Origin of the sequence: Streptomyces sp. NPDC085931, from assembly GCF_044540565.1 — a bacterium.
Classification (GTDB): domain Bacteria; phylum Actinomycetota; class Actinomycetes; order Streptomycetales; family Streptomycetaceae; genus Streptomyces.
Map to the genome: position 1 here is coordinate 1 of NZ_JBITSK010000005.1, position 56,629 is coordinate 56,629.

The window sequence follows — 56,629 nt, forward strand, 5'->3', positions numbered from 1 at the left end:
GTCAACACCCGGCAACAGCGGCGCTATCCGCTCCCACGCCGCATCCGTCAGCTCACCACGACCCACCACAAGATCAATTATCAGACACGGCCTAGGAGCCGGCGAAGGGCCACAGGCCGGTGGGCCAGGGGGCGCAGCCCCCTGGTACCAGGGCCAGGGCCTGTCCGTCCGACGCCCTAGGCCAACCCCCGCCGGGCGACGGCAGGATCCCGACGCCCCGCGATCGCCGCCACCATCTCCAGCACCTGCCGCGTCTCGGCGACCTCGTGCACCCGGTACACCTGCGCCCCGAGCCACGCGGACACGGCCGTCGTCGCCAGCGTCCCCACCAGCCGCTCCTTCACGGGCCGGTCCAGCGTCTCCCCGACGAAGTCCTTGTTGGACAGCGACACCAGCACCGGCCACCCCGTGGCGACCATCTCGTCCAGCCGCCGCGTCGCCTCCAGACTGTGGCGGGTGTTCTTCCCGAAGTCGTGCCCGGGGTCGATCATGATCGACTCGCGCGGGACGCCCAGGGCCAGCGCCCGCTCGGCCAGCCCGACCGTCACGTCCAGGATGTCGGCCATGACGTCGTCGTACGCGACCCGGTGCGGCCGGGTCCGCGGCTGCGCGCCCCCGGCGTGGGTGCACACCAGCCCGGCCCCGTGGCGCGCGGCGACCTCCGCGAGCCCCGGGTCGACCCCGCCCCACGCGTCGTTCAGCAGGTCCGCCCCCGCCTCGCACACGGCCTCGCCGACCTCGGCCCGCCAGGTGTCCACGCTGATGATCACGTCCGGGAACCGGCGCCGCACCTCCGCCACGAACCCGACCGTGCGCCGGGCCTCCTCCTCGGCCGTGACCTCCTCGCCCGGCCCGGCCTTGACCCCGCCGATGTCGATGATCGCGGCCCCCTCGGCCACCGCCCGCTCCACGCGCGCCAGGGCCGGCTCGTCGCGGAAGGTGGCGCCCTGGTCGTAGAAGGAGTCCGGGGTCCGGTTCACGATCGCCATGATCACCGGTTCGTGCGGCCCGAATTCCCGCTTGCCCAGCCTGAGCATCCGCTGTGACCTTTCCTGGTACGACCCGTCTTCCGCCGCCTGCGACCCTAACCGTCGTGGTCGCATGGCACGATCGGAGCCTGACAACATCCGACTCGGAGCACTACGCCACTCCGATCCGTCCGTCCGTGGGGGCCCCGCGATGGTTATGTTCCTGTTCCTGGTCGTCGCGCTCGCCGTCGTGGTCGGCGCGGTGACCCTCGCGGTGGTGGGCGGCGGTGACAACGGCCCGCTGCCCGAAGCCGCCCCCGAGCGACTGCGGGACCCGCTGCCCCCGGACCGCCCGGTCAGCCGCGCCGACGTGGAGGACCTCCGCTTTCCGCTCGCCGCCCGCGGCTACCGCATGGCCGACGTCGACGACGCCCTCAGCCGCCTGGGCGCCGAGCTCGCCGAACGCGACGCCCGGATCGCCGACCTGGAGTCGGCCCTGGCGGGCGCCCGCGCGGCGTCGTCCCACGGCCCGCTGCCCCCGTCGGGCGGGCAGCGGGTGTCCACGGACAAGCCCGCCCCGCGGCAGGAGGACCGCCCGTGAGCGACGGCGCCGCCCTGGCGGGCCCGGACGGCCGGCTGCGCTGCCCCTGGGCCCTGTCCGCCCCCGAGTACGTGGCGTACCACGACGAGGAGTGGGGCCGTGTGGTCCACGGCGACGACGCGCTGTTCGAGCGGCTCAGCCTGGAGGCCTTCCAGTCCGGCCTGTCCTGGATCACGATCCTGCGCCGCCGGCCGGGCTTCCGGGCCGCCTTCGCCGACTTCAAGATCGCGGCGGTGGCCTCCTTCACCGACGCGGACCGCGAGCGGCTCCTGGCCGACGCGGGCATCATCCGCAACCGCGCCAAGATCGACGCGACCCTCGCCAACGCGCGCGTGCTCGCCGACTGGTCCCCGGGCGACCTGGACGCCCTGATCTGGTCCCACGCCCCGGACCCGGGCGGCCGCCCGGCCCCGAAGACCCTCGCGGACGTCCCGCCGGTCACCCCGGAGTCGACGGCCCTGTCCAAGGCCCTCAAGAAGCGCGGCCTCCGCTTCGTCGGCCCGACGACGGCGTACGCCCTGATGCAGGCGTGCGGCCTGGTCGACGATCACCTGGAGGCGTGCCTGGCGAGGAACGCCCGGTAGACGGGGCCGCGGCGCCCACCCGGCACCCGCGGCCCCCGGTGGCGCGGCCGCCCCCGGGCTCACCGGCCCAGGTACTTCGGCTTCTCCTTGCGGACGAAGGCCTGCACCGCGATCGCGTGGTCCTCGGAGGACCCGGCCCGCGTCTGCAGTTCGTCCTCCTTTTCCAGCGTCTCCTCCAGCGAGTGCGTCAGCCCGAAGGCCACCGACTCCTTCAACGCCGCGTACGCCACCGTCGGCCCCTCGGCCAGCGCACGCGCCACCTTCTCGGCCTCCGCGCGCAGCTCCCCGGCCGGCACCAGCCGGTTCGCCACACCCAGCTCGTACGCCTCCTGCGCGCTGATGTTGCGCGGGAAGAGCAGCAGGTCGGCGGCGCGCCCCGGTCCGACCACCCGCGGCAGCGTCCAGGAGATCCCCGAGTCCGCGGTGAGGGCGACCCCCGCGAACGACGTGTTGAAGGCCGCCGTGTCCGCCACGATCCGGTAGTCCGCCGCGAGCGCGAACCCGAAGCCCGCCCCGGCCGCGACCCCGTTCACCGCGGCGACGACCGGCTTCGCCGCCCCGGCCAGCGCCCGCACGATCGGGTTGTAGTGCTCGCGCACCGTGCTCATCGTCTGCCCCGAACCGGACTCACGGTCCTGCACCAGCAGCCCGATGTGCTCCTTGAGGTCCTGCCCGACGCAGAACGCCCGGTCACCGGCGGCGGTCAGCAGCACCGCCCGCACCGCGGGGTCGCCCGCCGCGGACTCGACCGCCTCCCGCAGGGCGACCTTGGCCGCCACGTTCAGCGCGTTCATCGCCTCCGGGCGGTTCAGCGTGATCGTCGCGAGTCCGTCGCTCACCTCGTAGAGCACGGTGTCGGCCATGGCGTATCCCCTCCGTGTCGCCGCCCGGGGCGTACCGGCCGGTACGCCCCGTCTGCAGGACAGCATGACGGAGATCGCCGGCGCCGGACCGGAGCGGACGTGTGACCTGCGTCAAAGAATTCCCGTCCGGATCCGTTCGCCGGACGTGTGTACGGGGGCGGAGTATCGCAGCCTCATCGCCGAATTGAGTGGTTTTGCTCGCGTGCGTTGCCCAAGCGATGCCGACTGATGTTGGTCATCGGGTCCTGAGATGCGGGATAATGGCTGGGAAGCAATGTGTTCGATGCCGGTGTCGCGTGTCCTGCCACAAGGAACCGCACGTGTGCCCTTCTAGGGCCGTCGGCTTTGACTGAGCTGGGTTTCAGGAAGGGGTACGAGCATGGCGGCCATGAAGCCGCGGACGGGTGATGGCCCGCTCGAGGTGACCAAGGAGGGGCGGGGCATCGTCATGCGCGTTCCGCTCGAAGGCGGCGGTCGACTCGTCGTCGAGCTGACCCCGGACGAGGCCGACGCCCTGGGCGATGCCCTCAAGAAGGTCGTCGGCTGACGCGCAAGCGACCATACCCTTTCAGCTGCCCCGGCATCACATGAGGTGCCGGGGCGGCTGTTTTCCCACCGATGACCTTCGCCTGCCCCGGCTCGCGCGGGGCTGACGTCGCGACCGGCTAGCGTTTCACCGCGCACAGCAGACCGTCGCCCACCGGCAGCAGGGACGTCACCAGCTCCTGGCTCTCGCGCACCGCACGCAGCAGTTCCCGCAGCCGCAGCACCTCGGTGGGCTGCGGACCGGAATCCACCGTGCGGCCGTTGGCGAAGGCGCCCTCGAAGACGACGAGCCCGCCGGGCCGCAGCAGACGCAACGATTCAGCGAGATAGTCCATGACCTCCAGCCGGTCGCCGTCGCAGAACACCAGGTCGTAGCCGGCGTCCGCGAGGCGGGGCAGCACGTCCAGGGCGCGGCCCGGAATGAAGCGCGCCCGGTTGCTGGCGAAGCCGGAGGCGCGGAAGGCCTGGCGGGCGAACTGCTGGTGCTCCGGCTCGGGGTCCACGGTCGTCAGGACACCGTCGGGCCGCATGCCGTGCAGCAGGTGGATCCCGGAGACACCGCAGCCGGTGCCGATCTCGGCGACGGCCTTCGCGTCGACGGACGCGGCCAGCAACCGCAGCGCGGCGCCCGTGCCGGGCGACACCGAGCGCAGCCCTGCCTCGCGGGCCCGGTCACGGGCCCAGTGCAGCGCTTCGTCCTCGGCGACATAGGCGTCGGCGAACGCCCAGCTCGTCTGCCGGTTGCCGGTAATGACCCTCTCCTGTCCCCGTGGATGCCTGGGCGTGACTGTATCCGTTGGGCTCGGGAACCCGCAGATGGGACCGGTCGTTTAAAGGGACAAGCGAGAGGCGGGGGCCGGGACGGGGGGCAGGCAGTGGATCGGGACGCCGAGCAAGTGCCGACGCAGCAGTACGAGGCGTATCAGCCCAGATCAAATTCTCGTAAAACCGCTTATCCGGTCCTAACGGGCGAGGTGGCTATGGTAGGGGCTCCACTGGACACCACCAGAGCTGACAGGGGAGGTGCGGCTGCACCTGTGGATCGCGGGGGAGTGTTCCGGCGCTTCCTCGGATCGGCGGGCATGCCGACATCCGTGAACGACACCGCTGACCACAGCCACGCCGCTGGCTCCGCCCAGACCGCGACCTTCACCACCGACGCGGACGGGCAGGCGTGGACTCCGCCCACGTGGGAGGAGATCGTCAGCACGCACAGCGGCCGGGTCTACCGGCTCGCCTACCGCCTCACCGGTAACCAGCACGACGCGGAGGACCTCACGCAGGAGGTCTTCGTCCGCGTCTTCCGCTCCCTGTCGACGTACACGCCGGGCACCTTCGAGGGCTGGCTGCACCGCATCACCACGAACCTGTTCCTGGACATGGTCCGCCGCAAGCAGCGCATCCGCTTCGACGCGCTCGGGGAGGACGCGGCCGAGCGGCTGCCCAGCAAGGAACCCTCCCCCCAGCAGGTCTTCAACGACGCGCACTTCGACGCGGACGTCCAGCAGGCCCTCGACACCCTCGCCCCCGAGTTCCGCGCCGCGGTCGTCCTGTGCGACATCGAAGGACTGTCGTACGAGGAGATCGCCGCGACCCTCGGCGTCAAGCTCGGCACGGTCCGCTCGCGGATCCACCGCGGCCGCTCCCAGCTGCGCAAGGCCCTGGCGCACCGCTCGCCGGAGGCGCGCGCCGAGCGCCGCTCCTTCGTGCCCCGTGTCCCCGCCCTGGGAGGAGGGGGCGCGAGCGCGTGAGCGGATCACGGCCCAAGGCTTCCGAGGGGCACCTCGCAGAGCAGCACCTGGGAGACCGGCTCTCCGCCCTGGTGGACGGCGAGCTCGGTCATGACGCGCGCGAGCGCGTACTGGCGCATGTGGCCACCTGCCCGAAGTGCAAGGCGGAGGTGGACGCCCAGCGCCGGCTGAAGAACGTCTTCGCGGAGGCGGCCCCGCCGCCCCCGTCCGAGAGCTTCCTGGCCCGCCTGCAGGGACTGCCCGCCGGCGGCGGCCCGGACGGTGACCTGCCGCCGGGCGGCCCGGGGCTGCCCGGCGGGCTGCCGGGGCGGTTCGGCTCGTCCGGTGCGTTCCCGGCCAAGCGCGGCGAGCGGTTCGAGTTCGACTACGCCCCGTCCCACCCCCACCTGCCGGCCCTGCCGCCCTCCGCGGGGCGCGGGCTCGCCGCGGGTGAGCGCGGTGTCCCCTCCGGCCGCGGCGGTCTGCCCTCGGGCGGCCGGGGCTTCCGTATCCACGACGTCGGCCGGCACGACCCGGACCGTTCCTCCTCGCGGCTGCGGTTCGCCTTCGTGGCCGCCGGGGCGGTGTCCCTGGCCGCGATCGCGCTGGGCGGTGTCACCGTGGGCACCCCGGCCGACACGGAGGCCCGGGGCGGCTCGGGCACGGGCAGCAACGTCACGCCGATGCGCACGCAGGGCACGGGCGCCGCGACCGCTCCCGACTCCCAGCGCCGCCGCGGCGCCGGACCGCTGCTCGGGCAGGTGCACGGGCAGAACCTGCTCGGTCACACCCCGGTCGCCCCGACCGAGGTGTCCGCGCCGCTGCTGCCCGGTGTACCGCCGCCCTCCGCCGCCCGGCACGGCGCCGTCCACGCGCTGACCGCGCCGGTGATGGCCGGTGCCGCCGCCATGTCCCCCCTGATACGCCCGCTCCAGGCGGCCCCGCCGGCCGTGCTCACGTCCTGGTCGGCGCTCCCCGAGCTCACGGCGCCCCTGCTCGCCGTGCCGCTGCCGGAGGCCGCCGCGTCCCCCTCGCCCACCGCCTCCTCGCGCACGGCCCGCTGAGCGGCCTCTGCGCACCGGCCCGCGAACCTGATTGAATCCGGGGGTGGTGTCCGCGGCCGAGGTGGGCCGGGGCGCCGATTCGACGAACTGCGGCCACCGCTGACGAGCCGTGCCGCGGCTGTGCTGTGGGGAGAGCATGAACGAGGGGAAGCCCACGAAGGCGAAGTGGTGGAACCGTCCACGACCGCAGGACCCTGAGGGGGCGGACCCGGCGGCGGACGAGGCGCGGGGCCGGGCCCAGACCCCGGCGGCTTCCGCGGACACCGAGGGCGACTTCGAGCTGGCCCGTCCCGAACCCCGGCGGGACGAAGAGACAGGCGACTACGAACTGCGCCGCCCGGACGCCCCGACGACGGACCGGAGCGCACCCGACGAGAGAGCCGGGGACGCCCCGCAGACGGCGACCGCCGGCGCGGGGGCCGAGGGCGATGCGTCTGCCGTTGCGGCTTCGGCTGGTGCGGGGGCCGAGGGCGGTTCGTCCGCCGTCGCGGTGTCCGGGCCTGCCGTGCCTGCCGTGCCCGCCCAGGAGGCTCGCAAGCCCCTGCACGACCCCGACCCCTACAGCACCCCGCCCTACGGCGAACCGGGCCCCTGGGCGCCCGCACCGCCCGTTCAGCATCCGGCGGCGACACCGGCCCACGGCGTGGCGGCACCGGCGCCGGCCATGCCCATGCCCGGCACGCCGGGGGCTCCGGCCGCGCACGGTGCGTCGATGACGCCGCCGTCGCCGGGCTTCCAGGCGCCAGGAGCCGCCGCGTCGGCCGTTCCGGCGGCAGACACCGCCACGTCAGCCCTCCCGGCGTCAGCCCCGTACGCGCCGCCCCACAGCGGCCCGGCGCCGATTCCGGAGCGGGCGTCGCAGCCCCAGGCGTCGCAGCCCCAAGGCACCCTCGACCCCGCGCCCGCCCCGATCCCCGCACCTGCCCTCGCAGCCGCCCCGGCCCCCGCTCCCGACCCCTGGCGTCGCTATGACCCCTGGGCGGCGCCAGGGCCCTTGCAGCAGGCCGGGCCCCTGCAGCAGACCGGGGCGCCGGGCCCGGGTTCCGGGCAGCGGCGCGGGCGGGGCAGGAAGACGCTGGTGCTGGGCGCCGTCGTGCTCGCGCTCGTGTCCGGCGGCATCGGCGGCCTCGTGGGGACGTACCTGGAGCGCAACGGCGGTGTGGGGACCGTGGAGTTGCCGCAGGCCGGGAAGGAGGCCGCCGGACGGGACGCGGACAGCGTCGCGGGGATCGCCGGCCGGGCCCTGCCCAGCGTGGTCACGCTGCATGTGAGCGGCTCCGGTGAGCAGGGCACCGGCACCGGCTTCGTGCTCGACACCCGCGGCCACATCCTGACCAACAACCACGTCGTCCGGCCCGCCGGAACCAACGGCGAGATCACGGTCACCTTCAACGGCGGCGAGACCGCCGAGGCCGAGCTCGTCGGCCGGGACAGCGGCTACGACCTGGCCGTCGTGAAGGTGAAGGGCGTCAGCGGCCTCACCCCGCTGCCCCTTGGCAACTCGGACAGCGTGCAGGTCGGCGACCCGGTCGTGGCCATCGGCGCGCCCTTCGACCTGGCCGGCACCGTCACCTCCGGCATCATCAGCGCCAAGCAGCGGCCCATCACGGCCGGCGGCGAGAAGGGCGACGGCAGCGACGTGTCGTACGTCGACGCGCTGCAGACCGACGCGCCGATCAACCCCGGCAACTCCGGCGGTCCCCTGCTCGACTCCAGGGCCCGGGTGATCGGCATCAACTCGGCCATCCGCTCGGCGGACAGCGGCTCCGACCCGGACAGCGGCCAGTCGGGATCGATAGGCCTCGGGTTCGCCATACCCATCAACCAGGGCAAGCGGGTCGCCGAGGAGCTGATCAACACCGGGAAGGCGACCCACCCGGTCATCGGCATCACGCTCGACATGGACTTCACCGGCGACGGCGCACGCGTGGACACGGAGGGCGGCGAGGGCGGCCCGCCGGTCACCGCGGGCGGCCCGGGCGCCCGGGCCGGCATCAAGGCGGGCGACGTCATCACGGAGGTCGACGGGCGGCGGATCCACTCGGGCGAGGAACTCATCGTGAAGACCCGGGCGCACCGCCCCGGCGACCGGCTGGAGCTGACCGTGGAGCGGGGCGGCAAGGAGCGGACCGTCTCGCTCGTCCTCGGATCCTCCGGCGGCTGAGGCACATGAGGTCCGGCACGTACGAAGACGTCCCACCGGGTCCCGCACGGGACCCATCGGGCGAACAACGGGGAAAGCGCTCCCACTCCCCGTACGCAGAGGTCTCGGGACAGTACCGGTCGGACAGGATCGCCGGGTACCGTGGAGCCGGCCCGGACCACGGCAAGACCCGCACGACCACCGAGGGCCGAGGACCGAGGACATCGCAAGGAGCTTCAGGTGTTCAATGACATAGGACCGCTCGAGCTGGTGACGCTCATCGTCCTTGCCGTGCTCGTCTTCGGTCCGGACAAGCTCCCCAAGGTCATCCAGGACGTGACCCGCACGATCCGGAAGATCCGTGAGTTCTCGGAGAGCGCGAAGAACGACATCCGCGAGGAACTGGGCCCCGAGTTCAAGGACTTCGAGTTCGAGGACCTGAACCCCAAGACGTTCATCCGCAAGCAGCTGGACAACGAGGACCTGGGGCTCAAGGAGATCCGCAACGGCTTCGACCTGAAGAAGGAGATGGCCGAGGTCACCGACGCCGTCCACGGCCGTGACTCCGACGCGTCCTCCTCGTCCGCCGGCGCGTCCGGCGGCCGTATCGACATGACGAAGAAGCCCGAGACGCCCGACCGGGACGACCGTCCGCCCTTCGACGCGGACGCCACCTGAGCGACCGCGCCGGGGCGCCGCGCCCCGGCGCGCGTGACGCGTTTCATACTCCGGTCGGGCTGTGTACGGCCTGAACGAGACGCCCGTGCGGCCCACGCGCCGGGCGGTTTCCCTGCTGCTCGCGGCGGTGTGGCTATGCTGCCGAGTTGTTGTGCGGACCGGACGAGTACGCCCGAAGGGGGGCGGGCCGTCCGGTCCGACGAGAGCGAGGAGGGCTCGGGCACATGGAGACGACGAGTGGGGCAGTCGCGCAGGCGCCGGCCGCGGAGGGCGGACAGCAGGTCCCCTCCGCCCGGCGTACGGTCGACGGCTACCTGCGCGCGCCCTTCCCGTGGTACGGCCTCGACGAGGCCTTCACGGGGCCGCGCTGGCTGATGCAGGTCGGCACGACGGCCGACGGGGCCGTCGAACACGGGTCGATCGGGCACGGCGACGAGCCCACGGTGCGCAACGAGCACGCCGCCGGGGGCGACCAGGAGTCCAAGGAGAAGTTCGCGGTCGTGGTGACCGTGGCGGCGCACCCGTCACGGCGCAGCGCCGACGGCACGGGGCTGCTGGAGGCCACGTCCGTGTCGTCCGCGGCGTGGCTCGCCGGTGTGGGGCTGCTGTCCTTCACCTGGCCCGGGCAGATGGACCACGCACTGCGGGACGACTGGCTGGAGCAGCAGACCGAGACGGCCTGGGTGCTGGCCGACGACCTCGACGGGCCCGACTGGTCGACGCTGTCGCTTCCCGTGGACGGGGTGCCGACGGCGTTCCACTACCGGGAGTCGGAGTTCGGCTGGGTGCTCGCCGGATCCACGGCGGCCGGGGTGCACGTCGGGGCGTACGGCAGGGGCATGAGTGCCTACGGGCTCGGCTTCGCCGTGGTGAAGGACATCGCCTCGTACGCGTGAGGCCTGCGGGGCGCCGGGTTTTCGGCGCCCCTTCGCCGTGGGGCAGCGCCGCGCGGGCGGCTGCGGGTGCGATCTGGTGGCTCGCGCAGTTCCCCGCGCCCCCGCGGGGGCTGCCCCCGGGGCGTTTCGAGCTAGAACTTGTTCCGCGGGGTGATGCCCAGGGACAGGCCCGACAGGCCCCGCTGGCGGCCGCCGAGCTTGCCGGCGATCACGCGGAGGGCCGAGCCGGCCGGGGAGTCCGGGTCCGTCAGGACGACCGGCTTGCCCTCGTCGCCGCCCTCGCGCAGACGGACGTCGATGGGGATGTTGCCGAGGACCGGGACGTTCGCGCCGGTCGTGCGGGTCAGGCCGTCCGCGACGAGCTGGCCGCCGCCCGTGCCGAACACGTCGACCATCTCGCCGCAGTGCGGGCAGGGCAGGCCGGACATGTTCTCCACCACGCCCACGATCTTCTGGTGGGTCTGCACGGCGATGGAGCCCGCGCGCTCGGCGACCTCGGCCGCCGCCTGCTGAGGCGTCGTGACCACCAGGATCTCGGCGTTCGGGACGAGCTGGGCGACGGAGATCGCGATGTCGCCGGTGCCGGGCGGCAGGTCCAGCAGCAGGACGTCCAGGTCGCCCCAGTACACGTCCGCCAGGAACTGCTGCAGGGCGCGGTGGAGCATCGGGCCGCGCCAGACCACCGGGGCGTTGCCCGGGGTGAACATGCCGATGGAGATGACCTTCACGCCGTGCGCCGACGGCGGCATGATCATGTTCTCGACCTGGGTGGGACGGCCGTCGGCGCCCAGCATGCGCGGCACGGAGTGGCCGTAGATGTCGGCGTCCACGACACCGACCTTCAGCCCGTCGGCCGCCATCGCCGCCGCCAGGTTGACCGTCACCGAGGACTTGCCGACGCCGCCCTTGCCGGAGGCCACCGCGTAGACCCGGGTGAGGCTGCCCGGCTTGGCGAAGGGGACCTCGCGCTCGGTCTGGCCGCCGCGCAGCGCGCTCGCCAGCTCCTTGCGCTGCTCGTCGCTCATGACGTCGAGCGTCACGTCGACGCGGGTGACGCCCTCGACCCGCGAGACGGCGTCGGTCACGCGCTGCGTGATCGTGTCGCGCATGGGGCAGCCGGAGACCGTCAGGTACACGGTGACCGCGACCGCCCCGTCCGCGCCGATCTCCACCGACTTGACCATCCCGAGCTCCGTGATGGGCCGGTTGATCTCGGGGTCGTTCACCGTCGCCAGTGCCTCGCGCACCGCGTCTTCCGTAGCCATAAGGACGATGGTACGGCGCCGTACCGGCCCGTAGGAAAGGCCGTCAGCGGTCGTCTGCGTCACGTCCCCCCGACCGTTCCGCCGGGAACACGACCGTGTCGTGGCGGTGGCCGTTCTGCCGTTCCTCCAGCTCCTTGAGCATGTCCTGCAGCTCGGAGCGGATCCAGTCGCGGGTGGCGACCTCGCCCAGGCCGATGCGCAGGGCGGCGACCTCGCGGGTCAGGTACTCGGTGTCGGCGATCGACCGCTCGTTCTGCTTGCGGTCCTGCTCCAGGTTGACCCGGTCGCGGTCGTCCTGCCGGTTCTGCGCGAGCAGGATCAGCGGGGCGGCGTAGGAGGCCTGGAGCGACAGCATCAGGGTCAGGAAGATGAACGGGTACTCGTCGAAACGCAGATCGCGCGGGGCGAGGGTGTTCCAGGCGACCCACAGGATGATGGCGGCCGTCATCCAGACCAGGAACCGCCCGGTGCCGAGGAAGCGCGCGATGCGTTCCGACAGCCGTCCGAAGGCGTCCGGGTCGTACTCGGGCAGGAACCGGCGCCTGGGCACACCCGGCTGGTCGAGGCGGGCGGTGCGCGGCCGGGAGGCGGCCGTGGCACCGGCCGGCGCGCGGTCGCGGCTCTCGCGCTCAGGAACCATCGGTGGCCACCTCCTCCTCGTCCAGGTGGAACTCCGTCTCCCGCCAGTCGTCCGGGAGCATGTGGTCGAGGACGTCGTCCACGGTCACCGCGCCCAGCAGCGACCCGGCCTCGTCGACCACGGGCGCCGCGACCATGTCGTACGTCGCGAAGAAGCCCGCGATGGCCGGCAGGTCCGCCTCCGGGTCGAGCGGCTGCAGATCGCTGTCCACGATCGAGCTGACCAGCGAGGGCGGTGGCTCGCGCAGCAGCCGCTGGAAGTGGACCGTGCCGAGGTACTTACCGGTCGGGGTCTCGTCGGGCGGCCGGCAGACATAGATCTGCGCGGCCAGGGCGGGGGACAGGTCGGGGTTGCGCACGCGCGCCAGGGCGTCGGCGACCGTGGCGTCGGGGCGCAGCACGATCGGCTCGGTGGTCATCAGACCGCCCGCCGTGCGCTCCTCGTAGGACATCAGGCGCCGCATGTCGGCCGCGTCGCCCGGCTGCATCAGGCTCAGCAGCCGCTCCTGCTCGTCCGTCGGCAGCTCACTCAGCAGGTCGGCGGCGTCGTCCGGGTCCATGGCCTCCAGGACGTCGGCGGCGCGCTCCTGCTTCAGCTTGCCGAGGATCTCGATCTGGTCGTCCTCCGGCAGCTCCTCCAGGACGTCGGCCAGCCGGTCGTCGTCCAGGGCGGCGGCGACCTCGGCGCGGCGCTTGGGGGAGAGGTGGTGCAGGACGTTGGCCAGGTCGGCCGGGCGCAGCTGCTCGAACGTGGCGAGCAGGTTCTCCGCGCCCTGCCCCTGCTCCTCCAGGGAGAAACCGGTGACGGCGGTCCACTCCACGGTCAGCGCCTCGCCCTTGGCCCGCCGGAACGCGCCGCCCTTCCTGCCCTTGCGGACGAAGACCCGGTCGATCTCCCACTCCCGCCGGGCCGGCAGCTGATGCACCGACAGGTCCAGGACGGTGACCTCCTCGCCGGTCTCGGTGAGCGTCACGCGCCGGTCCAGCAGCTCCCCGAAGACCAGCCGCTCGGTGGGCCGCTGCTCGAAGCGCCGCACGTTGAGGACGCCGGTGGTGATGACCTGACCGGACTGGATGGCCGTGACCCGGGTCATGGGCAGGAAGATGCGGCGGCGGGTGGCGAGTTCGACGACGAGACCGAGCAGCCTCGGGGGACGCTGGCCCACCCGCAGCATGACGACGAGATCGCGGACACGGCCCACCTGATCGCCGGCGGGGTCGAAGACGGCGATGCCGGAGAGGTGTGAGACGAAGATCCGGGGGGCGCCCGCTGCCATGGCCGCGGCTCCTTTGCGTACGGGGTGGTTCCTGATGCCTGTGGGACTGCCTGACGTCGTGCCTGTCTTTGTAGCTGTCTCTTCCGAATTGCCCGCTCGGATGGGCTTCAGGCTAGCCCGTCCCCATCGGGACCGCGTCGGCGGGCGGTCCGGACGGACCGGCTCCGACCAGCCCGCACGTCCCCGGTACCCTGCGGTACGTCGTTCAGGTCTTTCGTCAGAGAGGCAGCCCCACCTGTGACGCCGATTCGCCAGAGCCGTAGCCGCGGAGCCGCACTCGCCCTCGCGACGTGCGCGCTGCTCGTGACGGGAACGGTGCTCACGGGCTGCGGGGAGGAAGATCCGAACGAGGGCACCAACGGGGTGGGCAGACTGCCCGCCGCCAAGATCCAGAGCAAGACCCGCGCGGCCGCCGAGAACGCCGGCGCGGTCCGGGTGCACGGCAGCGTCGTCAGCGGCGGACGGACCTACGCGCTCGACATGCGCCTGAAGGACGACGGCGGCGACGGCTCGGTCACCACCAAGGGCACGACCTTCGAGCTGCTGCGCGTCGGCGAGGAGCTCTTCGTCAAGGCCGGCGCGGACTTCTGGAGTCACGGCGGCGACCAGGGCGAGGGCGCGGCGGACGCGGCGGCCGCCTCCAAGCTGGACGGAAAGTTCGTGAAGGTGCCGCAGGGCGACCCCTCGTACAAGAAGTTCAGCGGTTTCACGGACAAGGCTCTCCTCCTCGACGGTCTGCTGACCCTGCACGGCGCGCTCGCCACGGACGGGCACGACGAGCAGGCGGGGGTGCGCACCATCCGCATCACCGGCGACAAGGGCTCCGGCGGCACCCTGGAGGTCTCCCTGGAGGGCAAGCCGTATCCGCTGCGCCTGGAGCGGGCGGGCGGGGCGGGTACGCTCACGTTCTCCGCCTGGGGCGAGGACTTCGCCCTCCGGGAGCCGGAGAAGAACGAGACGGTCGACTACGGGCAACAGCTGCCGGCGTCCTAGGTCGTGTCCGTAAAGTCCCGTCGTCCGCCCGGAGGGCGGGCTCTGCGGCGTCTGGTGCGTGCTCTCGGCGCGCCGGGCGGAGTCCCGCGTACTGGATGTACTTGGGGCTTCGCTCGGTGCGGCGAGAGTGCGTGCCAGGCGTCGCGGGGCAGGCGGGACTTTACGGACACGGCCTAGGTCGTGTTCCGCACGGCCCGGGCCCTCAGCTGCGTCTGCGCTTCTTCTTCAGCAGCAGGCGGGGCAGGCCCGCCGGGGCCGGCCGGCGGGTGAGCGCCGGGGACGGCAGCGGAGGCTCGGCCAGGGAGCCGTCCGGCAGCGGTGCCGTCGCCCCGGTCGGCTCCAGGCGCAGCACCCGGCACTCGCGGGCCCAGCGGTCGGTCACGGCCTCGCCGTCGGGCGCGTTCAGCCGCTTGCCCTTGAGCTCGCCGACCGCCGCCGCCCAGGCCTCGGAGCCCGGCGCGAGCTGCACGACCCGCGCCGACCAGGTCACCAGCCGGCCGCCCTTGTCCTTGCTGCGGACCGTCACCCGGGCCTCGGCCCCGTCGGCCAGGCCCGGCAGCGGCTGCTCGCCGGGCCCGTCGCCGACCAGGCACGCCCCGCCCTCGTGCCACACGTGCCACAGGGCGCGCGCCGGGCCGTCGGGGCCCTGGACCCAGATGAGGCCGGACTTCTTCGTGGCCTCCTCGACGAGGGCCTGGCCGAGCAGCTCGCTTGTCATGGGGGCCAGCCTAGCCACGCCGTTCACAGCCAGCCGTTCCGCTTGAGCGTGCGGTGGATGCCCAGGCAGATGACCACCGTGATGCCCATGATCGCCGGGTAGCCGTACCGCCAGTGCAGCTCCGGCATGTGGTCGAAGTTCATGCCGTACACCCCGCACACCATCGTCGGCACGGCGATGATCGCGGCCCAGGAGGTGATCTTCCGCATGTCCTCGTTCTGCGCCACCGAGGCCTGGGCGAGGTTGGCCTGGAGGATGGAGTTGAGCAGCTCGTCGAAGCCGAGGACCTGCTCCTGGACCCGGGCCAGGTGGTCGGCGACGTCCCGGAAGTACTTCTGGATGTCCGGGTCGATCAGCCGCATCGGCCGCTCGCTCAGCAGCTGCATGGGCCGCATCAGCGGGGACACGGCCCGCTTGAACTCCAGCACCTCGCGCTTGAGTTGGTAGATCCGGCCGGCGTCCGAACCGCGCGGCGAGCCCTTGCGGCCGGGGGAGAAGACGTCGGTCTCCACCTCGTCGATGTCGTCCTGCACCGCGTCGGCGACCGCGATGTAGCCGTCGACGACATGGTCGGCGATGGCGTGCAGCACGGCCGAGGGGCCCTTGGCCAGCAGCTCGGGGTCGTCCTGCAGACGGTGCCGCAGGGTCCGCAGCGAACCCTTGCCACCGTGCCGGACGGTGATGAAGAAGTCCCGGCCGGTGAAGCACATGACCTCACCGGACTCGACGACCTCGCTGTTGGCGTCGAGCCGGTCGTGCTCCACGTAGTGGATGGTCTTGAAGACCGTGAAGAGGGAGTCGTCGTAGCGCTCCAGCTTGGGCCGCTGGTGGGCCTGGACGGCGTCCTCCACGGCCAGCGGGTGCAGCCCGAACTCGCGGGCGATTCCGGCGAATTCGGCCTCCGTCGGCTCGTGCAGGCCGATCCACACGAAGCCCCCGTCGCGGCGCGCCACGCGCACCGCCTCGTGCGGGCTCAGCGGGGCGTCGGTCTCGACGCGGCGGCCGTGGCGGTAGACGGCGCAGTCCACGACGGCGGAGGTCGCCGCGGGGCTGCGGGTGGCGTCGTACGGACCGCTGTCCTTGCGCAGCGACACGCGGGACGGACGGACGACGGCACGCAGGTCGCGGATCATCGACATGGCGGGCTCCTTCGCGACAGGCAACGAAAAGGCGCCGGACCCGACAGGTGGAACCACCCGGAATGAGGACGTTGGGCTGAGGATGTTTGGCACGTCCACAAAGCGGGGAGCACCGCACCGTCGCGGTGGCGAGTCTCGTTACTGATTCAGCTACTGAGGCAGATCAGGCAAAGCGAAACGAAGCGCTCTTCCGCGTGAAGCGAGTGCGAGAGGTGGCGACCAGCCAGAGCCAGAACAGCTACGTCAGCGGCGGGAAGAGCGTGGTGCTACTGCACGGTCGACTTCGATCCATTGCAGTCCCACCTCCTCCGGCCGGTCCCTCGTAAGGGAGTTCCTTCGGCGTCGGGGCTTGATCGCGACGCTTCTGCGTGCTGCCCCGAACCACCGGGCAAGAGTAGCAGCCGCCCGACGTGTCAAGGCGCTTGTTTGCCCGCTACTGACGAGTTCTATGCTCGCCGCATGGCAGATGTTCTTCCTCTGGTCGAGGCCCGGTTGCGTACGGCGCTGGGCGAACCGGACGCGCGCGCGGCCGTCACCTTCCTGGGCACGGACCGCATCGAGGTGCTCCGCTTCCAGGAGGGCGACATCGTCCGCTACGCCACGCTCGGCATGTCCGCGCACCCCATGACGGACCCGACGGCGGTGGTCGCCGACCCCGTGAAGGGCCCGCGCGCGGAGCTGGTCCTCTCGGTCCGCGCCGGTCGCGCCGACACCGGCAAGGTGCTCCGGCCGCTCGCCGTGCTGGCCGCGTCGCCGCAGGTGGAGGGGTTGGTCGTGGCGCCCGGCGCCTCCCTCGACGTCGGTGAGCCGCTGTGGCCCGGCGCCGCTTTCACCTCGGTCCTGGTCGCGGAGCCGGGCGGCCTGGTCGAGGACCTGGAGCTCGACGAACCCCTCGACCCGGTCCGGTTCCTGCCGCTGCTGCCGATGACGCCGAACGAGGCCGCCTGGAAGCGGGTGCACGGCGCGCAGGCGCTGCGGGAGCGGTGGCTGAACCACGGCACGGACCTCAGGGACCCGTCCCGGAAGTCCGTGCCGCTCGAGTGAGCAAGCTCACCAACCTCTGGCCGGGAAGCGTCAGTTGGCGAAGACGGTGACGCCGTCCTCGGTCGCGTGCCGGGGCCGGGGCTCCTCGGCGGCGGGGGTCCCCCCTGCGCGAGCGGAGTCGAGAGCGTGGGGGAGGGTGAGCGCCTTGCGCCGGACGACGACCACGAGCGCGCCCACGACCGCGGTGACGGCCGCCACGACGAACGGGACGTGGACGTCGGTCCACTCCTCGATCTTCGGCGCGAAGTAGGGAGCGGCCGCCGCGGCGAACCAGCGGACGAAGTTGTACCCGGCGCTCGCCACGGGCCGGGGCGCGTCCGAGACGCCGAGGGCCAGCTCGGTGTAGACGGTGTTGTTCACGCCGATGAGGGCGCCGGACAGGACCGTGCAGACGACGGCCGTGGTGTGGGAGCCGTAGCCGAGCACCAGCACGTCGGCCGCGAGCAGCACCAGCGAGCCGCCGAGCACCTTCAGCGACCCGAACCGCTGCTGCAGCCGCGGCGCCACGATCACCGAGAACACGGCGAGCAGCACGCCCCAGGCGAAGAACACCGCCCCCGACCGGTACGGGCTCATGTCCAGCACGAACGGCGTGAAGGCCAGCACGGTGAAGAACGTGTAGTTGTAGAAGAAGGCCGAGACCGCCGCGGAGGCCAGGCCGCCGTGGCCGAGGGCCTTGACCGGGTCCAGCAGTGAGGTCTTGCGGGCCGGCTTCGGCTGTTCCTTCAGGAACACCGCGATGCACAGGAAGCCGACCGCCATCAGGAACGCGGTGCCGAAGAACGGGTAGCGCCAGCTGGCGTCGCCGAGCAGGGCACCCACCAGCGGGCCGCACGCCATGCCGAGGCCGAGGGCCGACTCGTAGAGCAGGATCGCCGCGGCGCTGCCGCCGGCCGCCGCGCCGACGATCACGGCGAGGGCGGTGGAGACGAAGAGCGCGTTGCCCAGGCCCCAGCCCGCCCGGAACCCGACCAGCTCCCCCACCGACCCGGACGTGCCGGACAGTCCCGCGAAGACGACCACGAACGCCAGGCCCAGCAGCAGGGTCTTGCGGCCGCCGATGCGGCTGGAGACGAACCCGGTCACCAGCATCGCGACGGCGGTGATCAGGAAGTAGGAGGTGAAGAGCAGGGAGACCTGTCCGGCCGTGGCGTCCAGGCCCCGGGCGATGGACGGCAGGATCGGGTCGACGAGCCCGATGCCCATGAAGGCGACGACCGACGCCCCCGCGGTCGCCCACACGGACGTGGGCTGCTTCAGGAGGCCGCCCGCTCCGGCGTCGAAGGGGTCCATGCGTGCTCCCTTTCCCGAGACAGAATCAGTTGGTGTATGCACATAGTAAGTTAGCCTCTCTAATTAATGCAAATTACATCTATTTTGGCAGGTGAAGGTTCCGCCCGGATGGGTGATCGTCCTTGACGCGGCGGTGCGAGGGTAGGACCGTGGGGCCCTATGAGGGGCGAACCCAGTTGCCCGAAGTGTGGTGGCCGGGTCAGGGCTCCCGGCCTCTTCTCCGACTCGTGGCAATGCGATGTGCACGGCACCGTCCATCCGGTGCAGCCCGTGATACCGCCCAGCGTCGACGCCCTCAACGTCGTGGTGCACCGGGCCAAGGTGCCCGTGTGGATGCCCTGGCCGCTGCCGGTGGGCTGGCTGTTCACCGGCGTGGCCTGCGCGGGGGACGACCGCACGGGCGGCCGTGCGACGGCCGTCGCCTGCACGGGCCCCGGGCCGCTCGGCGGGATGGGGGAGCTGATCCTCGTCGCCGAGGAGCTCGGCGTCGGACTCGGGGCGCGGTACGCGGGCATGGACGGTCCCGACCCGGGGCCGTACATGGACGTCGGGAAACCCGCTCAGGCGAAGGTGCTGGCGGCGGGGCGGCCGACACCGCTGTGGCATGTCTCCGGGGCGCCCGGTGACCGGGCCGTCTTCGCCGGCGAGGCGCTGGGCATGTGGCTGTGGGCCGTGGTGTGGCCGGAGCAGTCGGGGCTGCTGATGTACGACGAACTCGTGCTGGCGGACCTGCGGGAGGCCGGGGCCGAGGTCGAGCTGGTGCCGTGCGGCGCTCTGTCGCCGCGGCTGCTGGCGCCGTAGCGGGGCGTCCGCCGGGGGTGCGGGGCGGGTGGCTGTAGGGGGTGCGGGGCGGTTTCGGGTGTGACAGTGGGCGTCGAAAGTCCGGTTATCCTTGAGCAGCCCTGTCCGTCCCGTCCGTGTCTGGAGTCCGTGTCGTGCGTATCGACCTGCACACCCACTCCACCGCCTCCGACGGTACGGACACGCCGGCCGAGCTGGTGCGCAAGGCCGCGGCGGCCGGACTGGACGTCGTCGCCCTCACCGACCACGACACCACCCGCGGGCACGCCGAGGCGATCGCCGCGCTGCCGTCCGGGCTGACACTGGTCACCGGGGCCGAGCTGTCCTGCCGGCTGGACGGCATCAGCATGCACATGCTGGCCTACCTGTTCGACGCGGAGGAGCCGGAGCTGCTCGCCGAGCGGGAACTGGTGCGCGACGACCGGGTGCCCCGGGCCCAGGGCATGATCGCCAAGCTCCAGGAGCTGGGCGTGCCCGTGACCTGGGAGCAGGTGGCCCGGATCGCCGGTGACGGGTCCGTCGGGCGGCCGCACGTGGCGAGCGCGCTCGTGGAGCTGGGTGTCGTGCCGACCGTGAACGACGCCTTCACCCAGGACTGGCTGGCCGACGGCGGCCGGGTCTTCGTCGCGAAGCACGAGACCGATCCGTTCGAGGCGATCCGGCTGATCAAGGGCGCGGGCGGAGTCGCCGTGTTCGCGCATCCCGGCGCCAGCAAGCGGGGGCGGACCGTGCCGGAGAGCGCGATCGCCGAGATGGCGGCGGCCGGGCTGGACGGCATCGAGGTCGACCACATGGACCACGACGCCCCCACGCGGGCGCGGCTGCGAGGGCTGGCCAAGGAGCTCGGACTGCTCGTGACCGGGTCCTCGGACTACCACGGCAGCCGCAAGAGCTGCGTGCTCGGGGAGTACACGACGGATCCCGAGGTGTACGGGGAGATCACGCGGCGGGCGTTCGGCGCGTTTCCGGTGCCGGGGGCCGGCGGAGCCGCCTGAGCCCTCTCCCTCGTTCCCGTTCCCGTTCCCCTTTCCGGCACGCGGCGCCGCTGTGCGCCCTGCCCGCCTGTTCCGCCGCGGACGCCTGCCCACAGCAGGGTCGGCGCTCGTCCCTCGACACTCGCAAGGCCATCACGCTCATGTTCGACCTCGCCGTCTTCGGCTCCCTCTTCCTCACCCTCTTCGTCATCATGGACCCCCCGGGGATCACCCCGATCTTCCTCGCCCTCACCGCCGGGCGGCCCGGGAAGGTGCAGAAGCGGATGGCCTTCCAGGCCGTCTGTGTCGCCGGCGGCGTGATCGCCGTGTTCGGGCTGCTCGGGCACCAGATCCTGAACTATCTGCACGTCTCCGTGCCCGCGCTGATGATCGCGGGCGGGCTGCTGCTCCTGCTGATCGCGCTCGACCTGCTCACCGGGAAGAACGACGAGCCGAAGCAGACCAAGGACGTCAACGTCGCGCTGGTGCCGCTGGGCATGCCGCTGCTGGCCGGGCCGGGCGCCATCGTGTCGGTCATCCTCGCCGTGCAGAAGGCCCACACCGTCACCGCGCAGGTGTCCGTGTGGACGGCGATCCTCGCCATCCACGTCGTGCTGTGGCTGGTGATGCGCTACTCGCTGGTGATCATCCGGATCATCAAGGACGGCGGCGTGGTCCTGGTGACGCGGCTCGCCGGCATGATGCTCTCCGCGATCGCCGTGCAGCAGATCATCAACGGCGTCACGCAGGTCGTCCGGGGGAGCTGAGGCCGGCCGCCGGCGACGGCCTGCCGGGTGGGCTCGCCCCGCCAGTCGTGCAGCGGACCGCCGATGGCCACCGTGTCGATGTGCCCCTCGGCCGGTACGCGGCCCGTTCCGCGTGGCCGGAAGCAGCGCAGCCCCCGCTCGGCCGATGCCGGGGCGGGGGCTGCGCGATGGGGAGAGCGTGCGCGTTATGAGGCCGTGGTCTCGGCCGGGCGGATCCACAGGCGCTGCCCGATGGCGGCGGCCTGCTGCACGATGCGATTGACGGAGGCGGCGTCCACGACGGTCGTGTCCACAGGCGTGCCGTCCACGTCGTCGAGTCGCATGATTTCGAAGCGCAAGGGCTTCTCCCTTCGTCTGGTCATCCTCCTGAGGAGAACTACTTGAGTGGCGGCCCACCGGCTGCGGTGCTCGGTGTTCCGTATGGGTCAACAGTGCTGCCCGGGTCAAACATTCCCTACGCTAAGGAAATTTTTCGAACGGCTAATTACTGAGTCGTAAGAGTGTCGTTACGGGACCGACCGGGACCGGTTGTGTTCGCAGCGTGACCGCCGGGACAATGGAGGTGATGAACGACGACCTCGCGGACCTCAGCGCCCGCATCGACCGCACCAACGAGCTGCTCCAGCGCATGCTCGCCGAGGTGGCGAAGACGCCCTCGACCCACGCGATCTTCGTCGACGCGGGGTATCTGTACGCGGCCGCGGGGCGCCTGGTGGCCGGGACGGAGGACCGCCGCGCCTTCGACCTGGACGCCGAGGGCCTGATCGACGCGCTCATCGACCGGGCCCGCACGATCTTCGCGGACAGCCGGCTGCTGCGGGTCTACTGGTACGACGGCGCCCGTCGGCGGATCCACACGGCGGAACAGCAGTCCATCGCGGAGCTGCCCGACGTGAAGGTACGGCTGGGCAACCTCAATGCCAACAACCAGCAGAAGGGCGTCGACTCCCTCATCCGCACCGACCTGGAGTCGCTCGCCCGCCACCGCGCCATCAGCGACGCGGCCCTGCTCGGCGGTGACGAGGACCTGGTCTCGGCGGTGGAGGCGGCCCAGGGCTACGGCGCCCGCGTCCACCTCTGGGGCATCGAGGCACCGGAGGGCCGTAACCAGGCCGAACCGCTGCTGTGGGAGGTCGACAGCCAGCGCACGCTCGACCTGGACTTCTTCAAGCCCTACGTCTCCCGCCGCACGGCCCCGGTCCACGAGACGAGCGCGGGGCGGCCCAGCCGTGAGGACGTGCGGTTCGTCGGCGCGCAGATCTCGGCGAAGTGGCTGGCGGCGCGGGGCCGGGACTCACTGGTGGAACTGCTGCCCGGGCACCCCTATCTGCCGGGCTCGGTCGACCAGGACCTGCTCGTGGAGGCGGAGGGCCTGCTGCAGTACTCGCTGCGCGGACAGGCGGACCTGCGACGGGCCCTGCGCGACGGCTTCTGGGACCACCTGCAGACGCAGTACTAGGGCCGGTCGGGGGCGGGTCCATAGCGGCTTGGCTTGGCGGTGAGGGCCGGGGCCGGCCGGGGTGCGGGGCCGGTGGGCTGTGGGGCCCTCCGGTTGTCAGCCATCCGGCTGTCGGCTGCCGCCCGCCAGGCTGTCGGGCTGCCGGGCCGCCCGGGGTGTCAGGCCGTGCCCGTGCAGTCCCAGAAGTCGGCGAGGGCCCGGGCCGTCGGCTCGGGCTGGTCCGCGTTGGGGGAGTGCTCGGCCCCCGCGACGACCGTGCGGTGCGCGCCCAGCCGTACGGCCATGTCGTCGAGGAGCGCCACCGGCCAGGTGTCGTCGCGCTCGCCCGACAGGACGTGGAACGGCAGCGGCACCGCGGCGAGTTCGGCGACGCGGTCCGGCGCGGTGCACAACTGGCGTCCTGTCGCGAGCAGTTGGGCCGGCCGGTTGCGCAACCAGCGGCGGCGCAACTGTTCCTGGTCACCGAGGCCGCGGGCCGGCCCGCCGACCTCCTCCGGCGGTCCCATCGCCCGGATGGCCTCCCACACCTCTTCCATCGACAGCACGGCGAGCGCGTCCCGCAGCAGCTTCACCCGCTGCTGCTGGGAGACGGAGATCTCCGCCGGGCCGGACGACATCAGGGTGAAGGACAGGAAGGGGGAGTGGTCGAGCAGTACGGCGGCACGGGCGATCTGTCCGCCGAGCGAGTGCCCGACGAGGTGCACGGGCACGCCCAGCGCCTCGGCCTGCGCGAGCACGTCCCGGGCCAACTCCGGCTGTGCGTAGGCGGATTCGTCGTCCGCCGGGCCGTCCGACTCGTGCTGTCCGCGGCCGTCCACGGCGACGAGCCGGTATCCCCGCGCCGCGAGCGGCCCGTGCAGCAGCCGGAAGTCCTCCTTGCTCCCGGTGAACCCGGGCAGCATCAGGACGACACCCCTGGCCCGTGTCCCCGGCTCCGGCGACGAGTCGACGACGGCGAAGTCGCCCCGGGCCGTGCGCAACCTGTACGCGCGGGCGCCGGGAGGTGGGGGAAAGGCGGGGTGGCTGGTCACGGGGTGAGGGTAGCCGGTGAGGGCTTACCGCGGCCGCGCGCCCGGGAGCACGCCGACGGCCCGGCCCCCTGCACGGGGACCGGGCCGTCGAACGGGAGCGCGTCAGCCCTCCGTGGACTCCGCGGAGGCCGTGGCCTTACGGGCCCGGCGGACCCTGGGCTTGGCCTCGGTGGCCTCGGCGGTGTCGACGGCGGCTTCGGCCTTGGCGGCTGTGGCCTTCCGCGTCCGGCGGGGCTTGGCCTCGGTGGCGTCGGGCTCCTGGGCCGTCTGGGCCGGGATCTCGGCGGCCTGGGCGGTTTCGGTGGGCTCGGCGGCTTTGCGGGTGCGGCGGCGCGGCTTGGCCTCCGTGCCCTCGGCGGTGTCGACGGCGGCTTCGGCCGCGGGGGCCGTGGCCTTGCGGGTGCGGCGCGGCTTGGCCTCGGGGGCCTGCGCCTCGGTCGCCGCGTCGGTCGCCGTGTCCGTCGTGGTGTCCGTTTCCGTGGCGGCAGCGGCGGTCTTGCGCGTCCGGCGCGGCTTGGCCTCGGTGGCCTCGGCGGTGTCCACAGCGGTCTCGGCCTTGGCGGCCGTCGCCTTGCGGGTACGGCGGGGCTTGGCCTCGGTGGCGTCGGGCTCCTGGGCCGTCTGGGCCGGGATCTCGGCGGCCTGGGCGGTTTCGGTGGGCTCGGCGGCCTTGCGGGTGCGGCGGCGCGGCTTGGCCTCCGTGCCCTCGGCGGTGTCGACGGCGGTTTCGGCCTTGGCGGCCGTCGCCTTCCGCGTCCGGCGGGGCTTGGCCTCGGGGGCCTGCGCCTCGGTCGCCGCGTCGGTCGCCGTGTCCGTCGTGGTGTCCGTTTGCGTGGCGGCAGCGGCGGTCTTGCGCGTCCGGCGCGGCTTGGCCTCGGTGGCCTCGGCGGTGTCCGCAGCGGCCTCGGCCTTGGCAGCCGTCGCCTTGCGGGTGCGGCGCGGCTTGGCCTCCGCCACCTCCGCCGTGTCGACGGCGGTCTCGGCCGCGGGGGCCGTGGCCTTGCGGGTGCGGCGGCGCGGTGTGGTGGCGGCCTCGGGCTCCGCGGCCACCGGCGTGGCCTCCGCGACAACCGCGGACTCCGTGGCCGACGGCGTCACCGCGGCCTCGGGCTCGACTGCCGGGGTCTGCGTCGCCGGGGTCTCCACGACCCCCGTCTCCGACCTGCGCGTACGGCGCCGGCGCGGCTTCGCAGCCGCCTCGGAAGCCTCGGCGGGCGCGCCTTCGGCCGTGTCGACGGCACGCTCCGCCGGTGCGGGCGCGGACGTCTCGACGGCCGTGACCGGCGCGGCCTCGGCCGACGCACCACCGCGCGTACGGCGACGGCGGCGCGGCGTGCGCGGAGCCGTGACGGCCTCCGCCTCGGCCGTACCGCCGGCGACGGGAGCCGTGGCCTCCGTCTCCGGCGCGTGGGTCCCGGCGGAACCCGGCGCGTCCAGCGAGGCCCCGCCGCGCGTACGGCGGCGGCGCCGCGGCGTACGCGGGGAACGCTCGCGCTCGGCCGAGCGGGACTCCTCGCGGTCGCCGCGGCCACCCCGGCCGCCGCGCCCGCGCGGCCCCCGGCCGCCCGTCTCGCCCAGGTCCTCCAGCTCCTCCGCGTCCAGCCCGGCGCGCGTGCGCTCCGAGCGCGGCAGGATGCCCTTGGTGCCCTCGGGGATGCCCAGGTCCGTGTACAGGTGCGGAGAGGTGGAGTACGTCTCCGGCGGGTCGTTGAACCCGAGGTCCAGCGCCTTGTTGATCAGCTGCCAGCGCGGGATGTCGTCCCAGTCGACGAGGGTGATCGCCGTGCCCTTGGCGCCCGCGCGGCCCGTACGGCCGATGCGGTGCAGGTACGTCTTCTCCTCTTCCGGCGACTGGTAGTTGATGACGTGCGTGACGCCCTCGACGTCGATGCCGCGCGCGGCGACGTCGGTGCAGACGAGCACGTCCACCTTGCCGTTGCGGAAGGCGCGCAGGGCCTGCTCGCGGGCACCCTGGCCGAGGTCGCCGTGGACCGCGCCGGAGGCGAAGCCGCGCTGCTTGAGCTGGTCGGCGAGGTCGGCCGCGGTGCGCTTGGTACGGCAGAACACCATGACCAGGCCCCGGCCCTCGGCCTGCAGGATGCGCGCGACCATCTCGGGCTTGTCCATGTTGTGCGCGCGGTAGACGAACTGCTTCGTGTTCGCGACCGTCGCGCCCGCGTCGTCCGGGGAGGTGGCGCTGATGTGCGTGGGCTGCGACATGTAGCGGCGGGCCAGGCCGATGACCGCGCCCGGCATGGTGGCCGAGAACAGCATGGTCTGACGGCGCACCGGCAGCATGTTGATGATCTTCTCGACGTCGGGCAGGAAGCCCAGGTCGAGCATCTCGTCGGCCTCGTCGAGGACCAGGCACCTGACATGCTTCAGGTTCAGCTTCTTCTGCCCGGCGAGGTCGAGCAGCCGGCCCGGGGTACCGACGACCACGTCGACGCCCTGCTTGAGGGCCTCGACCTGGGGTTCGTAGGCGCGGCCGCCGTAGATCGCGAGGACACGGACGTTACGCACCTTGCCCGCGGTCAGCAGGTCGTTGGTGACCTGCGTGCACAGCTCGCGCGTGGGGACGACGACGAGCGCCTGCGGGGCGTCGGTGAGGTCCTCGGGCTTGGCGCGTCCGGCCTCGACGTCGGCGGGGACGGTGACGCGCTCGAGGAGCGGGAGGCCGAAGCCCAGCGTCTTGCCGGTGCCGGTCTTGGCCTGACCGATGACGTCCGAGCCCGACAGGGCCACGGGGAGCGTCATCTCCTGGATGGGGAAGGCGGTGATGATGCCGACGGCCTCCAGGGCCTCGGCCGTCTCGGGAAGGATTCCGAGCTCTCGGAACGTCGTAGTCAGGGTGCTGCCTCTTCTGTGTGGGCGGCGTGAGGCGAGCGCGGGGGTCGTGTCGGACCGTGCCGGGGACGTCGGCTGCCTACGGGCGGGCCGTAGAGCACGGGACCGCGCCGACGCTCGAGCGCTCATGCCGCTGAGGGTGTCCCCTCCGGGACTCGTACGCGTGGAGCCGTACGCCGGGGAGGGCTGTCGGGTCGGAGCCGATCGGGCCACCGACCGGGCATCCTCATACGTGCGGCCTGTCGAGGTACGTCGACGTACCAGCAGGCGCATTACCACCATACCCCGGAATCGCGCACATGCGATGGCCGATTTGGTCACGTAGTCGTCGTCACACTGATTGACCAGGGCCTTACGCCCCGGGGCGAGCGGGCTATTGTGCGCTTCATGACGAGCTCTGACAAGCCTGGCAACGCCTCGGACACCGCCCCCGCCGCCCCCACCGGAGTCGCCGCCCGTGACTGGGCGACGGCCTCCACCGATCCGCAGTACCGCGCCGCGGTCGTGGACCTGCTCGGTGCGCTGGCCTACGGGGAGCTGGCGGCGTTCGAGCGGCTCGCGGAGGACGCCAAGCTGGCGCCGACGCTGGGGGACAAGGCGGAGCTGGCGAAGATGGCGTCGGCCGAGTTCCACCACTTCGAGCGGCTGCGCGACCGGCTCGCCGAGATCGGGGAGGAGCCGACCTCCGCGATGGAGCCGTTCGTCGCGGCGTACGACGGCTTCCACAAGCAGACGGCGCCCTCGGACTGGCTGGAGGGCCTCGTCAAGGCCTACGTCGGCGACTCCATCGCCAGCGACTTCTACCGGGAGGTCGCGGCCCGGCTGGACTCCGACACCCGCTCCCTGGTGCTGGCCGTGCTCGACGACACCGGGCACGGCGGTTTCGCCGTGGAGAAGGTGCGCGCGGCGATCGACGCGGACCCGCGGGTCGGCGGACGGCTCGCGCTGTGGGCGCGGCGGCTGATGGGCGAGGCCCTGTCGCAGTCCCAGCGGGTGGTCGCCGACCGGGACGCGCTGTCGACCATGCTCGTCGGCGGTGTCGCGGACGGCTTCGACCTCGCCGAGGTCGGCAGGATGTTCTCCCGGATCACCGAGGCCCACACCAAGCGGATGGCCGCGCTGGGGCTGGCCGCCTAGTTCAGGAGCGCCGGCCGCGCTCGGGCCGGGCCCGGGTCATCGTCCTGGGCCGGCCCGAGGGCCCCGGTTCGGCCGGCGAGGGCCCCGGCTCGACCGGCGAGCGCCTCGGCTCGGCCGGCGAGGGCACTGGCTCCGTCACCGAGGGCCCTGGCCCCGTCGTCGTGAGCGCCACCATCGGCGACCCGTCAGGCGGTCGCCGATCGGCGGCGCAGTCTTCCCGCGGGGCGCAGCAGCAGCGACAGCGAGGCCACCGAGACGATCACCGCGCCGAGCAGCACCACCAGCAGGTGCCCGGCGTCCAGCGCGCTGTGCATCACGAAGGCCCCGAAGAGAGCGCCGGCGACACCGGTCGACAGCACCAGGTGACGGGACGGCAGACGGTGCGCCAGCCGGTGCGTGGCCGCCCAGGCCAGAGCCAGGCCGAGGATCGCGGAACTCAGCGCTTCCAGGAGCATGTCGGGGGTCCCTCCCACATGGCCGGCCTGCCCAAATCGGTCGTAGCCCGTCTTACCCCTGACCTGCGGAATCCAATCCACTCCTGTGGGCGACTTGTGCTCCATCCGTGGAGGAACGCCGGTGCCGCAAGGGGCGTGCGGGCGCCGCTCGGAAGGGCGGCGGGCGGCGTGCGGAGGGGCGGCGGGCGGAGTGGCGGCGGGCGGAAGGGCGGCGCGCGGCGCGCGGCAGGGAAAAGCCGAGGGGGCGGGACCGGCCGCAGCCGTCCCGCCCCCTCGCACACGAGTGCCTAGAGCGCGCCGAAGCCCACCTTGCGCGGGGCCGGCTCGCCGATCTCGACATAGGCGAGACGGTCGGCCGGGACGAGGACCTTGCGGCCGTGCTCGTCCACGAGGCTCAGCAGCGGCGACTTCCCGGCCAGCGCCTCGGACACCGCCCGCTCGACCTCCTCGGCACTCTGACCGCTCTCCAGAACGATCTCGCGGGGCGCGTGCTGCACGCCGATCTTGACCTCCACGGCTATGTCCCTCCGACGGTCAGTGATGTGCGCGACCTTCCGCGCCGTACGCAGCACACATTAGCCCGGTGAGGGGACGGACAGGCTCCGCCCGAGAACGCCACGAGCGAACACCGGACGGGAACAACGCGCCCGTCAGTGGTGCTGCTGGTCCGTCCCGTGCAGCGGGAAGCCCGCGATGCCGCGCCACGCCAGCGAGGTCAGCAGCTGCACCGCCTGGTCGCGGGGCACGCTGCGGTCGCTGTGCAGCCACGAGCGGGCCACCACCTGGGCGAGCCCGCCCAGGCCCGAGGCGAGCAGCATCGACTCAGCGCGCGACAGGCCCGTGTCCTCCGCGATCACGTCGCAGATCGCCTCGGCGCACTCGTTGGTGACCTTGTCGACGCGCTCGCGCACCGCCGGCTCGTTGGTCAGGTCCGACTCGAAGACCAGCCGGAAGGCGCCGCCGTCGTCCTCGACGTACGCGAAGTAGGCGTCCATCGTCGCCCGGACGCGCTGCTTGTTGTCGGTCGTCGACGCGAGCGCGTGCCGCACGGCCTGGATGAGCGACTCGCAGTGCTGGTCCAGCAGGGCGAGGTAGAGGTCGAGCTTGCCCGGGAAGTGCTGGTAGAGCACCGGCTTGCTGACGCCGGCGCGCTCCGCGATGTCGTCCATCGCGGCCGCGTGGTAGCCCTGGGCCACGAAGACCTCCTGGGCGGCGCCCAGGAGCTGGTTGCGTCGGGCACGGCGTGGCAGGCGTGTGCCCCGCGGGCGAACCGCCTCTGTCTGCTCGATGGCTGTCACGCCGCCTCCCATAGTCGTCCACGTGCGGATCTGGCCGCGTCGCCATCGTACTTTTCGGTAACCGTGGTGTGCGCGGTGAGAGCGCAGAATTTCACGGACCGGACGGTTACGAAAGCGGTTGAGAAGGTTTCAAACAGGTTCAGAGCGGGCACAATGCGGCTCCTTTCCTGCTCGGTGGCGCGATCCGTCGCCCGCCGAGGGCGAGCGTCACCGGTAGTCGTCCTCGTCGAGCGAGACGATCCGGGCCTGCTCCATCAGGTCGGCCTCGTTGGCGCGGTCCGGGTCGACGACGGTCAGCGGGTCGTCGCGGTCCGGCGCGAGGTCCGCGCGCTGCTCGGCCGCGTCGACCTCGGGCGCCTCGACGCCGAACTCCGGCGTCTCCGGCGCGTCCTCGGCCTCGAACGTCTCCGGGTCGGTGGGGTCAACGGCCATGCTGGGCTCCCTTCCTACGAACGTCCCTGGGAATGCAGGGGCCACACGCGGGTGCCCTCTGTCCGAGCCTAGGAGACACCCGATCCGGACGCTATGCGATCCGCGTCCGGGGCGTGCGGCGATGCGAGTCCCTGCGTACCCCTTCGACTGCTTTCCATGGTGCTCCCGAGTGCCTCCTCCGTTCCCATCCCGACGGGCTTGATCCTGTGACGGCGAACACAGGCGAACACATGAGTCACTGCGTGATCGTCTCGTAACATTGCCGCATGTCTTCGACCGAGCTGCCGTTCGTGCCGCCCGCCAATGTGCTGCCGAAGGTGGGGACCGTCCGGGTCGCGGAGGGGGAGCGGCTGAGGTCGGTCGAGCTGCCCGGCGTCACGCTGACGGTGCGCTCGCGGCCGCCCGCGCGCGAGGGACTGCCTCCCGCCCTGTACGTGCACGGGCTCGGGGGGTCCTCGCAGAACTGGTCGGCGCTGATGCCGCTGCTGGAGGACGTCGTCGACTCCGAGGCCCTCGACCTGCCGGGCTTCGGCGACTCCCCGCCCCCGGACGACGGCGACTACTCCGTCACGGGCCACGCGCGCGCGGTCATCCGCTACCTCGACGCCTCCGGCCGCGGGCCCGTGCACCTGTTCGGGAACTCGCTCGGCGGCGCCATCACCACCCGTGTCGCCGCGGTTCGGCCCGATCTCGTCCGTACGCTCACGCTTGTGTCACCCGCTCTGCCGGAAATCCGAGTGCAGCGCTCCGCCGTGCCGACGGGGCTGCTCGCCGTGCCCGGGATCGCGCCGCTCTTCACGCGCCTGACGCGCGAGTGGACCGCCGAGCAGCGCGTCCGCGGCGTGATGGCGCTGTGCTACGGGGACCCGGGGCGGGTCACGCCGGAAGGATTCCGCAACGCGGTCGAGGAGATGGAGCGGCGGCTGCGGCTGCCGTACTTCTGGGACGCGATGGCGCGCTCCGCGCGCGGGATCGTCAACGCGTACACCCTCGGTGGCCAGCACGGACTGTGGCGCCAGGCCGAGCGCGTCCTCGCGCCGACCCTGCTCGTCTACGGCGGCCGCGACCAGCTCGTCGGCTTCCGCATGGCCCAGAAGGCGGCCCGCGCCTTTCGCGACTCGCGGCTGGTGACATTGCCGGACGCCGGGCACGTGGCCATGATGGAGTACCCGGAGACGGTCGCCATGGCGTTCCGTGAACTGCTGGAGGACTCCGGAGAGTTGGGTACGCAGCGCGCGCGGCGGGCGCGGGGCGCGGCGGACAGTGGTGACTCGCGTGCCCGCGCGGACGACGCCGTCGCCCGGGACACCACCGACGAGAGCATGGGGGGCTGAGGCGCGACGTGGGACGCCACAGCCGCCGAGGGCCGGTCGCCAAGGGCGACGCCTCGGACGCCACCGCAGTACGGGACGGCCGGGCCGGGCCGGCGCCGGGCCGGACACCGGACGAGAGCCGGGCTGCCCGGCCGGCACCCGCCGGGTCCGGGCAGAGCGGTTGGCCGCAGTCGGGCGCGGGCCCTCGCCGGGTACCGGGGCCGCGACCCGCACCGGGGCCTGCCGCCCCGCCGCGCGGGGTGCCTCCGCATGTACCGCCCCGGAATGCGACGGGCCAGGACCTGACGCCCCCGCACATGACGCGCCCGCAGGGGACGCGCCCGCAGGGGACGCCGCCCCACGGGATGCCGCGTCTGCCCCAGGGATGGCTGCCGGACGGGACGCCCGCGCGCGGAGTGCCTCGCCTGCCGGACGGGGCCCCGGGGCGTGGGATGCCTCGGGCCGCCGACGGCACGCCCGCGCGCGGAGTGCCGCGGCTGCCCGACGGGGCACCGGCGCAGGGGGTTCCGAGACCGCCTGACGGCACGCCCGCGCGCGGGATGCCGCGACTCGCCGACGGCACGCCGGCCCGGGGTGTCCCGCGGCTGCCGGACGGGACGCCCCCGCGGGGAATGCGCCGGCTGCCGGACGGGACTCCCGCGCGCGGAGTGCCGCGGCTGCCCGACGGGACTCCCGCGCGCGGCTTTCCGCGGGTTCGGGGTGGGCACCCCGAGCAGCGGGAGGCCGGGGGCGGCTGGGGTGAGCTGAGGGGGAGCGGCGCCGGGCGCGCGGGCGCCGGGGCCGCCATACCCCGGCAGCGTCGGGCCTCCGGGCCCGGGCCCCGGCAGGACTATCTCGACGCCTTTGACGAGGAGGACGACGTCTTCGCGCCCCGTACGCCCGCCTCCGCGCACGCGGCGGACGCCTACGCCTCCGCCACGGACCGGAACGCGGGCACCCCGGCCGACAGCCGCTCCGGCGACCCCGGCGAAGCGGCTCCCACCGGTGCGCCCGCGCCCGGCAGGGGAGGCAAGGGCCGTGCCTTCACGGGCATCGCGGCGGCCGCCGTCACCACCGTGCTGGCCGTGATCGTCGCCGGCCAGGTCGCCGACGACCAGGGCGGTGCCGACGTGCAGTCGCAGTCCGCCGCCGACCGGGCCCGGGACGTCCGCGACCCCGCGTCCCGCGCGGCCGGCCGGGCCAACCCCGCCCCCGGCGCCCGGGTGGTGCCGGTGACGTACGAGGCGAAGATGGAGCGGACGTACCCGCTCGGGGCCACCCTCAAGGGCCCGGGCCGGTTCGACGCCGTCCCCGGGATCGGCAAGGCGCCCGGCACGGGACAGAAGTTCACCTACCGCGTGGACGTGGAGCAGGGGCTGGGGCTCGACGCCGAGCTGTTCGCCGAGGCCGTGCACAAGACGCTCAACGACCAGCGCAGCTGGGCCCACAACGGCGCGCGCACCTTCGAGCGCATCCACTCCGGCCGGCCCGACTTCGTGATCACCCTCGCCAGCCCCGGCACGACCGCCGACTGGTGCGCCAAGTCCGGTCTGGACACCACCGTGGACAACGTCTCCTGCGACTCGGCCGCGACCGAACGCGTGATGATCAACGCCTACCGGTGGGCGCAGGGCTCCGAGACGTACGGCGACGACGAGATCCACGCCTACCGGCAGATGCTGATCAACCACGAGGTCGGGCACCGCCTCGGCTACGGGCACGTCACCTGCGACAAGGACGGCGACCTCGCCCCGGTCATGCAGCAGCAGACCAAGTTCCTCGACCACGACGGCATCCGTTGCCGCGCCAACCCCTGGCCGTATCCGAGAAGTTGAGGGCGGGGCGGGCAGTGTGGCGCTCCTCGCGTTGACATGCGCAGAGAGTTCGTACATATTTCTGGGCATGTCGTCCCGTCCCGCCTCCGTCCGCGCCGCCATCGAGCTGGCGCTCATCGGCGTGACCCCGCTCTGCGTGGCCGACATCCACTGTTGCTGACGCCCGCCCGAGGCGCGCGTCGCGAATCCTTTCCCTCCCTGCCGTGACCCTGTCGCGGTTTCTTCGACGACCCGGCGCCGGGCAGACGTCTGCTGTTCTCCGTCTCACCCTTCGTCATTTCGTCTCGTGATCCGAGACGCCTTTTGAGAGGTCGTCCTTCCGATGCGCCAACCGTCCGTCATAGCGCGCCGCGTGGCCGCGGCATCCGTGAGCCTGGTCCTGGCAGCGGGCGTCGCCGCCTGCGGCCCTGAGGACAACGATGCCAAGGGCACCGGCGGCGACTCCACGCCCCACAAGGGCGGCACCCTGACGGTCCTCAACGCCAACCCCCAGCAGGACTTCGACCCGGCCCGCCTCTACACCTCCGGCGGCGGCAACGTCCCGTCCCTGGTCTTCCGCACGCTCACCACCCGCAACCGCGAGGACGGTGCCGCCGGTACCGAGGTCGTCCCCGACCTTGCCACCGACACCGGGCGCCCCAACAAGGACGCGACCGTGTGGACGTACACCCTGAAGGAGGGCCTGAAGTACGAGGACGGCACCCCCATCACCTCGGCCGACATCAAGTACGGCATCGAGCGCTCCTTCGCCCCGGAGCTGTCCGGCGGCGCCCCCTACCTGCGGGACTGGCTGGTCGGGGCCGCCGATTACCAGGGCCCGTACAAGGACAAGAAGGGCCTGGACGCGATCGAGACGCCGGACGAGCGGACCATCGTCTTCCACCTGAACAAGCCCGAGGGCGAGTTCCCCTACCTGGCCACGCAGACGCAGTTCACGCCCGTCCCGAAGGCCAAGGACACCGGCACCAAGTACGAGCAGCACCCGATCTCGTCCGGGCCGTACAAGGTCGTGAAGAACGAGAACGACGGCGAGCGGCTGATCCTGGAGCGCAACCCGCACTGGTCCGCCAAGACCGACGCCGAGCGCAAGGCCTACCCGGACAAGGTCGACGTACGGTCCGGGCTGGACTCGTCGGTGATCAACCAGCGGCTCTCCGCGTCCCAGGGGGCGGACGCCGCCGCGGTCACCACGGACACCAACCTCGGCCCGGCCGAGCTGGCCAAGGTGAGCGGCGACCGGGACCTCGCCTCCCGCGTCGGCACCGGGCACTTCGGCTACACCAACTACATCGCGTTCAACCCGACGGTCAAGCCGTTCGACGACATCAAGGTGCGCCAGGCGATCTCGTACGCCATCGACCGCTCCTCCGTGGTCAACGCCGCGGGCGGATCCGCCCTGGCCGAGCCCGCGACCACCTTCCTGCCCAACCAGAAGTCCTTCGGCTACACGCCCTACGACCTCTTCCCGGCGGGCAAGGCCGGTGACCCGGCCAAGGCGAAGCAGCTGCTGAAGGAGGCCGGGCACCCGAACGGGCTGACCGTCACGCTCACGCACTCCAACGCCCGCGACTTCGAGACCAGCCCGGAGATCGCGACCGCCATCCAGGACGCGCTCAAGAAGGCCGGCATCACGGTCAAGCTGCAGGGGCTGGAGGAGAACGACTACTCCGACAAGATCCACAACGTGAAGACCGAGCCGGGCTTCTTCCTCGCCCACTGGGGCGCCGACTGGCCCTCCGGCGGTCCCTTCCTCGCCCCGATCTTCGACGGACGGCAGATCGTCAAGGACGGCGCGAACTTCAACACCGGCCTGCTGAACGACAAGTCGGTCAACGCCGAGATCGACGCGATCAACAAGTTGACGGATCTTGACGAGGCCGCCAAGAGGTGGGGCGCACTGGACAAGAAGATCGGCGAGAAGGCCCTGACCGTCCCGCTGTTCCACCCCGTCTACAAGCGCCTGTACGGCAAGGACGTCAAGAACATCGTGATCAGCGACTGGACCGGTGTGCTGGACGTCTCGCAGGTCGCGGTGAAGTGACGCCGTGAGCGAGGCACTCGTCACCGTCGAGGCGGCCGGGATGGACACCTCCGTCCCGGCCGCCTCGGGGGCACGTCAGTTCTGGCGGCGGCTGCGGACGCAGCGCGCCGCCCTCGTCGCGGCGGTCGTCGTCGCGCTGCTCGTCCTGGTCGCGCTCGCCGCCCCCCTGCTCACGGCCCTCGAGGGCCAGGACCCGACCACCTACCACCCCTCCCTGGTGGACTCCGCGCGCGGCGGCGTGCCCATCGGGCCGTTCGGCGGAGCGAGCGCCGACCACTGGCTCGGCGTCGAACCGCAGACCGGCCGGGACCTGTTCGCGCGGCTGGTGTACGGCGCGCGCGTGTCGCTCGGCGTCGCGCTCGCCGCCACGGTCGTGCAGCTCCTGCTCGGCGTCGTCATCGGCGTCGCGGCCGGGCTCGGCAACCGCTGGGTGGACCTCGTGCTCACCCGGGTCGCCGACATCTTCGTGGCGATGCCGCTCATGGTGGTCGCGCTCGCCCTGCTCGCCATCGTGCCCACCGCCTTCCCGCGCCCCGTGCTGGTGGCGCTGGTCGTGGGCCTGGTCTCCGGCTGGGGCACGCTCGCCAAGATGGTGCGCGCGCAGACGCTGACCCTCAAGCAGCTCGACTACGTCGCCGCCGCCCGGCTCAGCGGCTGGAGCACCGTGCGGATCGCCCGGCGGGAACTGCTGCCCGGGCTCGCGGCCCCCGTCATCACCTTCGCGGCGATCCTCGTCCCGACGAACATCACCGTCGAGGCGGCGCTGTCCTTCCTCGGCGTGGGCGTGAAGCCGCCGACGCCCTCCTGGGGGCAGATGCTCACCTCCGCCGACGTCTGGTACCAGGCCGCCCCGCAGTACCTGCTGCTGCCGGCGGGCGCGCTGTTCCTGACCGTCCTCGCCCTCACCGTGCTCGGTGACGGCGTGCGCACCGCCCTCGACCCGCGCGCGTCCTCACGCCTGCGCGTCGGAACGGGCCGCAGGAGGGAGGCCTCGTGACCGGCTTCGCGGGTTTCGTGCTGCGCCGCGCCGTCGGCGCCCTGGTCACCCTCCTCGCCCTCTCGGTGATCATCTACGTCGTCTTCTACGTCACCCCCGGCAACGTCGCCCAGATCACCTGCGGCCCGCGCTGCTCACCCGCCCAGGTCCAGCAGGTCGCCGCGCAACTGCACCTCGACGACCCCCTGTTCACCCGCTACTGGCACTTCCTGCAGGGCCTCGTCGCCGGCCAGGACTACTCCACCGGCACCTCCGTCCAGCACTGCTCGGCGCCCTGCCTGGGCCTGTCGTACCAGAGCGACCAGCAGGTCACCGCGCTGATCCTGGCCAAGCTGCCGGTCACGGCCTCGCTCGCGCTCGGCGCGATGGTGCTGTGGCTGATCATCGGCGTCGGCACCGGCGTGCTGTCGGTGTGGCGGCGCGGGCGGCTCACCGAGCGGCTGCTGACCACCCTCACCCTCGCGGGCATGTCCACGCCCGTGTTCGTCATCGGGCTCGTCCTGATGATCGTCGTCTGCGGGCAGCTGGAGCTGCTGCCCTTCCCGCAGTACGTCGCCTTCACCGACGACCCCGAGCAGTGGGCCTGGAACCTGCTGCTGCCCTGGCTGTCCCTCGCGCTCATCGAGTCCGCGACGTACGCCCGGCTGACCCGGGCCGCGATGCTGGAGACCCTCGCCGAGGACCACGTCCGCACCTTCCGGGCCTACGGCGTCGGGGAGCGGGCGATCATCGGGCGGCACGCCCTGCGCGGTGCGGTGGCCCCGCTCATCGCCGTGAACGCCAACAACATCGGCGTCCTGTTCGGCGGTGCCGTGCTCACCGAGACGCTCTTCGGCCTGCCCGGCATCGGCCGGGAGATGGTCGAGGCCGTCAAGGTCGTCGACCTGCCGGTGGTCGTCGGCATGGTCCTGGTGACCGGCTTCTTCGTGGTCCTGGCCAATGCCGTCGCGGACGTGCTGTACGCGGTGGCCGACCGACGGGTGGTGCTGACATGAGCCTGGTCGACGTGCGCGACCTGACGGTGGACTTCGGCGGGCTGCGGGCCGTCGACGGCCTCTCCTTCCGCCTGGAGGAGGGCGCCGCCCTGGCCCTGGTCGGCGAGTCCGGATCCGGCAAGTCGACCGTGGCGTCCGCCCTGCTCGGCCTGCACCACGGCACCGGGGCCCGGGTCACGGGCACGGTCGAGGTGGCCGGCACCGACGTGCAGCGGGCCTCCGAGGAGGAGCTGCGGCGGCTGCGCGGCGGGAAGGCCGCCATGGTGTTCCAGGACCCGCTGTCCTCCCTCGACCCCTACTACGCCATCGGCGACCAGATCGCCGAGGTGTACCGCCTGCACGCGCGCGTGTCCCGGCGGGCGGCACGCGCGCGTGCCGTCGACGTCCTGGACCGCGTGGGCATCCCCGACGCGGCCCGGCGGTCCCGGTCCCGGCCGCACGAGTTCAGCGGCGGCATGCGCCAGCGCGCCCTGATCGCCATGGCGCTCGCGTGCGAGCCCGGTCTCTTGATCGCCGACGAGCCGACCACCGCCCTCGACGTGACCGTGCAGGCCCAGGTCCTGGACCTGCTGCACACCCTGCGCGAGGAGACCGGCATGGGGCTGCTGCTCGTCACGCACGACGTGGGCGTCGCCGCCGAGAGCGTCGACGAGGTACTGGTGATGCGGCACGGCCGGGCGGTCGAACACGGCCCCGTCGCCACCGTGCTGGGCGCGCCGGCCGAGCCGTACACGCGCGAGCTGCTGGCCGCCGTGCCACGGCTGGACGCCCCCGCGAAGGCTCCCGCGGCGCCCGAGGAGGTCGTCCTGGAGGCGACCGGGCTGCGGCGCGAGTTCGGGCGCGGGAAACGGGCGGTCACGGCCGTGCGCGACGTGTCGCTGACCCTGCGCCGCGGCGAGACCCTCGGCATCGTCGGCGAGAGCGGCAGCGGCAAGACGACGCTGGGCCGCATGCTGGTCGGGCTGCTGGAGCCGACGGCGGGATCGATCACGTTCGAGGGCCGCCCCCACACCGGCGTCCACCCGGCCGTGCAGATGGTCTTCCAGGACCCGGTCGCCTCGCTCAACCCCCGCCGCAGCGTGGGCGCGTCCATCGCCGACCCGCTGCGCGCGCGGGGCGAGCGGGACGAGGGGCGCATCCGCGAGCGCGTTGGGGAACTGCTGGAGCGCGTGGGGCTCGAGACGGCGCACCACGACCGCTACCCGCACGAGTTCAGCGGGGGCCAGCGCCAGCGCGTCGGCATCGCCCGGGCGCTCGCGGCGGACCCGCGCGTGATCGTCTGCGACGAGCCGGTCTCCGCCCTCGACGTCACCACCCAGGCCCATGTGGTGGCGCTGCTGGCCGAGTTGCAGCGCGAGCTCGGGCTCGCGCTGGTCTTCGTCGCGCACGACCTGGCCGTCGTACGCCAGGTCAGCGACCGGGTCGCGGTGATGCGGCAGGGCGGCGTCGTCGAGGAGGGGCCGGTCGGCGAGGTGTACGCGTCGCCGCGGGACCCGTACACCCGGCAGCTGCTGGCCGCCGTGCCGGCGCTCGACCCCCGGGCCGCCGCGCGACGCCGTGCGGAACGACGGGAGTTGGCCGCGGCATGACGATCCGTGTCCGCTTGATCTCCTAGCGCGACAGAACGCGACCCGCACGGGAAAGTTACGACCGTTCACCCCTTTTGGTGGTACGACGGACAACCGTCCGTCGTACCACCGCCTTGTCCGCATACGTTCGTCCCGCTGCGAGCCGCCGGGCAACGGCGGCTCCTCATACGGGAGATCGGGGGTGCACGCGTGCGCATCGGACTGCTGACGGAAGCGGGCTATCCGTACGTGAGCGGGGACGCCAGGCTCTGGTGCGACCGGCTGGTGCACGGGCTCGCACAGCACGAGTTCGACGTCTACGCGCTCAGCCGCAGCCAGCGCCAGGAGGACGAGGGCTGGGTCCCGCTGCCGCCGAACGTGCGCCGGGTGCGGACCGCGCCGCTGTGGATGGCCGAGGACGACGAGGTGGTCCTCGGGCGCCGGGCCCGGCGGCGGTTCGGCGAATGCTTCGCGGAACTGGCGGCGGTGCTGTGCGGGGCGGCGGGCCCGGCGGCGTTGCCGGCCGGCCCGACGGCGTTGTCGGCGGGTGCAGCAGCGGGCGCAGGTGTGGGCGCAGGTGTGGGCGCAGCGGTGGTGGGAGCGGCGGGTGCCGTGGGGGTCCGCGAGGAGGCGCCGGCCTCCGAGGCGGACCGTTTCGCCAACGCTCTGTACGGCCTCGCCGAACTCGCCCGTGAGACGGGCGGGCTGGTGGGCGCGCTCCGCTCGGAAGCCGCCGTACGCACGCTGGAGCGCGCCTGCCGCGCCCCCGGCGCCCAGCGCGCCGCGCGCGAGGCGCGCGTACCGGATCTGCTCGCCGTCGCCGGCTACCTGGAACGCGCCCTGCGCCCCCTCTCCCTCGACTGGTACGAGGACGAAGGGCTCGGCGCGGTCGACCTCTGCCACGCCGCGTCCGGCGGCGCCGCCGTCCTGCCCGGGCTGCTGGCCCGCCACTTCACCGGCGTGCCCCTGCTGGTGACCGAGTACGGCGTGCGCCTGCGGACGCACTACCTCACCACCCCGGACGCCCCGCCCGCCGTACGGTCGCTGCTCGCGGCGTTCCAGGGCCGCCTCGCGGCCGAGGCGTACCGGCGCGCCGAGGTCGTCACCGCCGGCAACGCGCACGCCCGCCGCTGGCAGGAGCGCTGCGGTGCCGACCGCGAGAAGCTCCGCACGGTCCACCCCGGGATGGACGCCCGGCCCTTCGCGGAGGCCGGCGAGTCCCCCGAGTGCGCGGACCCGGACACGCTCGTCTGGGTCGGCCGCGTCGAGCCCGCCAAGGACCTGGTCTCGCTGCTGCACGCCTTCGCCGAGATCCGCAAGGAGCGGCCGAAGACCCGCCTGCGCGTCGTCGGCGCCCCCGTCGGGCCCGAGGGCGCCGCCTACCTCCTGCACTGCCGGGCGCTCGCCGCCCAGCTCTTCCCCGACGAGGCCGAGGGCCCGCACAGCCCCGGCGACAACCCGGTGTCCTTCGAGGAGATCGGTGGCCCCGAACTCCCGCGCCCCGCCGACGCGTACGCGTCGGGCGCCGTGACCGTCCTGTCCAGCGTCGTCGAGGGCTTCCCCGTCGGTCTCGTCGAAGCCATGCTGTCGGGGCGGGCGACCGTCTCGACGGACGTCGGCGCGGTCGTGGAGGTCATCGGCGGCACCGGTCTCGTCGTGCCGCCGCGCAATCCGCGGGCGCTCGCCGAGGCGTGCGTGGCGCTGCTGCGCGACCCCGAGCGCCGTGCGCGCCTGGGCGCGGCCGCGCGGGCCCGAGCCCTCGAACTGTTCACGGTCGAGCAGAACATCGAGGCATTTCACGGCATTTACCTGGAGATCGTCTCGCGCTCGCCGGTCCGGCGCGTGCTCGACGGGGCGGGGGATCCGCTGCCCTTCGCGGTCCCGGCCGAGGCCCGGGTGCCGGTCCGCTGGTCCGCCCCGTCGCCCAGCCTGGCCGCCCGCAGCGGCCCCGCGTGGGCCACCGCCCGCCCCGTACGGGCCACCCCGCATCTGCCCGCCCCGGAGGGAGCGCGGTGAAGGACCTCGGAGAACTGGACCGACCGGCCACACCCACCAGCCCGGGAGCGTGGGACACGGACTCGGAGCGGGCGCTGGGGCGCGGGGGCGGGGAGACGGGGAGCGAGGTTCCGTCCGCGGCCGCGGACGTGTCCGAGTCCGTGTCCGTGTCCGTGTCCGTGTCCGTGTCCGATGGTGAGGCTTCTCAGGGGCGGCAGACCGGCGTCGATGACGGAGCGTCCCCGGGTCGGGAGGTCGCTGCCGGGCATGGGTCGCCCATGGGCGGGGACGCCGATGCCGACGACGGGCCGCCCCCGGGTCGGGATGCCGGGCGGAAGGGCAAGCCGTCCGGCGGTCGGGCCGTCGAGCGGGAGGGCACGCCGTCCGGCGGTCGGGATGCCGAGCGGGAGGGCACGCCGTCCGTGGGTCGGGACACCGCGGTGGGTCACGGGCCGTCCGCGAGCCGGGACGCCGAGCGGGACGGCACGCCGTCCGCCAGTCGGGCCGCCGAGGTGGGGCGCGGGCCGTCCGCGAGTCGGGACACCGAGGAGGGCGGAAGCGGTGCTCTCGCGAGCCGGAGGCGCGGGGCCGACCGTAGGCCGGCGTCTCCCCGCCGAGGCGCCGCCGACCCCGTCAAGGCGCTGATGCACCGTCACCGGGAGCTCTGCGAGCGTGCCGTCGATCCGCTGGAGATCGCCGCGGGGCTCGAGGCCCACGGCATCACCGACCGCACCGCCGCCCGCTTCCGGCACCGGGACGTCTTCTCCCTCGCGGAGGAGATGTACGCGCGGGCCTCCCGGGACGGGGAAGCGCCCCAGCCCACCGCCGCTCCCCCCGTCCCCCGGGTACGCGCCGCCTGGGTCCTGCTGACGCTGCTGCCGGGCGCCCTGTGCGCCGCCGCGGTGGCCGCCGCGCAGCTCACCCAGGGCCGCACCCGTCTGATCGTGGCCGTCGCCGGTGTCCTCGCCGTCGCCCTGGCCCTGCGCGCCGCCCTGCGCCGGGGTCCCCTGAGCAGGACCGGCGAGGGCAGGCCCGGGCCCCGGCCCGGCGCGGCTCCCGGCCGGACCACCCTGTGGACCCTGTGGCTCGCCGCCTACGCCCTCCTGGGCGACGGCCTGCTGCTCAGCGCCCTCGCCGGCGGCCCCGACGCCCTGCCCACCGGATCGGCAGGCGGGCCCTGGCTCGTCACCGCCGCACCCGTCCTCGCCCTCACCCTGGCCTGCGCGCCGGCGGCCTGGATCGCCCATCTCCTGACCGCCCGTGCCCGCCGCCGACTGGCGTCGAGCCGGGGCCTGGAGGACTTCGCCGCGGCCGTACGACCGCTCCTGCTCGGCTCGTTCGCCCTGTTCCTGGGCGTCCTGACGGTCCTGCTCACACTCTGCGCGACGGTTCTCGGCGAGCCCGCCGCCTACGCGGAGGCTCTCACCCTCGGTGCCCTCCTCTTCCTGGCCCGCCTCCTCACCGTCCACGGCTTCACCTACGCACCGGCCGTCGTCCTCACCGCGACCGCCACCCTCCAGGCGTCCGCCCTCGCCCTGGTCTTCACCTCCCGCCTCCCCGGCTGCGCCTTCCTGGCCACGCCGGTCGAAACGCTCGTCACCGCCTGGGGCGCCGGCAGCGTGCCAGCCCTCGTCTGCGGAGCGGCGGCCCTCGCCCTCCTGGTCCACGCCACGCGCAAGCTGACCCGGGCCTCGGCCCACGCACCCGCGGAGCCAGAGCGGTGACCGCGCCCGACGGCGGCCCCGCCGCCGCAGGCACTCGCCCCACCGTCCCACCCGCCCCGAGGAGAACGACATGATCACCCACCCAGGAGCCCCGGCCGCCCCGGGAGCCGCGCGATGAGAGTCCTGCTGATCGGAGCCAACGGCTACATCGGGCGCTTCGTCGCCGACCGTCTGCTCGCCGACCCGGCCGTCCAGCTGACCGCCCTCGGCCGCGGCGACGACGCCGACGTCCGCTTCGACCTCGCGTCCGGCAGCCCCGGTGCCCTCACCCGCTTCCTCGACGCGGTCCACCCGGGCGTCGTCGTCAACTGCGCGGGCGCCACCCGCGGCGGCGCCCGCGAACTCACCCGCCACAACACCGTCGCCGTCGCCACCGTCTGCGAGGCCCTGCGCCGCAGCGGCTGCGGCGCCCGTCTGGTGCAGATCGGGTGCAGCGCCGAATACGGCCCCAGCCAGCCCGGCTCGTCCACGGCCGAGGACGCCGTGCCCCGCCCCGGCGGCCCGTACGGCGTCAGCAAACTCGCCGCCACCGAACTCGTCCTCGGCTCCGGCCTGGACGCCGTCGTCCTGCGCGTCTTCTCACCGGCCGGACCCGGCACCCCCGCCGGCTCCCCGCTCGGACGTCTCGCCGAGGCCATGCGCCGCGCCATGCAGTCCGGCGACGGCGAACTCAAACTCGGCGGCCTCGGCGCCCAGCGCGACTTCGTCGACGTCCGCGATGTGGCCCGGGCCGTCCACGCCGCCTCGCTCTCCGCCGCGCAGGGCGTCATCAACATCGGCTCCGGCCGCGCCGTACGCCTGCGCGACGCCGCCGCCGTCCTCGCCCGCGTCGCCGGATACGGCGGGGCCCTCCACGAACTCGACGGCCCGCCCGGCGCCCTGCGCCCGGCCATCGGGCACCCCCGGCCCGACCCCGACCACGCGCCCCCGGTCGCGTACCCGTACCCGGACGGCTGCGGCAGCTGGCAGCAGGCCGACGTGCGCACCGCGCGCGACCGGCTCGGCTGGCGCCCCCGGATCGGCCTGGAGGAGTCCCTCGCCGACATCTGGATGGAGGCGGCATGCCGCATCTGACCAGCGCACGGCCCTGCTCGTCCAGCACGGAACTCCGCCCCGGCCTCGGCGTCCCCGGCTATGCGCACCCGCTGCTCGCCCCCACCGAGTGGGGAGAACTCACCCGCCCCGGCATCCCGTTGCACTGGGTGGTGCTGAACGTGGCCGACGGCCCCGGCAGCCGTCCCGACCCGCACTGCCTGGAGGCGGCCGGGCGGCTGCGCAACGCGGGCGTACGAGTCCTCGGCCGCCTCGACACCCGGTACGGCTTCCGGGCCTTCGGCGAACTGATCTCGGACGCCCACCGGTACGCCGACTGGTACCAGGTGGACGGCTACCTGCTGGACCGCTGCCCGGCCGACCGCGCCGAGCTGCCCGAGGTCCGCCGTACCGTCGCCACGCTCCGCGTGATCCGTGACGATCCCCACATCGTCCTCGGCCACGGCACCTACCCGCACCCGGGCTACGCCGAGCACGCCGACCAGCTGGTCACCTTCTCCGGCTCCTGGAGCGACTACCGCTGGTCGCAGGTGGCGGAGTGGACGGCGGCCCACCCGCCCGAGCGTTTCTGCCACTTCGTCCACAGCCTGCCCCGTCCTCACCTGGAGGAGGCCCTGCGCATCGCCCGCTGGCAGGGCGCGGCCACGGTCTGGTTCACCGACCGCACGGACCGCGGCGGGCGCGCCGACCCCTGGGAGGGCATGCCCGGCTACTGGGACGAGTTCGTCTCGCGTGTCGGAACGGGTGTCTCGGAATGAAAAAGCGCATGGCAGTGTTACGGGGAGAACAACCGTAGTGATTGACCGACCAACGGAGTCCCCGTGTCGTTGCCACCCCTGGTCGAGCCGGCTGCCGAGCTGACCGTAGACGAGGTTCGCAGGTACTCCCGCCACCTGATCATCCCCGACGTCGGGATGGACGGGCAGAAGCGGCTGAAGAACGCCAAGGTGCTGTGTGTGGGCGCCGGCGGCCTGGGCTCGCCGGCGCTGATGTACCTGGCCGCCGCAGGTGTCGGCACCCTCGGCATCGTGGAGTTCGACGAGGTCGACGAGTCGAACCTGCAGCGTCAGATCATCCACAGCCAGGCCGACATCGGCCGCTCGAAGGCCGAGTCCGCCCGCGACAGCGTCAAGGGCATCAACCCGTACGTGAACGTCGTCCTGCACGAAGAGCGGCTCGAGGCCGACAACGTGATGGACATCTTCAGCCAGTACGACCTGATCGTCGACGGCACGGACAACTTCGCCACCCGCTACCTGGTCAACGACGCCTGCGTGCTGCTCAACAAGCCGTACGTGTGGGGCTCGATCTACCGCTTCGACGGCCAGGCCTCCGTCTTCTGGTCCGAGCACGGTCCCTGCTACCGCTGCCTGTACCCGGAGCCCCCGCCCCCCGGCATGGTCCCCTCCTGCGCCGAGGGCGGCGTGCTGGGCGTGCTGTGCGCGTCCATCGGCTCCATCCAGGTCAACGAGGCCATCAAGCTCCTCGCCGGCATCGGCGAGCCGCTGGTCGGCCGCCTGATGATCTACGACGCCCTGGAGATGCAGTACCGCCAGGTGAAGGTCCGCAAGGACCCGAACTGCGCGGTCTGCGGCGAGAACCCGACCGTCACCGAGCTCATCGACTACGAGGCCTTCTGCGGCGTCGTGTCCGAGGAGGCCCAGGCGGCGGCCGCCGACTCCACGATCACTCCCAAGCAGCTCAAGGAGTGGATCGACGACGGCGAGAACATCGACATCATCGATGTCCGCGAGCCGAACGAGTACGAGATCGTCTCCATCCCGGGCGCCCGGCTGATCCCGAAGAACGAGTTCCTCATGGGCACCGCCCTGGAGAGCCTCCCGCAGGACAAGAAGATCGTCCTGCACTGCAAGACGGGTGTCCGCAGTGCGGAAGTCCTGGCGGTCCTGAAGTCCGCGGGCTTCTCGGACGCCGTCCACGTCGGCGGCGGCGTGATCGGCTGGGTCAACCAGATCGAGCCGAGCAAGCCGGTGTACTGAGCCGTATCCGGCCCACCTCTGCGAGCGGCGGGGGCTTCGCGCACCACGGGTGCCCGGAGTCCCCGCCGTCGTCATGAACAGACCTTGCCGTCCTTCGGGACCGAGCCGTCCAGCAGATACGCGTCCACCGTGGCATCGACGCAGTCGCTCCCGCTGCCGTACGCACCGTGCCCCTCGCCCCGCCAGGTGAGCAGCACCCCGACACCCTCGCCCAGTTCGTCGGCCATCCGCCGCGCGCCCTCGTAGGGCGTGGCGGGGTCGCCGGTGTTGCCCACCACCAGGACCGGCGCAGCGCCCGGGGCGCTCACCTCCGGGGTGTCGTGCTGTCCGGGCACCGGCCAGTCGTGACACCAGCCGGCCGTGTCCCAGCCGAGGAACGTCCCGAAGACCGGGGAGATCCTCTCGAACTGAGGCAGCAGCCTCTTCGTCTCGGCCGCGGTCGGTCGCTGCCGGTCGTCCAGGCACGATATGACCCGCTGGGAGTGGGTCGTCGTGCCGTAGCGGCCCGACGGGTCGCGCTCGTTGTAGCCGTCGGCGAGCGCGAGCAGCTCCGAGCCGTCGCCGCGCTCGGCCGCCTCCAGGGCGCTGGTGAGCGTCGGCCAGCTGTCCTTGCTGTACAGCGGCAGGATGATGCCGGTGGCCGCGAGCGTCTGGGTGAGCTTCCGTCCGGGCGTACCGGTGGGCAGGGGACGGGTGTCGAGCCGCCGCAGCAGGGCCGCGATCTTCCGCGAGCCCGCCTGCGGGTCCTGGCCCGTGGACCTCAGATAGCCGTCCAGCGCGCGCTGGAAGCCCCTGGCCTGGTTCTTCGCGTGGCCCACCGTGTCGGCGCCCGGGTCGACGACCGCGTCCAGCGTCATCCGGCCGACCTTCTTAGGGAACAGATGGGCGTAGGTGCCGCCCAGTTCCGTGCCGTAGGAGATGCCGAAGTAGTGCATCCGGTCGTCGCCGACGGCCTGGCGGATGCGGTCCATGTCGCGGGCCGAGTCGGCGGTCGAGACGTGTGCCATCAGCGCGCCGGCGTCCCTCCGGCAGCCCTGGCCGAAGTCGGCCGCGTCCGCGAAGAAGGCCTTCTCCTCGGCGGGTGTGTCCGGGGTGACGTCCACCGACTCGGCCGCCTGGATCTCCTTGTCGTCGCGGCAGCGCACACCCTCGCTCGCGCCCACCCCGCGCGGGTCCCAGCTCACCAGGTCGTACCGCTCACGCAGCCGGGAGACGGTCGGGGCGTACGACGGCATCATGGACACGCCCGAGGCGCCCGGGCCGCCGAAGTTGAACAGGAGCGAGCCGGCGCGGTCGTCGCCGCGTGCCTTGGTGCGGATCAGTGCCAGTCCGATCGTCTCGCCGTCCGGTTTCGACCAGTCCAGCGGCACCTTCAGCGTGGCGCACTGCCATTCGCTGCCCGGCGCCGGGGCGTCCGCCGTGGCCTTGCAGCGGCCCCAGGCGAGCCCGCCCTTGCCGTCCTCGGACGAGCCGCCGCTGCACCCGGCCGCCAGCAGTGCCGAGGCGGCCGCCAGAGCGGTCCACCGTAGGAAACGCGGCATGGTCCATCCCCCCCCTCGCAAGCCGTCCGCGCCCTGCCGCGGATGGCGGTCGTGCCATGGTAGGCAGATGACCGCGCCGCCCGTTCCGGCCTGTGGATAACCCTTTGACCTGCGCGTTCTCCAGGTTCGCAGCAGAACTCAGGTGCAGACGGTCCCCGCCCGCGGCACCTTTCCGTCCAGCAGGTAACCGTGCACCGCGTTCTGCACGCACTTGTTCTTGCTGTCGTAGGCGCCGTGCCCCTGGCCCCGGTACGTCAGCTCGACGCCGACGCCCTTGCCCAGCGCGTTCACCATCGCCCGCGCCCCCTCGTAAGGGGTGGCGGGGTCGCCGGTGTTGCCGATGACCAGGATCGGCGGGGCGCCCGGGGCGCTCACGTCCGGGTGGTCGGCGGCGCCCGGCACGGCCCAGTCGGTGCAGCCGATCATGCCCCAGGCCAGGTAGTCGCCGAACAGGGGGGACGCCGCCCGGAACTCGGGCAGTCGCCGCTCCACGAAGGCGGTGTCGTAACGCGATCTGGTGTCGGCGCAGCTGATCGCCGTGTGGGCGGCGGTCGAGTTGTCGTACTCGCCGTTCTCGCTGCGCCCGTTCATCGAGTCGGACAGCAGCATCAGGGTGCTGCCGTCGCCCTCGTACGCCTGTTGCAGGCCCTCGGTGAGGTACTCCCAGAAGTCCTGCGAGTACAGCGCCTGCACGATGCCGTTGGTCGCCGCGGTCTGGGTCAGTTCCCGGGGGAAGATTCCCGGGATCGGCTTGCGGTCGAGGTCCCTCAGCAGCTTGGCGATACGGTCCTTCACGTCCTGCGCGCTGTCCCCGACCGGGCATTCCTCGGTCTTCGACACGCAGTCCTCGGCGAAGTTGTCCAGGGCGAGCTGGAAGCCCTCGGCCTGCCCCAGCGACCCCTGTTCGGAATTCTGCGTGGGGTCGACGACGGCGTCGAACACGGCGCGGCCGACCCGCCGGGGGAACAGGTGGGCGTAGACGCCGCCGAGTTCGGTGCCATAGGAGAAGCCGAAGTAGTGCAGTTTGTCGTCGCCGAGGACCTGGCGCATCAGGTCCAGGTCGCGGGCCGCGTCGGTGGTGCGCACGTTCGGCAGCATCCGCTCGGAGTTCTTCTCGCAGGCGTCGTTGAAGTCCTTGGTGTTGTCCAGGAGCAGGGTGCGCTCCGCGGAGTCGTCGGGCGTCGCGTCCTGCTGGAAGTACGCGTCGAGCTGCTGGTCGTTCTCGCAGATCACCGGCTCGCTTCGGCCGACCCCGCGCGGGTCGAAGCTGACCAGGTCGTAGCGGGTGCGCAGGGTGCCGTAGTCCTCGGCGAAGGCGGGCAGGGTCTTGACGCCCGAGCCGCCGGGGCCGCCGAAGTTGAAGACGAGCGAGCCGATGCGTTCGCTCGCGCTGCCGGTGGTCCTGACCCGGATCAGTGCGAGGCCGATCGTGTCGCCCTCCGGCTCGTCCCAGTCCAGGGGCGCCTTCATGGTGGCGCACTGCCACTCGCCGTCGTCCGGCAGCGGGGAGGGCGTGGTGCCGCCGCCCTGTGCCTCGTCGGGGGCCGGACAGGCCTTCCACTCCAGCTCCTGCCGTGTGAGGTCCTCGTCCTCGGTGTCGTCACCGCCGCAGCCGGCCAGCACGGTCGACAGCAGCACGGCGGTGGCGGTCAGGGCGGCGGCGCGCAGCCGGGGGAGGGTTGGCATGGTTCCATCCTGCGGCGGCACCCAGCGGGGCGCGCGGGACGCGTGCCGTACGAGGTAGGAGGGGCGAAGGGGGCGCGGAGCCGGCCGCCGGCACCGTTCACGGGGGGCGGGCGGCGGGGCGGAGGGCTGGCTCAGGAGCAGGGGCGCACGGACCGCTGAGGGGTCAGCCGCGCAGGGCGTCGCGGGTCAGGGCCGGAGGGACTGCCTGTGGGTCAGGGGCAGAGGGACTGCCTGCGGGTCAGGGGCAGAGGGACTGCCTGCGGGGCAAGAGAGGAGGACTGCCTGCGGGGCAAGGGGAGAGAGGCTGCCTGCGGGCAGGGAAGAGGGCTTGCGGGCCGCGGTCAGAGGGCTTGCTTGCGGGTCAGGTGGTTGAACGCCAGCCAGCCCGGCAGTACCGGCAGCCACAGGGTCAGCAGCCGGAACAGCAGGACCGCCGGTGCCGCGACCTCCTTGGGAAGTCCGACGGCGATCAGACCGACCGTCAGGGTCGCCTCGACGGCGCCGACACCGCCCGGAGTCGGCGCCGCGGACCCGAGGGCGTTGCCCGCGAGGAAGACGACGGCGACGCTGGCGAGGCTGATCGAGGTCGACTCGTCGCCGAACGCGCGGATCGAGGCGTCCAGGCACATCACGAAGCAGGCGGTCAGCAGCAGCATGCCGCCGATGCCCGTGACCAGCTTCTGCGGCCGCTGGAGGACGTCCAGCATGCGCGGCACGACCCCGGCGAACAGCGACCGCACGCGCGTGACGACGAATTTCCGCAGGAACGGCACCGACGTGACCACGAGCACGAGCACCGCCACGGTCAGCAGACCGGCGATGACCGTCCGGGACGGCGACAGCGAGGGGGTCTTCTCGGTACCGGTCAGATAGCCGAAGGACAGCAGCATGAGGATGTGGCAGCCGAGCCCGAACAGCTGCGAGGCGCCCACGCTCGCCACCGCCAGCCCGGGCCGCACCCCCGCGCGCTGCAAGAAGCGCGTGTTCAGCGCCACGCCGCCCACGGCCGCCGGGGCGACGATCTTCACGAAGGACCCGGCGACCTGCGCCGCCACCGTCCGCAGGAAGGGCACCCGCTCGGGCACGAACCCCAGCAGCGCCATCGCCGCCGCGAAGTAGCTCGCCATCGAGAACAGCACGGCCGCGGCGACCCAGCCCCACTCGGCGTGGGCGATGAGCGGCCCGAACTCGATGTGCGTGAGCTGCGTCAGCAGGAAGTACGCGCCGATCGCGCCGGCGATGAAACTGATCAGCGTGCGCGGCCGCACCCGCTCCAGCCGGGCCGGTTCGACCGGTGCCTGGGGCCTGATCCGCAGCACCTCGTAGCGGATCTGGGTGAGCAGGTCCTCCTCGCGCGCCTCCTCCAGGGCCTCGTCGATCGCCCGCTTCTCGGCCCGCTGCTCCGCCCGCACGGCCTTCTTGTCGGGCTTCTCCAGCACGGGCACGGCCGCGTCGGAGTGCTGCTCCGCCAGGCGCGCCTGCTTGGCCTGCTGGGACGCCTCCAGGACCGCCTCGCGCTCGCGCTGGGCCCGTTCCCGGGCCAGTCTGCGCAGCGTCGCGCGCGTGGAGCGGCTGAGCGCGATGGGCTGGAGCATCGGCAGGCAGTCCGCCACGGCGTCCGGGCCGAGCACGCTCACCGCCGAGGCGACCGCCCGCTCGCCGCCCACCCGGAGCCCGAGGGTCACCAGCAGCTGGGAGATGTCCATCCGCAGCAGCAGATCGCCGGCGGCGATCTCGCCGACGCGCAGGTCGGTGAGGATCACCGTGCCGGAACGATCCACCAGGATCGCGTCGCCCACCAGCCTGCGGTGCGCGATGCGCCGGGACTGCAGCGCTTTCACCTGGTGCCAGGTGTCGCGCAGCAGGTCGTCGGTGATCTCCTCGTCGTCCAGGGAGTCCAGGGTGCGGCCGCCGCTGTGCTCGTAGACGAGCATCACGGCGTCGGGGCCGAGCTCGGAGGTGGCGATCAGCTTGGGAGCGTTGGCGCCGGCCGCGATCGCCGCGTACGCCAGCAGTGCCTCCTGCTCCAGGGCCTGGCGCAGTGACTGGAGGCTGCTGCGGGTGGCGAAGCCGCGCAGGGTGAGGTTGCGCCAGGCGCGGTAGAAGAAGCCCTGCGCCTGCTGCTCGCGGTCGACGACGGTGACGTCCAGGGGCGGGCCGTCCTCCAGGGTGACGAAGTAGCGCCGGCCGCGGTCACCGGTGTCCGGGTTGTCCGAGTGGTCCTCACGGGACGCGCTGACCGGGCGGAATCCGACGGTCCGCAGACCCGCCATCAGCGTCTGCCCGGTGGGCCGGACGTTGGGCGAGCCGACCGCGTACAGCGTGCCGTAGGCGACGGTCCAGCCGATCAGCACGGTCAGGATGATCGAGAACGGGGTCGTGTACCCGGTGACGAGCATCGAGAAGGCGTCGAGCAGCAGGACGACCCAGAGCACCGCGCGCCATCTCGGTCTGCGGGACATGCCGACGGCCGTCATGTAGGCGATGACCGGCGCCAGATAGCCGTGCACGGGGTCCGTCAAGGCGGTGACGTCGCCGGGGGAGGGCTGGGTGAGCGCCTCCTGGATCGAGTCGGGGGCGGCCCGGGCGACCCACAGGTCCGTGGCGAGGGTCACGCCGTGGGCGAGGACGGCCGCGAGGACGCCGTCGGCGATCCGGAGCCCGTCCCGTTTGATCAGCCGCTCGATCGCGAAGGCGACCGGCACCAGCAGGATCGCGATGCTGGAGGCCAGGCCGGCGATCTTGATGAGCAGGTCGGGCGCCTGCCCGGTGCCCTTGTTGATGTCCTGTTCCAGGCCCGAGGTGGTGCCGTGCGCGAACGCGGCGATGCCGATCAGCAGCGCCACGGCGAGCACGCCCACCAGCAGCCGCATCAGGTCGGACGGGCGGTGCACGCGCGCGGGGAGCAGCGGTTCGTCGCCCTCCACCTCGTCGATGTGCGCGAAGTCGGGCTCCTCGGCGGGCGTCCGGGCCTTCTTGCCGGGGCCTTTCGCGTCGCTGCTGCCGGTGCGGCGGCCCTTTGCGTCGCCGTCGTCGGTGCGGGCGCCCTTTGCGTCGCCGTCGCCGGTGCCGGAGCCCTGTACGTCGGCGGCGCTCTCGGGCGTGCCCTGAACGTCGGCGCTCTCAGGCGTGCCCTGCATGTCGCCGTCCTCGGTGCCCGGGCGCGACGAAGCGTCAGAGGTGCCCTCCGTGTCCTCGGGGTGCGCACCCTGCTGCTTCATCGTCTCTTCTTGGTCTCGTATCACCGGTCACCGCCCGCACGATGGTGGCATGCCACACCGACACACGGGGGCATCAGGGTGCACATGCGGGGGCGGACAGTCTGCCCGACGCGCTGCCGCCGGGCGAAGGAAACGCTCGGGAGCACGGCCGTCCCGTTGTCGGTGGGGTGGGGCAGGATGGGACGGATGAGCGAGCAGAGCCTTCCGGAGGACACCCGTCCGCACCATGCCCGCACGGGGTCCGACGGTGTCCCCGACGAGCAGGGGGAAGCCCTGCCCGCCTACGCCGAACGGGTCCTCGACGTCGCGGAGCTGATCCCGCCGGGCCGGGTCATGACCTACGGGGACGTGGCCGAGTGGCTGGAGGAGGGCGGTCCGCGGCAGGTGGGCCGGGTGATGGCGCTCTACGGCGGAGCCGTCCCGTGGTGGCGTGTGGTCCGCGCGGACGGCGTGCTGCTCCCGGGACACGAGCAGCGGGCGCTCGGCCACTACCGCGCGGAGGGCACGCCCCTGAAGGAGGCGAGCCGCGCCGCCGAGGGCCACCTGCCGCGCCTCGACATGAGACGGGCGCGGTGGGACGGCGGTGAACGCGCGGAGGGTCACACCTGACAGCTTCCGGCATCGCACGCCCTCCCGTGTGGCCCGTGATCCGGACGGGGGAATCGGGGCACAGCGGGGGCATGACGTACGTTCGTGAGGTGAGGGACATGTGCGACGAGAGTGCCGCGAGTGACCGGCGGGAAGAGGGGGAAGCCCTGCTTCCGCCTCACCCGTCGGCGTAGCGTCGGCTGCACGCGTCCCCCTCACCCCGCGGTCACCGCCCGCCACGCGCGCGGTGGCCCGCCCACCAGCACATCCACCAGGACCGGCGAACCACGTGAGCTCCTCTTCCTCCACCAGCGGCCTGTCGCACCCCCGGGTACGGCGGGGGAGCCGTGGCGCTTACCGACTGGTACGTACCCCCCCTGCTCGGGTGGACCCCCCTCTTTTGGACGCCTCGCAGCGCTCCGTGGTTGACCACACGGCTGGCCCGCTGCTCGTCCTCGCAGGCCCGGGCACCGGCAAGACCACCACGCTCGTCGAGTCCGTGGCCGAGCGGATCGCCCGGGGCGGCGACCCCGCGCGCGTACTGGTGCTGACGTTCAGCCGCAGGGCCGCCGTCGAGCTGCGCGACCGCATGGCCCTGCGCACCGGCGCGGCCCGCGCCCCGCAGGCCACCACGTTCCACTCCTTCTGCTACGCCCTGGTCCGCGCCCACCAGGACAGCGACCTCTTCGTGGAGCCGCTGCGGCTGCTGTCCGGACCCGAGCAGGACGTCGCCGTACGGGAACTGCTGGCGGGCCAGGTGGACCTGGAGCGGCTCGGGCTCGCGCACGTGCGCTGGCCGGACGAGCTGCGCGCCTGCCTGACCACCCGTGGCTTCGCCGACGAGGTCCGCGCGGTCCTCGCCCGCAGCCGTGAACTGGGTCTCGGCCCCGACGCCCTGGACGCCTTCGCGCGCCGCACCGGCCGCCCCGACTGGCGCGCGGCGGCCGCCTTCCTCGCCGAGTACCTCGACGTCCTCGACCTTCAGGGCGTGATCGACTACGCCGAACTCGTCCACCGCGCGGTGCTCCTGGCCCGCCGTCCCGAGGTCGCCGCGTGGCTCGCCGACCGGTACGACGCCGTCTACGTCGACGAGTACCAGGACACGGACCCCGCTCAGGTGCGGCTGCTGCACGCGCTGGCCGGGGGCGGCCGCACCCTCGTCGCGTTCGGCGACCCCGACCAGTCGATCTACGCCTTCCGCGGGGCGGACGTGAACGGCATCCTCGACTTCCCGCACGCCTTCCCGCGCGCGGACGGCCGCCCGGCCCCGGTCGCGGTGCTGCGCTCGTCCCGCCGCTCCGGTGCCGGCCTGCTGGCCGCGACCCGGCTGCTGACCCAGCGGATGCCGCTGACCCGCCTGCCCGCCGAGAAGGTGCGCGCCCACCGCGAACTCGTCCCGGTACGGGACGGCGGCCGCGTCGAGGCCTACACGTATCCCACGTCCGGCACGGAGCTGGACAACGTCGCGGACATCCTGCGCCGGGCCCACCTGGAGGACGGCGTCCCGTGGAGCGAGATGGCCGTCCTGGTGCGCGCCGGTTCCCGCACCATCCCGACGGTCCGCCGTGCCCTGACGGCGGCGGGCGTGCCCGTGGACGTCGACGGAGACGACGTGCCGCTGCGGCACGAACCGGCGGTGGCACCGCTGCTGACGGCGCTGCGGGCGGTGGCGCAGGCGGAGGCGGGGCCCTCCGGGGGTGACGCGGCGGGCGACGGGGACGTCGTGCGGAACGGGGACGCCGTGCGGGACGGGGACGCCGAAGTCGACGGGGATGCCGTAGGACTTGCTGGGGCTGGGGCTGGGGCTGGGGCTGGGGCTGGGACCGGGGCCGGGGCCGGGGCCGGGTCCGAGGCTGGGTCTGAGGCCCAGGCTGCGGCTGCGGCTGCGGGGGCTCAAGAGGCCGGCGCCCGCGGGACCACCACCGCGACCGGCGTAAGCGCTGCCGGCGTCCCCGGCTCCTGCTGGCTCGACACCGAGACCGCCCTCACCCTCCTCACCTCGCCCCTTGCCGGCATGGACGCCGCCGACCTGCGCCGTCTCGGCCGCGCCCTGCGCGACGAGGAGCGGGCCGCGGGCAATCCGCTGCCGCCGCCCTCCGACGTCCTGCTCGCGCAGGCGCTGGCCGAGCCGGAGCGGCTCGCCGTGCACGACCCCACGTACGCGCGGGGTGCCCAGCGTCTCGGCGCGCTGCTGCGCAAGGCCCGGGAGCGGCTGGCCGGCGGCGGCACGGCCGAGGAGGCGCTGTGGGACCTGTGGGAGGGCACGCCGTGGCCCGGGCGGCTGGAGCGCGCCGCCCGGCGGGGCGGCGCGGCCGGACGCAACGCGGACCGCGACCTGGACGCGGTCTGCGCCCTGTTCGCCACGGCGGCCCGCGCGGAGGAACGCACCGGCGGCCGGGGCGCGCTCAACTTCCTGGAGGAGATCGACGCCGAGGACATCGCCGCCGACACCCTCACGCGGCGTGCCGTGCGCCCCGACGCCGTCCGTCTGATGACCGCCCACCGCTCCAAGGGCTTGGAATGGCGCCTCGTGGTCGTCGCGGGCGTCCAGGAGGGCCTGTGGCCGGACCTGCGCCGCCGCGGTTCCCTCCTGGAGGCCGACCGCATCGGCCGCGACGGTCTCGCCGAACCCCTCACCCCCGGTGCGCTGCTCGCCGAGGAGCGCCGCCTGTTCTACGTGGCCGCCACGCGCGCGCGTGAACGGCTCGTCGTCACCGCCGTCAAGGCACCCGCGGACGACGGCGACCAGCCCTCCCGGTTCCTGACCGAACTCGGCGTCGAACCCAAGGACGTCACGGGACGGCCGCGCCGGCCGCTGTCCGTGGCCGCCCTGGTGGCCGAACTGCGGGCCACGACGGTCGACCCGCGCGTCTCCGACGCCCTGCGGGAGGCCGCCGCCCACCGCCTGGCCCGGCTCGCCGCCCTCGCCGACGAGGACGGCCGCCCCCTGGTGCCGTCCGCCCACCCCTACCGCTGGTGGGGCATGTTCGAGCCGACCGAGTCCAAGGTGCCGCTGCGCAACCGGGACCAGCCCGTCGTGCTCTCCGGCAGCGCCCTGGACCAGCTGGCCAACACCTGCGCCCTGCAGTGGTTCCTGGGCCGCGAGGTGAAGGCCGACGCGCCCGCGACCTCCGCGCAGGGCTTCGGCAACGTGGTGCACGTCCTGGCCGACGAGGTCGCCTCCGGGCACACCCCGGCCGACCTCTCCGTCCTCATGGAACGCCTCGACTCCGTGTGGAACGCCCTCGCCTTCGACGCGCCCTGGAAGTCGGAGCAGGAGAAGGACAACGCGCGCGTGGCGCTCGAACGCTTCCTCCAGTGGCACGTCATGGACCGCGCCGGGCGAACGCCGGTGGCCAGCGAGCACGACTTCGACGTCACCCTCGAAGCAGGCGACTACGAGGTGCGTATCCGCGGCCAGATGGACCGCGTGGAGGCGGACGGCGACGGCCGCGCCTACGTGGTCGACTTCAAGACCGGCAAGCAGGCGCCCACCTCGAAGGAGGTGGAGCGTCACCCGCAGCTCGCCGTCTACCAGCTCGCCGTCCGCGAGGGCGCCGTCGACGAGGTCTTCGACGGAGTACGCCCCGAGCCGGGCGGCGCCGAACTCGTCCACCTGCGCCAGGGCGCCGCCCGGCGCGACGGCGGCGAGGCCCTGCCCAAGGTGCAGGCCCAGGAGCCGCTGCGGGGGGAGTGGGTCGGCGACCTGCTGGCCACGGCCGCCGGCAAGGTCCTCGACGAGCGGTTCACGCCGACGGCCGGGCAGCACTGCACCCACTGCGCGTTCCGGTCCTCGTGCAGCGCGCGCCAGGAGGGCCGTCACGTGGTGGAGTGACCCATCGCACCTCCCGAGCTGACCTGCGGTTCCACCGCCCCGGAGGGCTGATCGGGCCGCTGGTGTCAGTGCGCGCCGCTAGCCTCTCCGATGTGCCAGCCCGACTCACCGACCCCGAACAGCTCAAAGAGCTCCTCGGCATCCCGTTCACCCCGGAGCAGACGGCCTGCATCACCGCGCCGCCCGCTCCCCAGGTGATCGTGGCCGGAGCCGGCTCGGGCAAGACGACGGTGATGGCGGCACGCGTGGTGTGGCTGGTCGGGACCGGCCAGGTCGCCCCCGAGCAGGTGCTCGGCCTCACCTTCACGAACAAGGCCGCCGCCGAACTCGCCGAGCGCGTCCGCAAGGCGCTGATCAAGGCCGGCGTCACCGACCCGGACGTCATCGACCCGGACAACCCGCCGGGCGAGCCGGTGATCTCCACGTACCACGCCTTCGCGGGGCGCCTGCTGACCGACCACGGTCTGCGCATCGGCCTGGAGCCGACGTCCCGGTTGCTCGCCGACGCCACCCGCTTCCAGCTCGCCGCGCGCGTGCTGCGCGAGTCGCCCGGCCCCTACCCGGCCCTCACCCGCTCTTTCCCGGACCTCGTCGG

General features: G+C 73.1%; 49 protein-coding genes (1 of these 49 cut by a window edge). 30 read left to right on the top strand and 19 right to left on the bottom strand.

The genetic code is table 11. The features are described 5' to 3' along the window. Positions 1-176: 176 nt before the first annotated feature. A complete protein-coding gene (gene folP / locus ACIGAN_RS11200; RefSeq protein ID WP_399856819.1) occupies positions 177-1,037 on the bottom strand; it encodes a dihydropteroate synthase in 861 nt (286 codons plus the stop codon). A 142-nt stretch (positions 1,038-1,179) separates the two neighbouring features. Here folP and ACIGAN_RS11205 point away from each other — a divergent pair, with 142 nt between their 5' ends. Beyond that, positions 1,180-1,569, top strand: a complete 390-nt coding sequence (locus tag ACIGAN_RS11205) for a DivIVA domain-containing protein (protein WP_399856821.1) — start codon at positions 1,180-1,182, stop codon at positions 1,567-1,569. Next, positions 1,566-2,153 carry a DNA-3-methyladenine glycosylase I gene (locus ACIGAN_RS11210; protein WP_399856823.1) on the top strand — a complete coding sequence of 196 codons (588 nt, stop codon included), beginning with the start codon at positions 1,566-1,568 and terminating at the stop codon, positions 2,151-2,153. The genes ACIGAN_RS11205 and ACIGAN_RS11210 overlap by 4 nt, the downstream gene beginning before the upstream one ends. Positions 2,154-2,212: 59 nt before the next feature. Here the strand turns inward: ACIGAN_RS11210 and ACIGAN_RS11215 are convergent, their stop codons facing one another. After that, positions 2,213-3,016, bottom strand: coding sequence for a 2-cyclohexenylcarbonyl CoA isomerase (locus tag ACIGAN_RS11215; protein ID WP_399856825.1), 804 nt, complete (start codon positions 3,014-3,016; stop codon positions 2,213-2,215). Between the two features lie 379 nt (positions 3,017-3,395). Here ACIGAN_RS11215 and ACIGAN_RS11220 point away from each other — a divergent pair, with 379 nt between their 5' ends. Further along, the gene (locus ACIGAN_RS11220) at positions 3,396-3,563 is read left to right on the top strand and encodes a DUF3117 domain-containing protein (protein WP_003966491.1); all 168 of its coding nucleotides are present in this window, start codon (positions 3,396-3,398) and stop codon (positions 3,561-3,563) included. A 118-nt stretch (positions 3,564-3,681) separates the two neighbouring features. Here the strand turns inward: ACIGAN_RS11220 and ACIGAN_RS11225 are convergent, their stop codons facing one another. Beyond that, the gene (locus tag ACIGAN_RS11225) at positions 3,682-4,380 is read right to left on the bottom strand and encodes an O-methyltransferase (RefSeq protein ID WP_365094731.1); all 699 of its coding nucleotides are present in this window, start codon (positions 4,378-4,380) and stop codon (positions 3,682-3,684) included. Between the two features lie 234 nt (positions 4,381-4,614). On the opposite strand from ACIGAN_RS11225, the gene sigE reads away from it, so the two are divergent. The 5 genes from sigE to ACIGAN_RS11250 all read left to right on the top strand — a co-directional run bounded on the left by sigE (position 4,615) and on the right by ACIGAN_RS11250 (position 10,073). Further along, positions 4,615-5,313, top strand: coding sequence for an RNA polymerase sigma factor SigE (sigE, locus tag ACIGAN_RS11230; RefSeq protein WP_365094733.1), 699 nt, complete (start codon positions 4,615-4,617; stop codon positions 5,311-5,313). Then, the gene (locus ACIGAN_RS11235) at positions 5,310-6,356 is read left to right on the top strand and encodes an anti-sigma factor family protein (protein WP_399856827.1); all 1,047 of its coding nucleotides are present in this window, start codon (positions 5,310-5,312) and stop codon (positions 6,354-6,356) included. The genes sigE and ACIGAN_RS11235 overlap by 4 nt, the downstream gene beginning before the upstream one ends. A gap of 136 nt (positions 6,357-6,492) precedes the next feature. Next, positions 6,493-8,520, top strand: coding sequence for a S1C family serine protease (locus ACIGAN_RS11240; RefSeq protein ID WP_399856829.1), 2,028 nt, complete (start codon positions 6,493-6,495; stop codon positions 8,518-8,520). A gap of 219 nt (positions 8,521-8,739) precedes the next feature. Beyond that, positions 8,740-9,177, top strand: coding sequence for a sec-independent translocase (locus tag ACIGAN_RS11245; RefSeq protein ID WP_365738886.1), 438 nt, complete (start codon positions 8,740-8,742; stop codon positions 9,175-9,177). Between the two features lie 224 nt (positions 9,178-9,401). Next, positions 9,402-10,073 (top strand): hypothetical protein, encoded by a 672-nt coding sequence (locus tag ACIGAN_RS11250; RefSeq protein WP_365094679.1) that lies wholly within the window; start codon positions 9,402-9,404, stop codon positions 10,071-10,073. A 131-nt stretch (positions 10,074-10,204) separates the two neighbouring features. Here the strand turns inward: ACIGAN_RS11250 and ACIGAN_RS11255 are convergent, their stop codons facing one another. The 3 genes from ACIGAN_RS11255 to ACIGAN_RS11265 are packed head-to-tail and all read right to left on the bottom strand — an operon-like array spanning position 10,205 to position 13,254. Then, on the bottom strand, positions 10,205-11,338 hold the full coding sequence (locus ACIGAN_RS11255; RefSeq protein WP_399856832.1) for an Mrp/NBP35 family ATP-binding protein: 1,134 nt from the start codon (positions 11,336-11,338) through the stop codon (positions 10,205-10,207). Between the two features lie 43 nt (positions 11,339-11,381). Beyond that, the gene (locus ACIGAN_RS11260) at positions 11,382-11,978 is read right to left on the bottom strand and encodes a DUF1003 domain-containing protein (RefSeq protein WP_399856834.1); all 597 of its coding nucleotides are present in this window, start codon (positions 11,976-11,978) and stop codon (positions 11,382-11,384) included. Then, the gene (locus ACIGAN_RS11265) at positions 11,968-13,254 is read right to left on the bottom strand and encodes a magnesium transporter MgtE N-terminal domain-containing protein (protein WP_365738880.1); all 1,287 of its coding nucleotides are present in this window, start codon (positions 13,252-13,254) and stop codon (positions 11,968-11,970) included. The genes ACIGAN_RS11260 and ACIGAN_RS11265 overlap by 11 nt, the downstream gene beginning before the upstream one ends. A 237-nt stretch (positions 13,255-13,491) precedes the next feature. On the opposite strand from ACIGAN_RS11265, the gene ACIGAN_RS11270 reads away from it, so the two are divergent. Next, complete coding sequence (locus ACIGAN_RS11270; RefSeq protein WP_399856836.1) at positions 13,492-14,247, top strand: hypothetical protein; 756 nt, start codon at positions 13,492-13,494, stop codon at positions 14,245-14,247. Between the two features lie 202 nt (positions 14,248-14,449). On the opposite strand, the gene ACIGAN_RS11275 is transcribed toward ACIGAN_RS11270, so the two are convergent. Beyond that, positions 14,450-14,965 carry a hypothetical protein gene (locus tag ACIGAN_RS11275; RefSeq protein ID WP_399856838.1) on the bottom strand — a complete coding sequence of 172 codons (516 nt, stop codon included), beginning with the start codon at positions 14,963-14,965 and terminating at the stop codon, positions 14,450-14,452. Positions 14,966-14,988: 23 nt separating this feature from the next. After that, entirely contained in the window at positions 14,989-16,104 is a 1,116-nt protein-coding gene (locus ACIGAN_RS11280; protein ID WP_365094696.1) for a magnesium and cobalt transport protein CorA, read from the bottom strand. Between the two features lie 459 nt (positions 16,105-16,563). Between ACIGAN_RS11280 and ACIGAN_RS11285 the strand changes: the two genes are divergently transcribed. Next, positions 16,564-17,148: a suppressor of fused domain protein gene (locus ACIGAN_RS11285; RefSeq protein WP_399856840.1), complete on the top strand. Its 585-nt coding sequence runs from the start codon at positions 16,564-16,566 to the stop codon at positions 17,146-17,148. A gap of 30 nt (positions 17,149-17,178) precedes the next feature. Here the strand turns inward: ACIGAN_RS11285 and ACIGAN_RS11290 are convergent, their stop codons facing one another. Then, the gene (locus ACIGAN_RS11290) at positions 17,179-18,441 is read right to left on the bottom strand and encodes an MFS transporter (RefSeq protein WP_399856842.1); all 1,263 of its coding nucleotides are present in this window, start codon (positions 18,439-18,441) and stop codon (positions 17,179-17,181) included. 159 nt (positions 18,442-18,600) lie between these two features. Here ACIGAN_RS11290 and ACIGAN_RS11295 point away from each other — a divergent pair, with 159 nt between their 5' ends. From ACIGAN_RS11295 to ACIGAN_RS11305, 3 genes are all read left to right on the top strand, one after another. Beyond that, entirely contained in the window at positions 18,601-19,242 is a 642-nt protein-coding gene (locus tag ACIGAN_RS11295) for a DUF6758 family protein (RefSeq protein WP_365094705.1), read from the top strand. 134 nt (positions 19,243-19,376) lie between these two features. Next, positions 19,377-20,237 (top strand): PHP domain-containing protein, encoded by an 861-nt coding sequence (locus tag ACIGAN_RS11300; RefSeq protein WP_399856844.1) that lies wholly within the window; start codon positions 19,377-19,379, stop codon positions 20,235-20,237. A gap of 140 nt (positions 20,238-20,377) precedes the next feature. Further along, the gene (locus ACIGAN_RS11305) at positions 20,378-20,983 is read left to right on the top strand and encodes a MarC family protein (protein WP_365094711.1); all 606 of its coding nucleotides are present in this window, start codon (positions 20,378-20,380) and stop codon (positions 20,981-20,983) included. Between the two features lie 185 nt (positions 20,984-21,168). Here ACIGAN_RS11305 and ACIGAN_RS11310 read toward each other — a convergent pair whose 3' ends face one another. Beyond that, positions 21,169-21,321 (bottom strand): hypothetical protein, encoded by a 153-nt coding sequence (locus ACIGAN_RS11310; protein WP_094057445.1) that lies wholly within the window; start codon positions 21,319-21,321, stop codon positions 21,169-21,171. 227 nt (positions 21,322-21,548) lie between these two features. On the opposite strand from ACIGAN_RS11310, the gene ACIGAN_RS11315 reads away from it, so the two are divergent. Further along, a complete protein-coding gene (locus ACIGAN_RS11315; protein WP_365738868.1) occupies positions 21,549-22,442 on the top strand; it encodes an NYN domain-containing protein in 894 nt (297 codons plus the stop codon). Between the two features lie 158 nt (positions 22,443-22,600). Here the strand turns inward: ACIGAN_RS11315 and ACIGAN_RS11320 are convergent, their stop codons facing one another. Together ACIGAN_RS11320 and ACIGAN_RS11325 are read right to left on the bottom strand one after the other, a co-directional pair. Next, positions 22,601-23,473: an alpha/beta fold hydrolase gene (locus ACIGAN_RS11320; RefSeq protein WP_399856846.1), complete on the bottom strand. Its 873-nt coding sequence runs from the start codon at positions 23,471-23,473 to the stop codon at positions 22,601-22,603. Between the two features lie 102 nt (positions 23,474-23,575). Continuing rightward, positions 23,576-26,230 carry a DEAD/DEAH box helicase gene (locus tag ACIGAN_RS11325; RefSeq protein WP_399856848.1) on the bottom strand — a complete coding sequence of 885 codons (2,655 nt, stop codon included), beginning with the start codon at positions 26,228-26,230 and terminating at the stop codon, positions 23,576-23,578. A gap of 477 nt (positions 26,231-26,707) precedes the next feature. On the opposite strand from ACIGAN_RS11325, the gene ACIGAN_RS11330 reads away from it, so the two are divergent. Beyond that, a complete protein-coding gene (locus ACIGAN_RS11330; protein WP_365738862.1) occupies positions 26,708-27,457 on the top strand; it encodes a ferritin-like domain-containing protein in 750 nt (249 codons plus the stop codon). A 185-nt stretch (positions 27,458-27,642) separates the two neighbouring features. On the opposite strand, the gene ACIGAN_RS11335 is transcribed toward ACIGAN_RS11330, so the two are convergent. The 4 genes from ACIGAN_RS11335 to ACIGAN_RS11350 form a co-directional block, all read right to left on the bottom strand. Beyond that, on the bottom strand, positions 27,643-27,912 hold the full coding sequence (locus ACIGAN_RS11335) for a hypothetical protein (RefSeq protein WP_309096966.1): 270 nt from the start codon (positions 27,910-27,912) through the stop codon (positions 27,643-27,645). Positions 27,913-28,199: 287 nt separating this feature from the next. After that, complete coding sequence (locus ACIGAN_RS11340) at positions 28,200-28,427, bottom strand: DUF3107 domain-containing protein (RefSeq protein WP_086844348.1); 228 nt, start codon at positions 28,425-28,427, stop codon at positions 28,200-28,202. Between the two features lie 135 nt (positions 28,428-28,562). Then, positions 28,563-29,210: a TetR/AcrR family transcriptional regulator gene (locus ACIGAN_RS11345; protein WP_309096964.1), complete on the bottom strand. Its 648-nt coding sequence runs from the start codon at positions 29,208-29,210 to the stop codon at positions 28,563-28,565. Between the two features lie 207 nt (positions 29,211-29,417). Then, positions 29,418-29,642: a hypothetical protein gene (locus ACIGAN_RS11350; RefSeq protein WP_365094722.1), complete on the bottom strand. Its 225-nt coding sequence runs from the start codon at positions 29,640-29,642 to the stop codon at positions 29,418-29,420. Between the two features lie 266 nt (positions 29,643-29,908). Here ACIGAN_RS11350 and ACIGAN_RS11355 point away from each other — a divergent pair, with 266 nt between their 5' ends. The 12 genes from ACIGAN_RS11355 (at position 29,909) to moeZ (ending at position 45,163) form a co-directional block, all read left to right on the top strand. Next, the gene (locus ACIGAN_RS11355) at positions 29,909-30,976 is read left to right on the top strand and encodes an alpha/beta fold hydrolase (RefSeq protein WP_365738860.1); all 1,068 of its coding nucleotides are present in this window, start codon (positions 29,909-29,911) and stop codon (positions 30,974-30,976) included. 431 nt (positions 30,977-31,407) lie between these two features. Continuing rightward, positions 31,408-32,790 (top strand): DUF3152 domain-containing protein, encoded by a 1,383-nt coding sequence (locus ACIGAN_RS11360; RefSeq protein ID WP_399856851.1) that lies wholly within the window; start codon positions 31,408-31,410, stop codon positions 32,788-32,790. A gap of 67 nt (positions 32,791-32,857) precedes the next feature. Beyond that, a complete protein-coding gene (locus ACIGAN_RS11365) occupies positions 32,858-32,950 on the top strand; it encodes an Ms4533A family Cys-rich leader peptide (protein ID WP_351358375.1) in 93 nt (30 codons plus the stop codon). 162 nt (positions 32,951-33,112) lie between these two features. Beyond that, entirely contained in the window at positions 33,113-34,831 is a 1,719-nt protein-coding gene (locus tag ACIGAN_RS11370) for an ABC transporter substrate-binding protein (RefSeq protein WP_365087702.1), read from the top strand. Positions 34,832-34,835: 4 nt separating this feature from the next. Then, the gene (locus tag ACIGAN_RS11375; RefSeq protein ID WP_399856854.1) at positions 34,836-35,828 is read left to right on the top strand and encodes an ABC transporter permease; all 993 of its coding nucleotides are present in this window, start codon (positions 34,836-34,838) and stop codon (positions 35,826-35,828) included. Then, on the top strand, positions 35,825-36,823 hold the full coding sequence (locus tag ACIGAN_RS11380; RefSeq protein ID WP_365087700.1) for an ABC transporter permease: 999 nt from the start codon (positions 35,825-35,827) through the stop codon (positions 36,821-36,823). Before ACIGAN_RS11375 ends, ACIGAN_RS11380 begins: the two co-directional genes overlap by 4 nt. Continuing rightward, complete coding sequence (locus tag ACIGAN_RS11385; protein WP_399856856.1) at positions 36,820-38,412, top strand: dipeptide ABC transporter ATP-binding protein; 1,593 nt, start codon at positions 36,820-36,822, stop codon at positions 38,410-38,412. The genes ACIGAN_RS11380 and ACIGAN_RS11385 overlap by 4 nt, the downstream gene beginning before the upstream one ends. Before the next feature lie 189 nt (positions 38,413-38,601). Then, positions 38,602-40,407, top strand: a complete 1,806-nt coding sequence (locus ACIGAN_RS11390) for a DUF3492 domain-containing protein (RefSeq protein ID WP_399856858.1) — start codon at positions 38,602-38,604, stop codon at positions 40,405-40,407. 257 nt (positions 40,408-40,664) lie between these two features. After that, entirely contained in the window at positions 40,665-42,110 is a 1,446-nt protein-coding gene (locus ACIGAN_RS11395; protein ID WP_399856860.1) for a hypothetical protein, read from the top strand. A 114-nt stretch (positions 42,111-42,224) separates the two neighbouring features. After that, positions 42,225-43,184: an NAD-dependent epimerase/dehydratase family protein gene (locus tag ACIGAN_RS11400; protein WP_086560583.1), complete on the top strand. Its 960-nt coding sequence runs from the start codon at positions 42,225-42,227 to the stop codon at positions 43,182-43,184. Then, positions 43,172-43,921: a spherulation-specific family 4 protein gene (locus ACIGAN_RS11405; RefSeq protein WP_399856862.1), complete on the top strand. Its 750-nt coding sequence runs from the start codon at positions 43,172-43,174 to the stop codon at positions 43,919-43,921. Before ACIGAN_RS11400 ends, ACIGAN_RS11405 begins: the two co-directional genes overlap by 13 nt. A gap of 63 nt (positions 43,922-43,984) precedes the next feature. Next, positions 43,985-45,163 (top strand): adenylyltransferase/sulfurtransferase MoeZ, encoded by a 1,179-nt coding sequence (gene moeZ / locus ACIGAN_RS11410; protein WP_365087695.1) that lies wholly within the window; start codon positions 43,985-43,987, stop codon positions 45,161-45,163. A gap of 71 nt (positions 45,164-45,234) precedes the next feature. On the opposite strand, the gene ACIGAN_RS11415 is transcribed toward moeZ, so the two are convergent. The 3 genes from ACIGAN_RS11415 to ACIGAN_RS11425 all read right to left on the bottom strand — a co-directional run bounded on the left by ACIGAN_RS11415 (position 45,235) and on the right by ACIGAN_RS11425 (position 51,611). Then, on the bottom strand, positions 45,235-46,704 hold the full coding sequence (locus tag ACIGAN_RS11415; protein WP_399856864.1) for an alpha/beta hydrolase: 1,470 nt from the start codon (positions 46,702-46,704) through the stop codon (positions 45,235-45,237). A 138-nt stretch (positions 46,705-46,842) separates the two neighbouring features. After that, positions 46,843-48,390, bottom strand: a complete 1,548-nt coding sequence (locus ACIGAN_RS11420) for an alpha/beta hydrolase (RefSeq protein WP_365738842.1) — start codon at positions 48,388-48,390, stop codon at positions 46,843-46,845. 341 nt (positions 48,391-48,731) lie between these two features. Next, on the bottom strand, positions 48,732-51,611 hold the full coding sequence (locus tag ACIGAN_RS11425; protein WP_399856867.1) for a lysylphosphatidylglycerol synthase domain-containing protein: 2,880 nt from the start codon (positions 51,609-51,611) through the stop codon (positions 48,732-48,734). 186 nt (positions 51,612-51,797) lie between these two features. On the opposite strand from ACIGAN_RS11425, the gene ACIGAN_RS11430 reads away from it, so the two are divergent. The 3 genes from ACIGAN_RS11430 to ACIGAN_RS11440 all read left to right on the top strand — a co-directional run. After that, a complete protein-coding gene (locus tag ACIGAN_RS11430; RefSeq protein ID WP_399856869.1) occupies positions 51,798-52,220 on the top strand; it encodes an MGMT family protein in 423 nt (140 codons plus the stop codon). Between the two features lie 268 nt (positions 52,221-52,488). Beyond that, positions 52,489-56,034, top strand: a complete 3,546-nt coding sequence (locus ACIGAN_RS11435; protein ID WP_399856871.1) for an ATP-dependent helicase — start codon at positions 52,489-52,491, stop codon at positions 56,032-56,034. Between the two features lie 92 nt (positions 56,035-56,126). Beyond that, positions 56,127-56,629, top strand: partial view of a UvrD-helicase domain-containing protein gene (locus ACIGAN_RS11440; protein ID WP_399856873.1) — the start only. It continues 3,226 nt past the right edge of the window; the window shows 503 of its 3,729 coding nt (coding positions 1-503); it begins with the start codon at positions 56,127-56,129; its stop codon lies beyond the right edge, outside the window.

Excerpts from the sequence above, each read along its gene's own strand:
- folP (WP_399856819.1), bottom strand. The coding sequence starts at position 1,037 with ATGCTCAGGCTGGGCAAGCGGGAATTCGGGCCGCACGAACCGGTGATC.
- ACIGAN_RS11205 (WP_399856821.1), top strand. The coding sequence starts at position 1,180 with ATGGTTATGTTCCTGTTCCTGGTCGTCGCGCTCGCCGTCGTGGTCGGC.
- ACIGAN_RS11215 (WP_399856825.1), bottom strand. The coding sequence starts at position 3,016 with ATGGCCGACACCGTGCTCTACGAGGTGAGCGACGGACTCGCGACGATC.
- ACIGAN_RS11220 (WP_003966491.1), top strand. The coding sequence starts at position 3,396 with ATGGCGGCCATGAAGCCGCGGACGGGTGATGGCCCGCTCGAGGTGACC.
- ACIGAN_RS11240 (WP_399856829.1), top strand. The coding sequence starts at position 6,493 with ATGAACGAGGGGAAGCCCACGAAGGCGAAGTGGTGGAACCGTCCACGA.
- ACIGAN_RS11250 (WP_365094679.1), top strand. The coding sequence starts at position 9,402 with ATGGAGACGACGAGTGGGGCAGTCGCGCAGGCGCCGGCCGCGGAGGGC.
- ACIGAN_RS11255 (WP_399856832.1), bottom strand. The coding sequence starts at position 11,338 with ATGGCTACGGAAGACGCGGTGCGCGAGGCACTGGCGACGGTGAACGAC.
- ACIGAN_RS11260 (WP_399856834.1), bottom strand. The coding sequence starts at position 11,978 with ATGGTTCCTGAGCGCGAGAGCCGCGACCGCGCGCCGGCCGGTGCCACG.
- ACIGAN_RS11265 (WP_365738880.1), bottom strand. The coding sequence starts at position 13,254 with ATGGCAGCGGGCGCCCCCCGGATCTTCGTCTCACACCTCTCCGGCATC.
- ACIGAN_RS11275 (WP_399856838.1), bottom strand. The coding sequence starts at position 14,965 with ATGACAAGCGAGCTGCTCGGCCAGGCCCTCGTCGAGGAGGCCACGAAG.
- ACIGAN_RS11280 (WP_365094696.1), bottom strand. The coding sequence starts at position 16,104 with ATGTCGATGATCCGCGACCTGCGTGCCGTCGTCCGTCCGTCCCGCGTG.
- ACIGAN_RS11285 (WP_399856840.1), top strand. The coding sequence starts at position 16,564 with ATGGCAGATGTTCTTCCTCTGGTCGAGGCCCGGTTGCGTACGGCGCTG.
- ACIGAN_RS11290 (WP_399856842.1), bottom strand. The coding sequence starts at position 18,441 with ATGGACCCCTTCGACGCCGGAGCGGGCGGCCTCCTGAAGCAGCCCACG.
- ACIGAN_RS11295 (WP_365094705.1), top strand. The coding sequence starts at position 18,601 with ATGAGGGGCGAACCCAGTTGCCCGAAGTGTGGTGGCCGGGTCAGGGCT.
- ACIGAN_RS11305 (WP_365094711.1), top strand. The coding sequence starts at position 20,378 with ATGTTCGACCTCGCCGTCTTCGGCTCCCTCTTCCTCACCCTCTTCGTC.
- ACIGAN_RS11315 (WP_365738868.1), top strand. The coding sequence starts at position 21,549 with ATGAACGACGACCTCGCGGACCTCAGCGCCCGCATCGACCGCACCAAC.
- ACIGAN_RS11325 (WP_399856848.1), bottom strand. The coding sequence starts at position 26,230 with ATGACGCTCCCCGTGGCCCTGTCGGGCTCGGACGTCATCGGTCAGGCC.
- ACIGAN_RS11330 (WP_365738862.1), top strand. The coding sequence starts at position 26,708 with ATGACGAGCTCTGACAAGCCTGGCAACGCCTCGGACACCGCCCCCGCC.
- ACIGAN_RS11335 (WP_309096966.1), bottom strand. The coding sequence starts at position 27,912 with ATGCTCCTGGAAGCGCTGAGTTCCGCGATCCTCGGCCTGGCTCTGGCC.
- ACIGAN_RS11350 (WP_365094722.1), bottom strand. The coding sequence starts at position 29,642 with ATGGCCGTTGACCCCACCGACCCGGAGACGTTCGAGGCCGAGGACGCG.
- ACIGAN_RS11355 (WP_365738860.1), top strand. The coding sequence starts at position 29,909 with ATGTCTTCGACCGAGCTGCCGTTCGTGCCGCCCGCCAATGTGCTGCCG.
- ACIGAN_RS11360 (WP_399856851.1), top strand. The coding sequence starts at position 31,408 with ATGCCTCGGGCCGCCGACGGCACGCCCGCGCGCGGAGTGCCGCGGCTG.
- ACIGAN_RS11365 (WP_351358375.1), top strand. The coding sequence starts at position 32,858 with ATGTCGTCCCGTCCCGCCTCCGTCCGCGCCGCCATCGAGCTGGCGCTC.
- ACIGAN_RS11370 (WP_365087702.1), top strand. The coding sequence starts at position 33,113 with ATGCGCCAACCGTCCGTCATAGCGCGCCGCGTGGCCGCGGCATCCGTG.
- ACIGAN_RS11385 (WP_399856856.1), top strand. The coding sequence starts at position 36,820 with ATGAGCCTGGTCGACGTGCGCGACCTGACGGTGGACTTCGGCGGGCTG.
- ACIGAN_RS11395 (WP_399856860.1), top strand. The coding sequence starts at position 40,665 with ATGGGCGGGGACGCCGATGCCGACGACGGGCCGCCCCCGGGTCGGGAT.
- ACIGAN_RS11400 (WP_086560583.1), top strand. The coding sequence starts at position 42,225 with ATGAGAGTCCTGCTGATCGGAGCCAACGGCTACATCGGGCGCTTCGTC.
- ACIGAN_RS11405 (WP_399856862.1), top strand. The coding sequence starts at position 43,172 with ATGCCGCATCTGACCAGCGCACGGCCCTGCTCGTCCAGCACGGAACTC.
- ACIGAN_RS11415 (WP_399856864.1), bottom strand. The coding sequence starts at position 46,704 with ATGCCGCGTTTCCTACGGTGGACCGCTCTGGCGGCCGCCTCGGCACTG.
- ACIGAN_RS11420 (WP_365738842.1), bottom strand. The coding sequence starts at position 48,390 with ATGCCAACCCTCCCCCGGCTGCGCGCCGCCGCCCTGACCGCCACCGCC.
- ACIGAN_RS11425 (WP_399856867.1), bottom strand. The coding sequence starts at position 51,611 with ATGAAGCAGCAGGGTGCGCACCCCGAGGACACGGAGGGCACCTCTGAC.
- ACIGAN_RS11430 (WP_399856869.1), top strand. The coding sequence starts at position 51,798 with ATGAGCGAGCAGAGCCTTCCGGAGGACACCCGTCCGCACCATGCCCGC.